The 57,671-nt window shown below is 51.1% G+C and carries 53 protein-coding genes and 2 pseudogenes (2 of these 55 only partly in view); 33 read left to right on the top strand and 22 right to left on the bottom strand.

Annotated elements, in window-relative coordinates; all coding sequences use genetic code 11:
* Positions 1-546, top strand: partial view of a hypothetical protein gene (locus CCY32_RS04555; protein ID WP_088329410.1) — the 3' portion only. It extends 15 nt beyond the left edge of the window; only the last 546 of its 561 coding nucleotides appear in the window; the start codon falls outside the window, past its left edge; the stop codon is at positions 544-546.
* 267 nt (positions 547-813) lie between these two features.
* On the opposite strand, the gene CCY32_RS04550 is transcribed toward CCY32_RS04555, so the two are convergent.
* Genes CCY32_RS04550 through CCY32_RS04540 form a run of 3 tightly spaced genes read right to left on the bottom strand, consistent with a single transcriptional unit; the run spans position 814 to position 4,962 of the window.
* A complete protein-coding gene (locus CCY32_RS04550; protein ID WP_088329409.1) occupies positions 814-2,382 on the bottom strand; it encodes a family 10 glycosylhydrolase in 1,569 nt (522 codons plus the stop codon).
* A gap of 55 nt (positions 2,383-2,437) precedes the next feature.
* Positions 2,438-3,250 (bottom strand): hypothetical protein, encoded by an 813-nt coding sequence (locus tag CCY32_RS04545; protein WP_088329408.1) that lies wholly within the window; start codon positions 3,248-3,250, stop codon positions 2,438-2,440.
* Positions 3,247-4,962: a hypothetical protein gene (locus CCY32_RS04540; RefSeq protein WP_141096173.1), complete on the bottom strand. Its 1,716-nt coding sequence runs from the start codon at positions 4,960-4,962 to the stop codon at positions 3,247-3,249. Before CCY32_RS04540 ends, CCY32_RS04545 begins: the two co-directional genes overlap by 4 nt.
* Before the next feature lie 138 nt (positions 4,963-5,100).
* On the opposite strand from CCY32_RS04540, the gene CCY32_RS04535 reads away from it, so the two are divergent.
* The 12 genes from CCY32_RS04535 (at position 5,101) to CCY32_RS04480 (ending at position 13,325) form a co-directional block, all read left to right on the top strand.
* Positions 5,101-5,994 (top strand): DUF6544 family protein, encoded by an 894-nt coding sequence (locus tag CCY32_RS04535; RefSeq protein WP_210401681.1) that lies wholly within the window; start codon positions 5,101-5,103, stop codon positions 5,992-5,994.
* Complete coding sequence (locus CCY32_RS04530; protein ID WP_088329406.1) at positions 5,991-6,593, top strand: glutathione S-transferase family protein; 603 nt, start codon at positions 5,991-5,993, stop codon at positions 6,591-6,593. The genes CCY32_RS04535 and CCY32_RS04530 overlap by 4 nt, the downstream gene beginning before the upstream one ends.
* A gap of 27 nt (positions 6,594-6,620) precedes the next feature.
* The gene (locus CCY32_RS04525; RefSeq protein ID WP_088329405.1) at positions 6,621-6,992 is read left to right on the top strand and encodes a VOC family protein; all 372 of its coding nucleotides are present in this window, start codon (positions 6,621-6,623) and stop codon (positions 6,990-6,992) included.
* A 125-nt stretch (positions 6,993-7,117) separates the two neighbouring features.
* Entirely contained in the window at positions 7,118-7,492 is a 375-nt protein-coding gene (locus tag CCY32_RS04520; RefSeq protein WP_088329404.1) for a VOC family protein, read from the top strand.
* A 53-nt stretch (positions 7,493-7,545) separates the two neighbouring features.
* Positions 7,546-7,974 (top strand): MAPEG family protein, encoded by a 429-nt coding sequence (locus tag CCY32_RS04515; RefSeq protein WP_088329403.1) that lies wholly within the window; start codon positions 7,546-7,548, stop codon positions 7,972-7,974.
* A gap of 170 nt (positions 7,975-8,144) precedes the next feature.
* The gene (locus CCY32_RS04510) at positions 8,145-9,005 is read left to right on the top strand and encodes a hypothetical protein (RefSeq protein ID WP_088329402.1); all 861 of its coding nucleotides are present in this window, start codon (positions 8,145-8,147) and stop codon (positions 9,003-9,005) included.
* Complete coding sequence (locus tag CCY32_RS04505; protein ID WP_088329401.1) at positions 9,002-9,313, top strand: hypothetical protein; 312 nt, start codon at positions 9,002-9,004, stop codon at positions 9,311-9,313. Before CCY32_RS04510 ends, CCY32_RS04505 begins: the two co-directional genes overlap by 4 nt.
* A 76-nt stretch (positions 9,314-9,389) precedes the next feature.
* Entirely contained in the window at positions 9,390-10,595 is a 1,206-nt protein-coding gene (locus CCY32_RS04500; protein WP_088329400.1) for a cation:proton antiporter, read from the top strand.
* Entirely contained in the window at positions 10,595-11,374 is a 780-nt protein-coding gene (locus tag CCY32_RS04495) for a PhzF family phenazine biosynthesis protein (RefSeq protein ID WP_088329399.1), read from the top strand. Before CCY32_RS04500 ends, CCY32_RS04495 begins: the two co-directional genes overlap by 1 nt.
* 62 nt (positions 11,375-11,436) lie before the next feature.
* Positions 11,437-12,390 carry a Gfo/Idh/MocA family oxidoreductase gene (locus CCY32_RS04490; RefSeq protein ID WP_088329398.1) on the top strand — a complete coding sequence of 318 codons (954 nt, stop codon included), beginning with the start codon at positions 11,437-11,439 and terminating at the stop codon, positions 12,388-12,390.
* A gap of 35 nt (positions 12,391-12,425) precedes the next feature.
* Positions 12,426-12,806, top strand: coding sequence for a DUF805 domain-containing protein (locus CCY32_RS04485; protein WP_088329397.1), 381 nt, complete (start codon positions 12,426-12,428; stop codon positions 12,804-12,806).
* Between the two features lie 27 nt (positions 12,807-12,833).
* Positions 12,834-13,325 (top strand): YbaK/EbsC family protein, encoded by a 492-nt coding sequence (locus tag CCY32_RS04480; protein ID WP_088329396.1) that lies wholly within the window; start codon positions 12,834-12,836, stop codon positions 13,323-13,325.
* 40 nt (positions 13,326-13,365) lie between these two features.
* On the opposite strand, the gene gloA is transcribed toward CCY32_RS04480, so the two are convergent.
* The gene (gene gloA, locus CCY32_RS04475; RefSeq protein WP_088329395.1) at positions 13,366-13,926 is read right to left on the bottom strand and encodes a lactoylglutathione lyase; all 561 of its coding nucleotides are present in this window, start codon (positions 13,924-13,926) and stop codon (positions 13,366-13,368) included.
* A 32-nt stretch (positions 13,927-13,958) separates the two neighbouring features.
* Positions 13,959-15,221 carry a serine hydrolase domain-containing protein gene (locus CCY32_RS04470; RefSeq protein ID WP_246840531.1) on the bottom strand — a complete coding sequence of 421 codons (1,263 nt, stop codon included), beginning with the start codon at positions 15,219-15,221 and terminating at the stop codon, positions 13,959-13,961.
* A gap of 154 nt (positions 15,222-15,375) precedes the next feature.
* On the opposite strand from CCY32_RS04470, the gene CCY32_RS04465 reads away from it, so the two are divergent.
* Both CCY32_RS04465 and CCY32_RS04460 read left to right on the top strand, forming a co-directional pair.
* Positions 15,376-16,764, top strand: coding sequence for an AlkA N-terminal domain-containing protein (locus CCY32_RS04465; RefSeq protein ID WP_246840530.1), 1,389 nt, complete (start codon positions 15,376-15,378; stop codon positions 16,762-16,764).
* Positions 16,764-17,228 (top strand): methylated-DNA--[protein]-cysteine S-methyltransferase, encoded by a 465-nt coding sequence (locus CCY32_RS04460; protein ID WP_088329394.1) that lies wholly within the window; start codon positions 16,764-16,766, stop codon positions 17,226-17,228. The genes CCY32_RS04465 and CCY32_RS04460 overlap by 1 nt, the downstream gene beginning before the upstream one ends.
* Here the strand turns inward: CCY32_RS04460 and CCY32_RS04455 are convergent.
* The gene (locus CCY32_RS04455; protein ID WP_088329393.1) at positions 17,215-18,633 is read right to left on the bottom strand and encodes a sensor domain-containing diguanylate cyclase; all 1,419 of its coding nucleotides are present in this window, start codon (positions 18,631-18,633) and stop codon (positions 17,215-17,217) included. The genes CCY32_RS04460 and CCY32_RS04455 overlap by 14 nt on opposite strands.
* A gap of 150 nt (positions 18,634-18,783) precedes the next feature.
* Between CCY32_RS04455 and glmU the strand changes: the two genes are divergently transcribed.
* The 3 genes from glmU to glmS all read left to right on the top strand — a co-directional run bounded on the left by glmU (position 18,784) and on the right by glmS (position 22,986).
* Positions 18,784-20,142, top strand: a complete 1,359-nt coding sequence (gene glmU, locus CCY32_RS04450; RefSeq protein ID WP_088329392.1) for a bifunctional UDP-N-acetylglucosamine diphosphorylase/glucosamine-1-phosphate N-acetyltransferase GlmU — start codon at positions 18,784-18,786, stop codon at positions 20,140-20,142.
* A gap of 231 nt (positions 20,143-20,373) precedes the next feature.
* The gene (locus CCY32_RS04445) at positions 20,374-21,150 is read left to right on the top strand and encodes a DeoR family transcriptional regulator (protein WP_088329391.1); all 777 of its coding nucleotides are present in this window, start codon (positions 20,374-20,376) and stop codon (positions 21,148-21,150) included.
* Positions 21,151-21,153: 3 nt separating this feature from the next.
* On the top strand, positions 21,154-22,986 hold the full coding sequence (glmS, locus tag CCY32_RS04440; protein ID WP_088329390.1) for a glutamine--fructose-6-phosphate transaminase (isomerizing): 1,833 nt from the start codon (positions 21,154-21,156) through the stop codon (positions 22,984-22,986).
* An 89-nt stretch (positions 22,987-23,075) separates the two neighbouring features.
* Here the strand turns inward: glmS and CCY32_RS04435 are convergent.
* Together CCY32_RS04435 and CCY32_RS04430 are read right to left on the bottom strand one after the other, a co-directional pair.
* A protein-coding gene (locus tag CCY32_RS04435) for an IS3 family transposase (RefSeq protein WP_246840529.1) occupies positions 23,076-24,229 on the bottom strand; the annotation gives its coding sequence in 2 pieces (ribosomal slippage) (positions 23,076-23,989 and positions 23,989-24,229; 1,155 coding nt in all).
* A gap of 380 nt (positions 24,230-24,609) precedes the next feature.
* Positions 24,610-26,907 carry a TonB-dependent receptor gene (locus CCY32_RS04430; RefSeq protein ID WP_088329388.1) on the bottom strand — a complete coding sequence of 766 codons (2,298 nt, stop codon included), beginning with the start codon at positions 26,905-26,907 and terminating at the stop codon, positions 24,610-24,612.
* Positions 26,908-27,124: 217 nt separating this feature from the next.
* Here CCY32_RS04430 and CCY32_RS04425 point away from each other — a divergent pair, with 217 nt between their 5' ends.
* From CCY32_RS04425 to CCY32_RS04410, 4 genes and pseudogenes are all read left to right on the top strand, one after another.
* Positions 27,125-28,402 (top strand): helix-turn-helix domain-containing protein, encoded by a 1,278-nt coding sequence (locus CCY32_RS04425; RefSeq protein ID WP_088329387.1) that lies wholly within the window; start codon positions 27,125-27,127, stop codon positions 28,400-28,402.
* Positions 28,403-28,441: 39 nt separating this feature from the next.
* Positions 28,442-30,844 carry a penicillin acylase family protein gene (locus tag CCY32_RS04420; RefSeq protein WP_088329386.1) on the top strand — a complete coding sequence of 801 codons (2,403 nt, stop codon included), beginning with the start codon at positions 28,442-28,444 and terminating at the stop codon, positions 30,842-30,844.
* A gap of 97 nt (positions 30,845-30,941) precedes the next feature.
* Positions 30,942-31,202, top strand: a pseudogene (locus CCY32_RS04415) (MipA/OmpV family protein); the annotation flags it as partial.
* 506 nt (positions 31,203-31,708) lie between these two features.
* On the top strand, positions 31,709-32,389 hold the full coding sequence (locus CCY32_RS04410) for a DUF2306 domain-containing protein (protein WP_088329385.1): 681 nt from the start codon (positions 31,709-31,711) through the stop codon (positions 32,387-32,389).
* Between the two features lie 200 nt (positions 32,390-32,589).
* On the opposite strand, the gene CCY32_RS04405 is transcribed toward CCY32_RS04410, so the two are convergent.
* On the bottom strand, positions 32,590-33,486 hold the full coding sequence (locus CCY32_RS04405) for a LysR family transcriptional regulator (protein ID WP_088329384.1): 897 nt from the start codon (positions 33,484-33,486) through the stop codon (positions 32,590-32,592).
* A 124-nt stretch (positions 33,487-33,610) separates the two neighbouring features.
* On the opposite strand from CCY32_RS04405, the gene CCY32_RS04400 reads away from it, so the two are divergent.
* The 4 genes from CCY32_RS04400 to CCY32_RS04385 are packed head-to-tail and all read left to right on the top strand — an operon-like array spanning position 33,611 to position 35,476.
* On the top strand, positions 33,611-34,219 hold the full coding sequence (locus CCY32_RS04400; RefSeq protein ID WP_088329696.1) for a glutathione S-transferase family protein: 609 nt from the start codon (positions 33,611-33,613) through the stop codon (positions 34,217-34,219).
* A gap of 11 nt (positions 34,220-34,230) precedes the next feature.
* The gene (locus tag CCY32_RS04395; protein ID WP_210401680.1) at positions 34,231-34,602 is read left to right on the top strand and encodes a nuclear transport factor 2 family protein; all 372 of its coding nucleotides are present in this window, start codon (positions 34,231-34,233) and stop codon (positions 34,600-34,602) included.
* Complete coding sequence (locus tag CCY32_RS04390) at positions 34,599-35,264, top strand: DsbA family protein (protein ID WP_088329382.1); 666 nt, start codon at positions 34,599-34,601, stop codon at positions 35,262-35,264. Before CCY32_RS04395 ends, CCY32_RS04390 begins: the two co-directional genes overlap by 4 nt.
* Complete coding sequence (locus tag CCY32_RS04385) at positions 35,252-35,476, top strand: 4-oxalocrotonate tautomerase family protein (protein WP_088329381.1); 225 nt, start codon at positions 35,252-35,254, stop codon at positions 35,474-35,476. Before CCY32_RS04390 ends, CCY32_RS04385 begins: the two co-directional genes overlap by 13 nt.
* Positions 35,477-35,865: 389 nt before the next feature.
* Here CCY32_RS04385 and CCY32_RS04375 read toward each other — a convergent pair whose 3' ends face one another.
* From CCY32_RS04375 to CCY32_RS04365, 3 genes are read right to left on the bottom strand one after another with little or no spacing between them, the layout of a single operon-like run.
* Positions 35,866-36,975 (bottom strand): M14-type cytosolic carboxypeptidase, encoded by a 1,110-nt coding sequence (locus CCY32_RS04375; protein ID WP_088329379.1) that lies wholly within the window; start codon positions 36,973-36,975, stop codon positions 35,866-35,868.
* A gap of 10 nt (positions 36,976-36,985) precedes the next feature.
* On the bottom strand, positions 36,986-37,951 hold the full coding sequence (locus CCY32_RS04370) for a permease (RefSeq protein WP_088329378.1): 966 nt from the start codon (positions 37,949-37,951) through the stop codon (positions 36,986-36,988).
* A gap of 54 nt (positions 37,952-38,005) precedes the next feature.
* The gene (locus CCY32_RS04365) at positions 38,006-38,293 is read right to left on the bottom strand and encodes a helix-turn-helix domain-containing protein (RefSeq protein ID WP_088329377.1); all 288 of its coding nucleotides are present in this window, start codon (positions 38,291-38,293) and stop codon (positions 38,006-38,008) included.
* A gap of 104 nt (positions 38,294-38,397) precedes the next feature.
* Here CCY32_RS04365 and CCY32_RS04360 point away from each other — a divergent pair, with 104 nt between their 5' ends.
* Together CCY32_RS04360 and CCY32_RS04355 are read left to right on the top strand one after the other, a co-directional pair.
* Positions 38,398-38,745, top strand: a complete 348-nt coding sequence (locus CCY32_RS04360; protein WP_088329376.1) for a MerR family transcriptional regulator — start codon at positions 38,398-38,400, stop codon at positions 38,743-38,745.
* A gap of 51 nt (positions 38,746-38,796) precedes the next feature.
* Positions 38,797-39,660 carry a PhzF family phenazine biosynthesis protein gene (locus tag CCY32_RS04355; protein ID WP_088329375.1) on the top strand — a complete coding sequence of 288 codons (864 nt, stop codon included), beginning with the start codon at positions 38,797-38,799 and terminating at the stop codon, positions 39,658-39,660.
* A 363-nt stretch (positions 39,661-40,023) separates the two neighbouring features.
* Here the strand turns inward: CCY32_RS04355 and CCY32_RS17335 are convergent, their stop codons facing one another.
* Together CCY32_RS17335 and CCY32_RS17330 are read right to left on the bottom strand one after the other, a co-directional pair.
* Complete coding sequence (locus CCY32_RS17335; RefSeq protein ID WP_246840540.1) at positions 40,024-40,506, bottom strand: GyrI-like domain-containing protein; 483 nt, start codon at positions 40,504-40,506, stop codon at positions 40,024-40,026.
* 75 nt (positions 40,507-40,581) lie between these two features.
* Positions 40,582-40,890, bottom strand: a pseudogene (locus CCY32_RS17330) (AraC family transcriptional regulator); the annotation flags it as partial.
* 304 nt (positions 40,891-41,194) lie between these two features.
* Between CCY32_RS17330 and CCY32_RS04340 the strand changes: the two are divergent.
* Complete coding sequence (locus CCY32_RS04340; protein ID WP_141096172.1) at positions 41,195-41,938, top strand: transporter substrate-binding domain-containing protein; 744 nt, start codon at positions 41,195-41,197, stop codon at positions 41,936-41,938.
* Positions 41,939-41,979: 41 nt separating this feature from the next.
* On the opposite strand, the gene CCY32_RS04335 is transcribed toward CCY32_RS04340, so the two are convergent.
* The 5 genes from CCY32_RS04335 to katG form a co-directional block, all read right to left on the bottom strand.
* Positions 41,980-42,723 carry a glutaredoxin family protein gene (locus tag CCY32_RS04335; protein ID WP_088329372.1) on the bottom strand — a complete coding sequence of 248 codons (744 nt, stop codon included), beginning with the start codon at positions 42,721-42,723 and terminating at the stop codon, positions 41,980-41,982.
* Between the two features lie 61 nt (positions 42,724-42,784).
* Positions 42,785-43,840 carry a GGDEF domain-containing protein gene (locus tag CCY32_RS04330; RefSeq protein ID WP_088329371.1) on the bottom strand — a complete coding sequence of 352 codons (1,056 nt, stop codon included), beginning with the start codon at positions 43,838-43,840 and terminating at the stop codon, positions 42,785-42,787.
* 107 nt (positions 43,841-43,947) lie between these two features.
* Positions 43,948-44,673 carry an SGNH/GDSL hydrolase family protein gene (locus CCY32_RS04325; protein WP_088329370.1) on the bottom strand — a complete coding sequence of 242 codons (726 nt, stop codon included), beginning with the start codon at positions 44,671-44,673 and terminating at the stop codon, positions 43,948-43,950.
* A complete protein-coding gene (locus CCY32_RS04320) occupies positions 44,670-45,254 on the bottom strand; it encodes a DUF2238 domain-containing protein (protein WP_088329695.1) in 585 nt (194 codons plus the stop codon). The genes CCY32_RS04325 and CCY32_RS04320 overlap by 4 nt, the downstream gene beginning before the upstream one ends.
* 109 nt (positions 45,255-45,363) lie before the next feature.
* Positions 45,364-47,550 carry a catalase/peroxidase HPI gene (katG, locus tag CCY32_RS04315; RefSeq protein WP_088329369.1) on the bottom strand — a complete coding sequence of 729 codons (2,187 nt, stop codon included), beginning with the start codon at positions 47,548-47,550 and terminating at the stop codon, positions 45,364-45,366.
* A 219-nt stretch (positions 47,551-47,769) separates the two neighbouring features.
* Here katG and CCY32_RS04310 point away from each other — a divergent pair, with 219 nt between their 5' ends.
* The 3 genes from CCY32_RS04310 (at position 47,770) to CCY32_RS04300 (ending at position 53,559) form a co-directional block, all read left to right on the top strand.
* A complete protein-coding gene (locus tag CCY32_RS04310) occupies positions 47,770-49,095 on the top strand; it encodes a serine hydrolase (protein ID WP_088329368.1) in 1,326 nt (441 codons plus the stop codon).
* A gap of 222 nt (positions 49,096-49,317) precedes the next feature.
* Positions 49,318-50,460, top strand: coding sequence for an efflux RND transporter periplasmic adaptor subunit (locus tag CCY32_RS04305; protein WP_088329367.1), 1,143 nt, complete (start codon positions 49,318-49,320; stop codon positions 50,458-50,460).
* Positions 50,461-50,463: 3 nt separating this feature from the next.
* Positions 50,464-53,559 carry an efflux RND transporter permease subunit gene (locus tag CCY32_RS04300; RefSeq protein ID WP_088329366.1) on the top strand — a complete coding sequence of 1,032 codons (3,096 nt, stop codon included), beginning with the start codon at positions 50,464-50,466 and terminating at the stop codon, positions 53,557-53,559.
* Positions 53,560-53,719: 160 nt separating this feature from the next.
* On the opposite strand, the gene CCY32_RS04295 is transcribed toward CCY32_RS04300, so the two are convergent.
* The 3 genes from CCY32_RS04295 to CCY32_RS04285 all read right to left on the bottom strand — a co-directional run bounded on the left by CCY32_RS04295 (position 53,720) and on the right by CCY32_RS04285 (position 56,525).
* The gene (locus CCY32_RS04295) at positions 53,720-54,340 is read right to left on the bottom strand and encodes a TetR family transcriptional regulator (protein WP_088329365.1); all 621 of its coding nucleotides are present in this window, start codon (positions 54,338-54,340) and stop codon (positions 53,720-53,722) included.
* A 64-nt stretch (positions 54,341-54,404) separates the two neighbouring features.
* Positions 54,405-55,754, bottom strand: coding sequence for a lysine-sensitive aspartokinase 3 (gene lysC / locus CCY32_RS04290; RefSeq protein ID WP_088329364.1), 1,350 nt, complete (start codon positions 55,752-55,754; stop codon positions 54,405-54,407).
* 84 nt (positions 55,755-55,838) lie between these two features.
* Positions 55,839-56,525: a hypothetical protein gene (locus CCY32_RS04285; protein ID WP_088329363.1), complete on the bottom strand. Its 687-nt coding sequence runs from the start codon at positions 56,523-56,525 to the stop codon at positions 55,839-55,841.
* 355 nt (positions 56,526-56,880) lie between these two features.
* On the opposite strand from CCY32_RS04285, the gene CCY32_RS04280 reads away from it, so the two are divergent.
* Positions 56,881-57,671: the 5' portion of an ABC transporter substrate-binding protein gene (locus CCY32_RS04280; RefSeq protein WP_088329362.1), read on the top strand. 118 nt of this gene lie beyond the right edge of the window; the window shows 791 of its 909 coding nt (coding positions 1-791); the start codon lies at positions 56,881-56,883; its stop codon lies off the right edge, out of view.

Here is a 57,671-nt window from a genome sequence, read left to right as displayed (position 1 = left end):
ACCTTAGAAGAACAACGTCAGGAATTTGCCCAGCGTCGCCTCATAGCCACCCCCATTGCTGGCCTGATCGCCTGGGCCATTGTCGGATTGAGTGCGCCTTTTCTGAGTGCCCACGCCATTTCCATTTTATTATTTGTGGCCACCGGGCTCATTGTGTATCTGGGGATGTTTATTTCCCGCTTTACCGGTGAACATTTTCTGGATAAGAGCAAACCCAGAAACACCTTCGACATGTTGTTCTTCTCCACTGTCGGCATGTCGTTGCTGGTCTACGCCATTGCCATTCCGTTTTTTCTGGTGGATTACACTTCGCTGCCCTTAACGATCGGTATCCTGACCGGGCTGATGTGGGTGCCCATCTCGTGGATTATTCAGCACTGGATTGGGATTGTGCATGCTGTTGCCAGAACGGTGGCAGTGCTGACGGTCTGGTATCTCTTTCCCGAATCGCGCTTTGTGGCCATCCCTCTTGTGATTGTGGTGCTGTATGTATTTGCCATTGCAGTGTTGGAAAAACGCTGGCGCGATCTGCATCGCAGTGCGTAACTGACTGCCACGGCGCAGAGCAGAGCATTACCTTTCAGAAGATATAACAACACCCCCCTAAGGTGTATCTGCGCTTGGCGTAAATTTTGTTACATCTTCTGCTGGCACCTCAAACGCGATGATGTGCGCGCACCCAGGGCGCTTATCCGCGAGCTGGCAAAGCGCTACAACGAGCACCCATCAGCCGGTTAACCTGAGAATGTCACCGTCAGCAAACCCGCACCTTAGGGGCGGGTTTGCTGACACAGTTCCTGACCCACGACTCCGTTAGTGTTCGTCAGTGGGCGCTATCAGGTTATGGTTGATGCGTTCACTTTGCATGCCGGTACGATCAACCGCCACAACCGCTATCTCAGCGGGTAAAACGCCCGGTGAAAAGGTATACGAGCGGGTCTGGTGATTAAGGATCCGGTATTGCCAGGTGTCATCGAGTTTGTAATACAGCACCCAGCGGAACACCGCCTCCGCGCCCGTCGGTTGCCAACTGATGTGCACTTCCTCTTTCATCTGGGTGTTTACAACCGGCGGTTCGGGCGGCGTATCATCCAGCCAGGGTGAGGGTGGTACCAGCGCCTGGTTAGCGTAAATGTTGTGTGTCAGCACCTCATGAAAACGGGGGCTATCGGTAACCGTGCGCACATTCCAGAACACCTGTCCGGCCTGCTCGTTGAGCAGCGCACGACTGAACATGATCTGATTCACCACTTCATCAATACCCTCGATGGTGGTCACCTTGTTACTATTCAGGCCCGGCCACAGATGTCTGCCCTGATGATTTTGCTGTTGCCACCACGCCAGCAGCATGGGGAAACTTTGCGCGACCTGATTGGTGTTCCAGTATAACTGCGGGGTGAAATAGTCCAGCCAGCCCTGATTCAGCCATAATCTTGCGTCGGCATAAAGCTTTTCATGCTGATCAAAACCGTCGATAGTCTGTGGAAAGTTTGGTCGCCAGATACCAAAAGGGCTGATGCCGACTTTGACATAAGACTTGATGGCTTTAACCCGCTGATAAAGGGTTTTGACAAAATGATTCACCGCCTGACGACGCCAGTCACTCAGGGGCAGTTCGCCTCCTTGTGCCAGATATTCATCATAGGCCTGCTGATCAGGAAAGTCTTCGCCGTCATTGTATGAGGGGTAGGGATAGAAATAATCATCGTAATGAATACCGTCAATGTCATAACGACTGACGATATCCTCAATCACAGCAAGTGAATGGGCCACCGTTTCTGCCTGGGTGGGGTTCATCCAGTACATGCCGTTTTTCAGTTCCCTGACCAGTTCGGGACGGGTGCGGATGATGGAATGTGCTGAGATCTCCCCGCCTTCAAAATGATGGGCGCGGTAAGGATTGACCCAGGCATGCAGCTCCATCCCGCGGTTGTGAGCCTGCTCTATCCAGAATGACAAGGGATCATAAAAGGGTTCGGGCGGCTGCCCCTGCTCGCCGGTTAAATAGTAAGACCAGGGCTCCAGCTCGCTGCGGTATAAGGCGTCCGCATGGGGCCTGACCTGCAAAATAACCGCGTTCAGGTTGGCCGAGGCCATACTGTCGAGCAGTGCCAAGGCCTCCTGTTGCTGTTCCTGTGGGGATAAGCCCGGCTCGCTGGGCCAGTTAATATTGACCACAGACGCCACCCAGGCCGCCCGGAATTCGGTGGCCACACTCTCTCTGTTCGCTTTGCCGTAATTGGGCAGGGTGGGGCCGAACAACGCCTTGTAGTTGAGTAATACCAGCACCAGCACGGCCATGGCCAACAGATACAGGCGTTCTTTAAGAGTGAGGGAAACACAACGGCGGATACATAACAAAAACAACGATTTTATGTGCATACAAGGTGCTGACCTGAACAATAAAAAGAAAAAAGCCGTCGGGTGACGGCCCCGATTAGTCCCTGGGGTGGGATTTTTTATAACGCTCAATGGAGGCGCTGAGTAATCTGGCTTTAGCAGACTGCGCCGGCAGTGTTGCCAGGGTGGCCTCATAGGCTCCCAGATTGTCCTGATTAAGGTACGGTACAATGCGCTCGGCAATGGTCCGCGACACATAAAAACTGCCGGTCTTAAGATTTTTAATCAAAAGCGCATCAATAGACTGGCTGAGCTGCGGATAACGTTGCAGTTCTTCAAGGGCCAGTTCCATCACTTTACTGTCGTAACTGTCATCAAGGGCCCCAAGCAATGTGCGGGCATTGTCAGGTTGAGGCGATTGTTGTTGCATCATTTCCAGCGCCTGATATTGCACCCGGCCAAGGGGACTGGTGAGATAATCTGCGGTCACAGCGGCCAACACCTCATCTTCATACTGATGATTCGCATAAAGCTTCTGCAATGCCTGTAAGGCCTCGACTAAACGGGCTTCCTGTTCAAACATCCCGGCTCTGGGATCTTCCGGCGTTGCGCTGCACTCACCGTTATCCTGACAGTGTTTCGCCTGCTCCAGCTTACTGATCAGGTGCTCACGACGCTGATAAAATTCTGCGCCGGGTGTCGCATCGGGCACCCTGGTCTGCGGCGCTTCTTGTGCTTGCTGCGCCTCTTTTGGCGCTGCCTGACGTTCCTTGTCAGCGTCTTTGGGCGCAGCGCTTTTGCCTGCAATCTCGCCCTTTACTGCGGATTTCTCCGTTGACCAGGGCTGCCACAGCCACACTGCCGCCACGCCGAGTACGCCAACCACGATGAATAGGGATAATCTGCTCATGCTCTGCGCCTTGTTAACATGCACAACATTGCCAGCAACCAGTAACTCAGGGTACCACCGGAGTCCTGTGGATCTGATGGCTGCGGTTCAGGCGGCGGTGTATCGGTTTGTGGAGGGCTAAATGCCGTCCAGTCAGTGAGATTAGCACTGGGAAGCAGACTGCCACTGTAGATAAAACCACTTTGACCGTTGCTGCTGATTTCATAATAGAGATCATTATGTTGCCCTATGACCTGGGTATCGAGCACATTAAGCTCGTCTCCCTCTTCAACACGGCCAATCTCGGTGCCCTGTTCACCGGCCACATCAGTGATGACAATGCCCTGGGCATTAACCACATAGAGGGTATCGCCGGGCATCGCGACAATGCGATCATCTGCTTCAAGGCGCTGATGCTCAGCCGGTGAAGCCCAGTCACTGAAATCCCTCACACCGCCGGCATAGATGTACCCCTCACTCTCGCCTTGATAACGGATACGATAATACCGGGACTGGTCTGCGGGGGTACCGGCAACAATGTCCAGCACCTGATAAACCTTGCCCACTTCAGCATCCTGCTGGGTATCGGTACCGGCCGCGGTTTGGCGTATATTGATGGCCTTCTCTGCCACCAGGCTCTGACCCACCCTGAAACTGTTTTCCAGGTTCGTCATACAGGCATGTTTCTCATAAACCTGCTTCGGATAAGCCAGACTCTGTTCCTCATCCAGGGTGATGGCGCTGGCAATCGACACCCGATCAAACTTTGCATTCAGACAGGCCGCATCCTGTTGCTGTGCCACACAATGAAAGCTGCCGTTTTCCAACAGACAGATTTCTCCACTGTTCAGTTGCAGGTAATTGTATTGCCAGGGCTGCTCAGGATTGGCAATGGAGTAAGGCGGCGGCACGTATTCCGGTATACAGAACTCCACCCCTTCAAGCATACAGGGCACATCCACCGGTGCAGTCTGTTGGGCATCGGCAATATAGTCGAGCCAGGCTTTCGCTTCATACTTGCCTAGAAAACCTTCATCCTGCCAGGCCGGGTTTTGTTGCCAGCGACAGATCTGACTGGGCCCGCCATTGTATGCTGCATAGGCGGCCCGGGTGCGCTGTTCCCAGTTATTTGGATCAGCAAGGCAGCTCGCCTGCTCGGCGTTTTGCCACTCACTGTAAAAGATTTCCATGGCATAGAGCAGATTTTCGAAAATCTGCCAGCCTTTACCCTCATTAATGCGGGCAAAATGCCAGCGGTCATCAATCTGCATCATGCCGTGACCATGGCCGGAATCACCGCGCATCATCTTCATTCTGCCGTCCACCACCGCATCGCGGTAATGACTCCAGAAGGTTTCCTGATTGGCTACTGCTTTGATGGCCTCAACCCAGGCGTCGTTTTCATCAGCACTGGCGTCGGGTTTACGCACCGACAAATAATACGCGGCACCGTCACGGATAGTGGCATTCAGGGCATTCATATAACGCGAACGTTCAGCAGAAACAGAGCGGGACGTATCAAACACAATGTCGCTGAGGTAGCTTCGGACAAATGCCGGATCACCAAAAGGTTCGATATCGCAATAGGCCGGGGCAGTACCAAAGTTCCAGCTGGTGTTGTCGGTGATCTTGTGGGCGCAAAGGTAATAGGCTTCGGTCTGATTAGGCGCAGCCATGCTGTGCGAACCGCCAAGGGCGGCCATACACAGCAAAAGAAAGAGAACAATCCGCAACGTTTTATTCCTAAAAGGCGACCATGTTAAGAATAAGTTATTCAAACCCAGCGCTAAAGTCAACTGCCATTCTCAGCCAATTGCGCTACTATCGCTGTGAGTTATGGTCCTGTGTCATTCACAAAGAGAAACGACCTCATGCTGATCATCGCCATAGTGTTACTGTTGCTATTGATACTACTTGCCCGGCGCATGGCCGATTACCGTGCTGACCGGCGCGTGACAGAGCACCTGATATCGACTCAGCCTGAGCTCCCCGACGTATTTCATCCTGACATGGTGGCGTCGTTACCCGAGCCTGCCAGACGCTATTTTCTGTATACCATTGCACCGGACACGCCCCTTTACCCGGTGGTGGATTTCACCATGACCGGAAAATTTGCCTTGGGCACCCGCCAGCAACCGAATTATTTTGCTATGCGCGCCAGGCAGGTGCTGAGCGTGCCTCAAGGATTCATTTGGAGCATGCGCGCCAGCCGCGGCTGGATGCGCGTGTCTGGCTCAGACTCACACCGATGGACACGATTCTGGCTGATGGGGCTGATACCGGTTGCACGTATGGGAGGGGATACTGACCACCAACGCTCGGCTTTTGGCCGCTATATCGCTGAGGGGGTATTCTGGTCGCCGGCAGCGCTGCTGCCAGGCCCGGACGTTCACTGGGAACCGGTTGACCAAAATTGCGCCCGTGTCACGCTGACCCATGGCACATTGTCACAATCTGTGGATATCACCGTTGCAGAAAATGGCCAACCTACTCAGGTGTGTTTTCTGCGCTGGAGCAATGCAAACCCGGAGAAAGTCTATCGACTGCAACCTTTCGGCGGAAAGCTCTCAGCCTTTAAAACCTTTGCCGGGTTCTGCCTGCCAACCCACGTGGAGGCGGGCAATCACTTTGGCAGCGACGACTATTTCCCGTTTTTTATAGCGGATATTGAGCAGTTTCATTTTCCTTTGCCCTTCAAAAGAGGGGCATCTGGTGACGCTTCATCTCCTCATTCACCTTCTCACACAACATCGGGAGAACTATGAAAATTTACGGCGACAGTCAGTCAGGCAACTGCTACAAGATACAACTGCTGTGCTCATTGCTTGATATTGAGCACCAATGGATTGCGGTGAACATTCTCGCCGGGGATACGGGCAAAGCGGATTTTCTGGAGAAAAATCCTAATGGCAAAATTCCGTTGCTGGAGCTTGTGGATGGCAGATACGTATCTGAGTCCAACGCCATATTGAATTATCTCGCTTATGGCAGTGAATTACTGCCAACAGAGCCTTTTTTACTGGCCAAGGTGCAGCAATGGCAGTTCTTTGAACAATACAGTCATGAGCCCTACATTGCGGTAGCGCGGTTTATTGCCAGGTATCTTGGGCTGCCTGAAGAGCGCAAAGAGGAATATCGGGCCAAACAGGCGGGAGGACACAAAGCCCTGGCGGTGATGGAGCAACAATTATCCACGACCCCCTACCTTACCGGCAATGACCTTACGACCGCAGATATCAGCTTATACGGGTACACCCATGTGGCTCAAGAGGGCGGCTTCGAACTGCAGCGCTACCCCGCCATTGGCGACTGGCTGCAACGCATTTCTGCTCTGCCCGGCTATATTGATATGGGCACAGATTAACCCACTGATAAAAATAAGGATCACCCTATGGAATTAGGTGCATTTTCAATCAGCCTGGCCGTAAAAAACATCCACGCTTCCCGCGCTTTTTATGAAAAACTCGGGTTTGAGTCCATGGGCGGCGATGCCGATCAGGGCTGGCTGATTCTGAAAAATGGTGAGCATATTATTGGCCTGTTTCAGGGCATGTTTGAGGACAATATTCTGACCTTTAATCCGGGCTGGAATCAGTCTGCCGAGAACCTCGATGCCTTTACCGATGTGCGTGATTTACGCGACGAGTTGCAGCGCCGTGGCATCAAGATTGTCAAAGACCAGATTGAGCAGCCCAGTGGCCCGGGCAGCATTGTACTGGAAGACCCCGACGGCAATCCTATTCTGATTGATCAGCATCGGTAACCGCGTCACATATACGAACCGCATCGGGGGCAGTGCAGCATTGTATTTGGTGTCAGGCAGCCGTGCTGGTGGTAAGGGCAGCGGATGTTTAAGATGGGTAGTGGATAAGCAAGAAGGAGACAAGCATGAAAGCCACCGGAAAAATTAATTACGTGGAATTCCCGGCCACACAGCTTGAGCAAAGCAAAGCGTTTTTTAGTGAAACCTTTGGCTGGGAGTTCACGGATTATGGGCCGGATTATACCGCCTTCAGTGAGGCCGGTATCGACGGTGGGTTTTTCCGCAGTGACCTCAGCGCACAGGTCAGCACAGGCAGTGCCCTGATCGTACTCTACACGCACGATCTGGAGGCAACACAACACAAAGTGCAGGAGTATGGGGGCAAGATCAGCAAAGCCATTTTTGCCTTTCCGGGCGGGCGACGTTTTCACTTCACCGACCCCAGTGGCAACGAGTTTGCCGTATGGTCAGATATTCTGGCTGAGAAGCTGTCCGGTTAACCCGGCATCAACAGTGTAGCGACTTCACGACAACAGATAAAAAAGGACTCCCCATGGAACTGCTATACCCCATGTTCGTTATGGTTATGTTGACACTGGTTGTAGGCATGCTAACAGCCTATAACCGCATTCGCAGCGCGTATGCCGGTGAACTCGACCCGCGTTATTTTAAGGTCATGGCCAATTATTCGGTGCCTGATCATATTGCCAAATTTGGCCGCAACTTCGACAACCTGTTTGAGGTACCCGTGCTCTTCTATGCCGCAGCCACCAGCGCACTGGCGCTGAATCTCACCGGGCAGTGGCTGGTTTATCTGGCCTGGCTGTTTGTGGGTCTGCGCATTGTGCACAGTCTTATTCACATCACCTATAACCATCCACTGCACCGTTTTCTGGTGTTTTTATTGTCCTTTTTCACGGCGATTGCCATGTGGATCAATCTGATGCTGCAGGCCACACAAAGTATGACGCTCACACCCTGACGCTATAGCAAAACTGGAATCCTGGTGGGTATTTTTTCGCGAATCGGGCAATCACTGACTAAACTGGATTTTCGGTGAATAACCTTATTTAACACCGCGACGCAATCCATAAGTCGTTTAGCCCCAGAGGATATCAAGCAGGGATAGCGTGCACCATCAAGGAGTGAACTATGGACTTACTGGATTCAGGCAACGTTAAAAACCGCGTGAAACTTCGCAGTGTCGCCGTCGCGACACTGATTCACCTCTCTCTTGCCGCTTTTACCCTGGGGCTGTCTCTGCTCCTGTTGCTGATATTTGGCACACTCACCGCGTCTTTTATAAACCGGGAAACACGCCATGCAACAGCCAGTTCGAATACCTTCAAAAAGCACTTTCCGTTTAACAGCTATGGGCAGGTATTCGGGAGTTTTCAACATGTGTTTGTTCACTCTAAAAATATTGAGCAGAGCATGTTCACCGCCATTGAGTCTGAGCTGATCTCTTGCACCCCCATCAAGAGCCTGGAACGGGTGACCATTACCGACATTGATCCTGACTTAACAGACATCGATGAGCGTCATTTTATCAAAGCCAGTTCAACGCCCTCTGCCCGAGGCACCGCCCTGACCTTGATTCTCAATCAATCTCAGTTTGGGCAAATGCAGTCCATTGAATGGCGTGTACTGTGCGGTGGTTATATCGACAAAAACAAGAAATTCAATTTTGTCGCCTACTCGCTGTTCAGCTTTTTGTTTTGGATCCAGCCGTATATCCGCCGCGAGTATGACCTGCTGACAAAGATAAAAACCATCTATTCCAGTGCCTACAATGATATGGATGTGATGACACAGATCAGGTGCATCCACGATGCGGTGTTTAATGCCATGATCAAAGAGCTGGAAAAACATGACATTGATACCAGTGAACTCAAAGCCCAGAAAATGCAGGTGATGAACATCAATGTCTCCGGTGGCAGAGTGAACATGGGCAATGTGGTACAAGGCGCGATGAACAAAGTCTCAAACATGACCAGTGGAGTCAGAAAATGACCAAGGGTAATATCTATATTACTGTCTCAGGAGGCGCCGGAACCTTCGGTAATATCTCTCAGGGCGACCACAACCAGCTGTCCACCACGATGCAGGAGGCTGTACAGCAATTTCATCACAACCTGGACGAACTGAAGCACGCGCAACTGGCCACGGCGGAACAGGTTGAAAACTTAAAGCAGGATGTCGAAGCCCTGCTGCAACGCCCACAGCAACAAGGTATGCTGGAAAAAGCCAAGGCGTTATATGAAACCTACAGCTGGGCCATTGATCCCTTGCGGAAACTCTTTTCGGTTATGTGCCCCTGATCAATCTGGCCCATTGTGCGACAACGCAGGTGACGGTAAGTTATCCTACACAGACCCGCAATAAGGTGAGTGTTTTATGTTAGTCAGCACCCTGCTAATGACATTGGGCGGATTGTTTCTGGCCGGCGTCATGATTGAAGGCATTGGTCGTCGCACACCGCTGCCAAGGGTGACACTGCTACTGGGATTTGGCTTTGCCATCGGCCCCTCTGGCTGGGATCTGCTGCCGGATATTCAGGATATCTGGTTCCCTGTGATTGCTGATATGGCCTTGCTGATGATTGGCTTTTTGCTTGGCGAGAAGCTGGTGAGCTTACTGTCCGGCAAGCTGGGGCCCATGATCCTCAAAGTCTCCCTGTACAACGCCCTGATCACCGTTGCGGTCTTAATTATTGGTCTATGGGTACTGAACATTCCCACCAGCATGGCGTTGTTACTGGCGGCGATTGCCGCTGCCACCGATCCTGCCGCCACCACCGACGTCATCGAAGAGGCCCGGGCCAAAGGCCCCTTCACCTCCGTGCTGGTTGGCGTCGTGGCCATCGATGACGCCTGGGGCATGATCCTGTTCAGCATTTTGCTGGCTACAGCGCTGGTACTCAGTGGCAACGGTAACGGTGTCGATGGACTCTGGCTGGGTGTTCATGATGTGGGTGGCGCACTGTTATTAGGTGTTTTATTGGGGGCGCCCATGGCGTACCTCACCGGCCGCACGCGCTCTGGCAAACCCACCTTAGTGGAAGCCCTGGGGTTCGTATTCCTGTGCGGGGGACTGGCTAAGTGGTTTGAGGTGTCTTTTTTGCTCGCCGCCATGGTGATGGGGGCGATGGTCTATGCGCTGGCCAGCCATCACAAACGTCCGTTCCACGAAATCGAATATGTGGACTGGCCGTTCAAGATGCTGTTTTTTATTCTTGCCGGGGCCGCACTGAATATTCCTGCTTTACTCAGCGCCGGTTACCTTGTGATTGCCTATATCCTGCTACGCATTGTCGGTAAAATTGCCGGGGCGGTTATCGGCGGCAAACTCTGTGGCGCACCGGTATCGGTGCAGCGCTGGCTGGGGCCCGCGTTGCTGCCACAGGCCGGCGTAGGTCTTGGTATGGCACTGGTTGCGGCGCAGTCTTTTCCGCAGTTTGCCGAGCCACTGCTGGCCATCTCCATTGGCTCGACGGTACTCTTTGAACTCATCGGCCCGGTGATGACACGCCTTGCGCTAAGGCGCTGCGGCGAAGAAGGGCGACAATCATCAATATCAAAAACTCACCACAAGGACTCTTGATGCACATCTCGCTTTATCAGGTGGATGCTTTTGCTTCACAACCCTTCGAAGGTAATCCCGCGGCCGTTTGTCCGTTACCACATTGGCCGGATGACAGTTTGCTGCAGCGCATTGCCGAAGAAAACAACCTCTCCGAAACCGCCTTTTTTGTGCCCATGGATGACCATTATCAGCTGCGCTGGTTTACCCCTGCCGAAGAGGTGGACCTGTGCGGCCACGCCACACTGGCCGCCGCCCATGTGTTGTTTAAGCACGGCAGTCATACTGAGGATGACATTGTGTTTGAAACCCGCAGTGGCAGGCTGACCGTTCGTCGCAACGAAGAGGGTCTGGTTATGGACTTTCCGGCCTCAATGCCCCGTGTTGTTTCGCCCCCAGCGGCGCTGCTGGACGGACTCGGATGCACGCCGTGCGAGGTGTTACAGGCCTTTGATTACATTGTGGTACTGGCATCGGAGCAACAGGTGAAAACCCTGACACCGGATTTATCTTTGTGGCTGAAACTCGATGGCCGCGGCGTGGTGGTGACCGCACCCGGCGACAAGGTGGATTTTGTCAGTCGCTGCTTCTTTCCGAAACTGCGCATCAATGAAGACCCTGTAACCGGTTCGGCCCACTGTGAAACAGCCCCCTTGTGGGCCAGCAAGCTGGATAAAACCACGCTCATCGCCACGCAGTTATCCTCCCGTTGTGGCAAACTCAAATGCGAGGTTAAGGGCGATCGTGTTGAACTGACCGGGCGCTGCGCCGATTATCTGCAAGGCACCATCACTTTGTAAGTCTTATTGTCTGCGCGCGCCTGCGCCCTTAAGATAACCCCTTTAATGCCCGGAGTGCATGGATGAAAATTGCCCTGATAGGCCTTGGTGATATTGCGCAAAAAGCGTATTTACCCCTTTTATCTGCCTGGCCTGGCATACAGGTGGTGCTGTGCAGCCGCAACCAAAAACAGCTAAGCGAACTGGCAGAGCAATATCGCATTTCGCATTATTGCAGCGACTACCGGGCGTTGGCCGACTACCAACCTGATGGCGTGATGATTCATGCCGCCACTGAAGTTCACTCTCATCTGGCTCGGTATTTTCTGAATCTGGGGATCCCCACATTTGTGGACAAACCGCTGTGCGCAACCTTTGCAGAATGTGAAGCCCTGTATGAATTAGCCGCCCGCACTAATGCGCCGCTTTTTGTGGGCTTTAACCGGCGCTATCTGCCAATACTGCATCAGGAAACCGGCATCTCAGGAGTCAGTGATAACGCACTGAGTGAATTACGCGCTATTCGCTGGGAGAAACACCGGCACAACTTGCCTGGTGACGTGCGAGCTATGGTGTTCGATGATTTTATTCATGCCATAGACAGCGTTAATCTGAATGGTCAGCTGCATCAGGCTGCGCTGGACCACTGGGTGCAGTTTAGTGGCCAACACATTGCCAGAATTGATTGTCGCTGGCAGCATCAGGAAACACTGTTTGAGGCCAGCATGAACCGCCTGTATGGCAAAACCTGTGAACGTATCACGCTCAGCTATCCAAATCGTGCACTGGAACTGGAGAGTCTCATCCAGGGACATTGGTCGGAGCAGGGAGTATCGCATCAGGTGACGTTACCGGACTGGACTCCCATGCTCGCGGCTAAAGGGTTTGAGGCCATGCTCAGACATTGGTTTGAGTGTGTTGATAGCGGTCAGTTGCCGGTGCACATCCTGGATCGTAATCTGAGCAGCCATCAAATTTGCGAAGCCTTATGCCAGCGCATCAGCACAGCGCCGGATGGCGCTACTGGACATCCATGATGCCAGCCCCCCCACACACTGTCAGGAGTCACACTATGAATTGGTATCTCGCCGCCCTGAGCAAATATGCCGTCTTCAGAGGACGCGCCCGACGAATGGAATACTGGTTTTTTATTCTGTTTAATTTCTTAATCAGCCTGCTAATGGCGCTGGTAGATGGTCTTACCGGTACGTTCAATGCCGATACCGGTATTGGCCTTCTCGGCACCCTCTATGGCCTGGCAGTGCTGATTCCCAGTATCGCCGTTACAGTCAGGCGGCTACACGATAGCGGGCGCAGCGGCTGGTGGTTCTTGTTGGTGTTTATTCCTGTACTCGGCGGGCTCATTCTGTTGGTGATGATGCTGTTTGATAGCCAGCCCGGCGACAACGCCTACGGGCCAAACCCTAAATCAGAGCATCAGCTTGAATGCTGATCCTGCTCCTGTCAGCGAGTTGATACGATGAAAAACCCACTATCGGCCAGTGCCACCAAAGTGCAGACCTTTCTCCATCGCCAGGGGTATGAGCAGGTTGTCACAGAGCTACCTGATTCAACCCGCAGTGCCGCCGACGCAGCGGCGGCCCTTGGCTGCAACATTGGCCAGATAGCTAAGTCACTGGTATTTGCCGACAGTGAGAGTGGAGATCTCGTGTTGATTGTGGCCAGTGGTGCCCACCAGGTGGATCTGGATAAGGTGCGTCAGCAAACCGGCATGAGCCTGATTCGCGCTGATGCAAAACGGGTGAAAGCGCACACCGGTTTTGCCATAGGGGGGATTCCGCCCATCGCCCATGACCGTGCACTTAAAACCCTGCTCGATACCAGCCTGCAAACGTATCCCCGCTTGTGGGCTGCAGCGGGCACACCCCATGCGGTATTTGCGCTGTCACCGGCCGAACTCAGTGAACTCACCGGCGGCCAGTGGCTGGAGTTAAAGGCCGAAGCGCACTGAGACGCCGTTACCCTGGCAGCCCCCTGCGCACCTTATCTTATTAATTGGCTGACAGATGCTTATCCAGTGCATCGGGTAAAATATCTGGCTGAAAAATCTCTATCCAGTATCCGTCCGGATCCTGAATAAAGGCAATCTGTTTGATACTGCCATCCATCGGACGTTTCACGAAAGGCACACTGAGGTCCTCGAATCTTGCACAGGCGGCTTCCAGGTCGGGCACGGCAAAGCCAATATGCCCGAAGCCTTTGGGCGCATCATTACCGTTGTGGTATTGCAGATCCGCCTTGTTTTCATCACCCCAGTTATAGGTCAGTTCAAGCATCGCCGGTCTTGAGAATGTCTGTTCGGTGCGCGTTGCAATCTCGTTACTCCATTGCTCAAGGGCCTGGGTATCCAGTGCGGCGAGAAAATAGAGTGAAAACGCCATGTCTTCAAAATCCAGCTTGCGCACCAGTGTCATGCCCATGACACGGGTATAGAAGTCGAGGCTGCGGGTCGGAGATTTGATGCGTAGCATGGTCTGATTAAACACAAACCCTTCTGTTGCCGGGTCACGCTGCTCGTTCAGACCCTCGGCCTGTTCAAAATGTCTGCTCATAGAGGCATCTCCTTATTGCGTAGGGGCGCGGTTTAAGGACGGGACTCGGTATTTGCCGAAATAACCGGCGTCGCCGCGCCACGAATTTTTGCCAGTTCAAAGTGCTGACGCCAGAAATTAACAATGATCTCATTAACCAGGTTCGATTCGGCATTCATCAGCAGAATCAGACCAACGCCATGATCCGGCGCGAAACTGATATCCGCGCGGTAGCCCTTCACCCAGCCACCATGATGAGCCAGTCGCTCTCCATCAAAATCATAGATGCGCCAGCCCAGTCCATAATGGGCATCATTCAGATGATCACGCCAATGCCGCCGGTACAGCTCGCGACTGGTGCGCACCCGGGGGGAAATCATCTCTTCGATGGCATAGTCAGACAGGATATGAGGATAATAGCCAAGCATCAGCCTCAGCCACTGGGTCATATCTTTAATACTGGTGTTGATGCCAGCCGCGGGCGCGAAGCGATAGTAGTCCTCACGCACTTTGACCTTGCGCCATTTCCCACGGCCGATCAGCACATGGGGTTCGGCCCAGTTATCATCACCCACCAGAGGGGTTCGGCCAATGCTGGTGCGCTGCATATCCAGAGGTAGCAACAAATGCTGTGTCAGTAACTGGCCGTAATTCTGATGCAATCCCTGATCGAGCCCTTCAGCCACCACACCAAACAAGGCGTTCTGATAGGTATAGCACTGACCGGGTTTACAAATGGGCTGCAGGCCAGCCAGTTCGTTAAGCACCCGTTTAACGGAATAATTCGCCTCAATCAGGTTGTCATAGGCGTTTGGCATGTAACCACTGGACTGACTGATGATATGGTTGAGCGTCAGCGTGTTGGCCAGCTCCGGTAAAAAAGGATAGTCGGGGGCTAGCTTTGAAACCGGCAGGCTCCATTGCAATTTGCCCTGTTCCACCAGCTTAGTGGTCAGCGCCGAGGTGAAGGTTTTGGAGACCGACGCCAGTCTGAAGAGGGTATCGCCATTAATGGGCTGACCGTTGTAGGTACGATTACCATAGGTAAAAACCTGCTCACGTTGCGGGTCTGACACTACGGCAAAGGCATACCCTGGAATATTGCGCTGGCGCACTTCCCGTTTTACATCGCTGGCAAACTGCCCAACCCAATTGTCCTGCGCGACCACGCCGCAGCTCAGTAGCCACAGCATGCCCGCGATACTCCAGTAGCGCATAATGTGTTTTTGGTCTTTTTGTTGTTTACCCAGGATTTTGTCCAGGTACCAGCCTGCTCGAATTGATATCCCCTGCTCAACAGACAGCGTCAGCGGCAAGAGGTTCTGTGATCCTGAGTATTGATGTTCAATGTTGAGTGCATTGTATCACTGACACGACGGCAAAATTAACTTCGTGGCATGGGCTTTTTGTTTCACGCTGTGTAGTGAGCGTAAAAAAGTAGAGGTTGAGTTCCGTTTTCATCGCATATTGATGCGCCAAAGCAGTAGAATCGATATCATTGATCATTCACTGCACGGCGTTATGCATCCATATCAGCGGGCCAGAACAGCAAGAGACAAACGTTTTGACGGCGTTTTTTATGTGGCTGTACGAAGTACCGGTATTTTCTGTCGCCCCATCTGTCCCGCTGTATTGCCCAAGGAAGAAAATGTGCGTTACTACTCCCTGGCAGAGCAGGCCATGGCGGATGGATTCAGACCCTGTCTGCGTTGCCGGCCAGACTCAGCGCCCGGCTCCTGCGCCTGGAAGGGGGTCAATACCACGGTGGAGCGAGCCTTAAACTTAATCCGCAGTGACACACAGCAAACGATTCAGCACATCGCGAGCAGGTTGGGTATTACCGATCGCTACCTGCGCGATTTGTTTCAACAGCACCTGGGCTTATCGCCAAAGCGCTACCAACTGTATCAGCGACTGCTGTTTGCCAAACAACTCCTGCACCAGACACACCTGAGTATTGAGCAGGTTGCTCAGGCAGCGGGCTTCCAGTCTGCCCGGCGCTTGCAGGCCCATGTCAGCAAGCACCTGAAGCTGACGCCGCGGCAAATTCGTGCAACGCCCCGGACACCCGGTCCACTGATGCTGACACTGAACTTCAGACCCCCTTATAATTGGGAGCAGGTGAGAGGTTTTCTCGCCCGACGTGCCATCGCCGACGTCGAACAGGTAGACGACACCTCCTATGCGAGGTACGTGTCGCTGGGCGGACAGCGTGGCCATTTTCATGCCCGCTTTGATGAGCAAAACGCGTGTTTCAGGGTCGAACTGAACATGTCAAAGCTGGACAGGCTGAGTGATGTGATCCATCACATCAGGCGCATACTGGATCTGGATGCCGATATGTCGGTCATCAGCGCGGCGCTGAATGACGCCGGAATACCCGGACGAATGCAGGTTCAGGGCCTGCGATTGCCTGGCGTGTGGGAGCCCTTTGAAGCCGGATGTCGGGCCATACTCGGCCAGCAAATCAGCGTCAAAGCCGCGATAGCCTTACTCAATCAACTGACCGCACTGTGCACACCGTCAGATGACCCGCCGCAGGGATTTCCCAGCGCCGAAACCGTTGCGGCAGTCGATCTCAGTGCGCTAAAAATGCCGGACGCCCGGCGCCAGACACTGCGCGCGTTTGCCCGCTATTGTGCCGCCCATCATGACGAGATTCGGCCCGAGGAACTGCTGAACATCAAGGGAATCGGGCCCTGGACCGTGAGCTATATCAAACTGCGGGGATATTCTGAGCCGGATGTATGGCTGGATACCGATTTAGTGATTAAAAAACACCTGGAAGGCGCCACAATGACGCCTGAGCGCGCCGCCCCCTGGCGCAGTTATCTGACCCTGCAACTCTGGAGCCTTTAATGCACAGTCTTTTTATGCCCACTCCCCTTGGTTTGCTGGCCATACGCGCCAGCGAACACCATGTTCAGCGTATTGAGTTTGTCGATGACGAAGATACAACCCCGGCCGCTGAGCCCCTTTTGATCGAGGCAAAAAACCAGTTACAACAATACTTCGACGGGCAAAGACGCGCCTTCACCCTGCCGCTGGCGGCACAGGGCACAGCATTCCAGCAAACCGTCTGGCAGGCGTTAACCCACATTGACTATGGACAAACGGCGAGTTATGCACAGATTGCGGACGCCATCAGCAAACCCAAAGCGGTGCGGGCGGTGGGCGCCGCCAATGGGCGTAACCCACTGGCCATTGTCGTGCCATGTCACAGAATTATCGGCAAAGATGGGAGTCTGACAGGTTATGCCGGCGGATTAACACGCAAGGCCTGGTTACTGGAACTTGAGCAACGTCATCTCAGTCCTGACTAAAGGCTCTGGACACCACCTGGTTGCGACCACCGTGTTTTGCCTCATACAGGGCTTTGTCCGCACTGTGGATCAGGTCCACCAATGCGCCATATTGCTCGGCATGGGTGACGCCGAAGCTCATGGTGACATCCAGCGAAAGATCACCTTTGGTGATCGGCTGGAACGCCACCGAACGGCGCATTCTTTCAGCCACTTGCGCGGCACTTTGCAAATCGGAGCCGGGTAACAGAATAATAAACTCTTCGCCCCCCCAGCGGCCCAGATAGTCACCTTTACGCAGGCACTCCCCCAAAACATGTGCAATACGGGCAATGACCTGGTCACCCACATTGTGACCGTGATTATCATTAACCGCCTTAAAGTGGTCGATGTCCGCCATAATAAGGCTCATGGCAGTGCCTTCTTCAAGCATGTCATCGAAGACTTTCTCGATGTACAAGCGGTTATACAGGCCGGTCAGACGGTCTGTGTAGATTTTGCTGCTGACATTCTGCTGAATCCGGCGGATCACCAGGCTTAAGAACCACAATACCACCACCAGCACCGTGCCCATTAACAGCACATTGACCAAAAACGTGCGGCTCATTGCCTGGCGTTGGGCTTCCAGCGGACTGATGATAAACAAACGCCATTGCAGCACTTCCAGTGGAATCTCTGTGATCAGCGCTTGCTCTTCATCCAGCTCCACCAGATTGGTCTGGTTCCCCGCCAAGCTCGGGCCTTTATACCAGTCACGATACCAGGCCAAGTCCTGCAATTGTGTACGGTAATTATCACCGCGTGGCTGGAGTTCGGCAAAAGAGGTCAGCACAATTTCATTGGCGCTATTCACAAACACAAAGTCGTAGCCCAGATTCTCATTGTAATGACTGAAGGTCTGCACAAATTCAGACAACTCCAGGCCAATACCCACGAAACCCTGGAGGTTACCATTTTCATCGCGCTGAATAATGTCCATGTACAAACGCAGATCGTCCTGATTGCCAAGGCCAGCAAAGAAGTCGGCCTGACGCGCCTTGAGCCGGAAGTACCAGGGCGTATCCTCCTCATTCAGCGCCATTTCTTCGCCATTGGAATAATACTGGGTTTGGCGAGCCTCACTGGCTATGAAAAATATCAAGCCAAAACGTTCTTGCATGTCTCTAAGAAATGCGCGGATGCGCTCTGGTTCTGCTTCCATATAGGGTTCGAAAATACCGGCCCGCGCAAGTGCCTGCGCCACATGCATTGGCTTCATTAACTCTTCTTCAATTAAGGAGAATACAGTGGAGGTAGCCTGCAACTGTTGCCGGCTTTGGTCGCCGACAATATTGCGAATGGTGTAATAGGAAAGGGTACTGATAATAATGACGACCAGCACAAAGCCAACCAACAGCGCAAATTGTAGAGACCCGAATTTTCGCAATGGCACGACTCCAATGATCTACGTGCAGACTGGACGATACGCCCCGACCCTTCCATAAAAATCGACCAGCAAGAATAATTTCACACCGAGGTACTAACTCAGCCATCCCTTAGTTAGAATAGCAGTGTCGACATAAAACAAGGACTTAACATGGCTTTTTCTGTTGTCATTCTCGCCGCGGGTAAAGGAACCCGCATGAAATCCTCATTACCGAAAGTGTTGCATCCTATTGGTCATAAGCCAATGGTACAGCATATTATTGATACCGTAACGGCATTGGGCAGCGATACCATTCATTTAGTATACGGACATGGTGGCGAGCAGCTGCAACAGGCATTGAGTCACAATACACTGAACTGGTGTCTGCAGGCCGAGCAACTGGGCACCGGCCATGCGGTGCAGCAAGCGGCGGGACAGATAAAAGATGATGAAGACGTACTGATCCTGGTAGGCGATGCGCCACTGATTAAGGTGAGCACCTTACAGACGTTACTGGATGTCAAACAACACGCCGATTTAGCCTTGTTAACGGTCGAACTGGACGATCCCACCGGTATGGGACGGATCATTCGCGACGGTGACCAGGTAAAAGCCATTGTTGAGCACAAAGATGCCACTGAGGCACAGCGCCAGATCACAGAAATTAATACCGGCATGATGATCATGTCCGGCAAAAACCTCAAGCGCTGGCTGGCCAATCTCAGTGATGACAACGCACAGGGTGAATACTACCTGACCGATGTGATTGCCATGGCTGCAGAGGAAGGAAAAACCATTAAAGCGGCCCACCCCACCAGTGCGGTGGAGGTAGAAGGCATCAATAACCGTAAGCAACTGGCGGCCATTGAGCGCGCTTATCAGCATGGCAAAGCTGAAGAGCTAATGATGCAGGGCGTCACCCTGCGCGATCCCGCAAGATTCGACCTGCGCGGAAACCTTGAAACAGGCGAAGACGTGGTGATCGATGTGAATGTGATTGTGCAGGGCAATGTGCGCCTGGGTAACCATGTTGTGATTGGCCCGAACTGCACACTCATTGATTGTGACATTGGCGATCACAGTGTGATTGAGGCCAACAGCATAGTGGAAGATGCAAAAGTGGGCACTCACTGTCAGGTGGGCCCCTTTGCTCGCTTACGCCCCGGCGCCCGCCTGAAAGAAAAGGCCAAGGTGGGCAACTTTGTGGAAATGAAGAAATCGGTCCTCGGCAAGGGTTCCAAAGCCAACCACCTGACCTACCTCGGCGACAGTGAGGTGGGTGACGGGGTCAACATTGGCGCCGGCACTATTACCTGTAATTACGACGGGGTGAATAAGTTTAAAACCATCATTAAAGACGGCGCCTTCATTGGCTCGAATTCCTCACTGGTGGCACCGGCCGTGATCGGTAAGAACGCCACGGTTGGCGCAGGCTCCACCATCACCCGCGAAGTGGATGACGGTGAGCTGGCGGTAGCCAGAGGGAAGCAGCGCAATATTCAGGGCTGGCAACGTCCCGAGAAGAAATAATCTCTCGTTATATCCCCTTATTCCCCCTCGGCCCGGGCTTTCTCTGAACCCGAACCGAGGGGAAAAGAAGGTGTTCACTGACGGGCACCGCGTACGCATTCCATCAAATTGTGCACCACTCGCTGTTACTGACATCTCCTGCTTATTTTTTTACCGGGTGTAAAAAACACTTGCATCAACGGTAAACTTCGCTACCATAACTTTCGATTTGAAATTTATATTTTCGGTTTGATGCAGAAACGAAACACACAACAACGCCGACGCGCCATTATGGATCGCCTGATTTCTCAGGGTGAAGTGAAGGTGGATGCGCTGACGACAGAATTCGCCACCTCAGAGGTCACGATCAGAAAAGATCTCAGTGAGCTTGAGCGAACCGGTTTGTTAGTGCGCAAATATGGCGGCGCCATATTATTGCCCAAAGAGACCAGCGAACTGAATGAGCAAGAAGTTTCGAAACGAAAGAAATCTATCGCACAGGCTGCCAGCCAGCTCATTCGGGATCACAATCGCATTATTATCGACAGTGGCAATACCACATCGGCGTTGCTGCCCTTGCTGAATGACAAACGCGGACTGGTGGTCATGACCAACGCGCTGCACGTGGCCAATCAGCTACTGGAACTGGAAAACGAACCCACGGTACTGATGACAGGGGGCACCTGGGATAACCAGTCGCACTCTTTTCAGGGCAAAATGGCCGAACAAATGCTCAGGGCCTACAATTTCGACCAGGCCTTTGTAGGGGCCGCAGGGCTAGACCCTCATCTGGGCACCACCACCTTCAATGAGCTCACGCAATTATCCAGGGTCATGGCAGATGTGGCGGTACAGGTTATAGTGATGGCAGAGTCACAAAAGTTACAACGAAAAATTCCCAATCTGGAGCTTCCCTGGGGGGATATCTCCATCTTGGTGACCGATGATCAAATACCCGCCGACGCGCGGCGACTAATAGAACAACAGGGCGTTGAAGTAATCTGCGCCACAACACAGACGACGGAGTAAATTATGTGTGGAATCGTAGGGGCAGTGGCCGAACGTAATGTGGTCAGTATCTTACTCGAAGGACTCAAACGCCTCGAATACCGGGGTTACGATTCGGCAGGGGTTGCCGTACTGGACGCAGAAAACAACCTGATCCGCATGCGCCGCACCGGCAAGGTTCAGGAACTGGCGGATGCCATTGCTGCCGACCCCATAAAAGGGTTCACCGGTATCGCTCACACCCGCTGGGCGACTCATGGTGGTGTCACTGAAGCCAATGCGCATCCGCACTTTTCCAATGAACGCATTGCTGTGGTTCATAACGGTATTATTGAAAACTATCAGAGCCTGCGTGAAACCCTGCGCGGGGAAGGCTATGTATTTACCTCAGATACTGATACCGAAACCATCGCACACCAGGTTGAACATGAACTGAAGAGTACCGACAGCCTGCTCAAAGCAGTGCAGAACGCCGTAAGCAAATTCCATGGCGCCTACGGCACCGTGGTGATGGATAAAGCCGATCCCGAAAAAGTGGTAGTCGCCCGTTCAGGTAGCCCCTTGGTGATTGGTCTGGGCATTGATGAAAACTTTATTGCTTCGGATCAGTTGGCATTGTTACCCGTTACCCGGCGCTTCATCTTCCTCGAAGAAGGTGACGTGGCGCAAATTAGCCGTACTCAGGTGCATGTTTTTGATAAAAATGGCAACGAAGTGCTGCGTCAGGTGCATGACTCCGATATTGAACATGATGCCGGCGACAAAGGCGGTTACCGCCATTACATGCTCAAGGAAATCCACGAACAGCCTACCGTAGTGCGCAATACCCTGCAGGACAGACTGACTCAGCAGGGGGTAGATGCACGGATTTTCGGTGCCCGGGCTGAGGATATTCTCAAAGACATTAAGCATGTGCAGATTGTCGCCTGTGGTACCAGTTATCACTCAGGCATGACCGCCCGCTACTGGCTGGAGCAATATGCCAATGTGTCCTGTAACGTCGAGATCGCTTCAGAATTTCGCTATCGCAAATCCTTTGTACACCCCAATAGCCTGCTGGTGACCATTTCCCAGTCCGGTGAAACCGCCGATACCCTGGCCGCGCTGCGCCTTGCCAAAGATTCTGGCTATGCCGCCAGCATGACCATTTGCAATGTGCCTGGCTCCTCATTGGTGCGCGAGTCGGATCTGGCCTTTATGACTCTGGCGGGCGCCGAAATCGGTGTGGCCTCCACCAAAGCCTTCACCACTCAGCTGACCGGACTGATGATGCTGACACTGGCGCTGGGTCAGTTCAATAACATGGATAAAGCGGAGCACGACAATATTATCAAGGCCATGCACAGCCTGCCCGCCAAACTGGAAGAGACCCTGGCCCTGAGTGATGAGATTGAAAAGCTGGCGGAAGAATTCGCCGATAAAAACCATAGCTTATTCCTCGGCCGTGGCGATCAATACCCCATCGCCATGGAAGGAGCGCTCAAGCTTAAAGAAATCTCTTATATCCACGCCGAGGCCTATGCCTCAGGGGAGCTGAAACACGGCCCGCTGGCGCTGATCGACGATGAAATGCCGGTGATCGTAGTGGCGCCCAACAACGAGCTGCTTGAAAAGCTCAAATCCAATGTGGAAGAAGTACGCGCCCGCGGCGGTATCATGTATGTGTTTGCCGACAAAGATGCGCGCTTTGAGAGTGATGACAGCATGCGGGTGATTAACCTGCCCCACGTGGACAGCATCATTGCGCCTATTGTGTATACCTTGCCACTACAACTGCTGAGCTACTATGTGGCCATTATCAAAGGCACTGATGTGGACCAGCCAAGAAACCTGGCTAAATCCGTTACCGTAGAATAAGAAAAGGGCCGCAAGGCCCTTTTTTTGTAAGAGAGTAATAAAGTCTCATACTAAGTATTAAAGTATCATACTGGTAAGGCCTGAGTTTACTAGACACTTTCCATATCCTTAAAATACTGCCGATCATACTTAGTCGGTGACAATCGCCCGTTGTTTGTGTGCCGACGTTTTGGATTGTAAAACATCTCAATGTAATGAAACATCGCTTGTCGTGCATCATCTCTGGTTTTGTATTTGATACGCCTGATCTTCTCCTTCTTTAGATTGCTGAAGAAACTCTCCGCTACTGCGTTATCCCAGCAGTTACCTCGCCGACTCATGCTGGGCTGAACATCCAGTGTATTGAGTAACTTTCTGAAGCTACGACTACTATATTGAGAGCCCTGGTCAGAATGCAGGTAAACCGTATCTGCTGGTTTTCTCCGCCAATAAGCAGCGGTCAGCGCATCCATCACCAGCTCTTCTGTCATTCTGTCACTCATCGACCAGCCAACAATGTTGCGAGCGTATAAATCCATTACGACCGCTAAAAACAAGAAGCCTTCATGCGTATGAATATAGGTGATGTCGCTTACCCACCACTGATTAGGCGTTGTCACAGTAAAATCGCGGTTAAGCATATTGGCAGCAACAACATCCGGCTTTCCGCCATAACGCCCCGTTGGCGCTTTATATCCTCGCTGGGCTTTAATACCGGCTTGCTGCATTAGCCGTAACACTCGGTCACGACCGCACGGGATATTCGCTTCCAGAAGATCTAAATGCAGATTGCGATAGCCATGATGGCCGCCGCTTTCCAACCAGAACTGCTTGATGGCACCAAGTAAACGACTATCATCCTTGTCTCGCTGGCTTTGGGGCTGTTGCAGCCACTCGTAATAGCCACTAGGGTGCAACTCAAGGGCTCTGCACAACAATCTCACCGGATAATCGGTACTACGAGATTTTACGAACGGGTACCGCTCTTTGACTCGCCGGCAAAGAACACCGCGGCTTCCTTTAATATGTCTCGCTCTTGCTGTGTCCGCTTAAGCTCTCGCTTCAGCCTCGCTACTTCTGCTCGAAGATCTTCATCTTCCTGGCGTTTCCTGGGAGACTTTGAGAACACCTTCATCCAGTCATAGAGACTCTTTGTGCTGATATCGAGCAGCTTTGCGACATCAGCAACGCTGTAGCCATGAAGGACAACCTGATTTACTGCTTCTTGTTTAAATTCATCCGAGTAACGGATACCTGAACCCATGATTTACCTCTTATGGTTTAAGTTACATTTTTACCATAAAAAGTGTCGGGAAATCTCAGGCCTTACCAGTTGACTATTTCAAAATTATTATCACAACGCTCACCAAAATGTGGTTTTGGTTCGCCGCTAGCGCTAGGTGAAGTACGAATCGTCGAATTGACAGTGGAATGATGTTTTACCCATTTCTCAGTTTCTGAGCAGAGCCAGCCTATAGTGACCGGCCCCCAAAAATATTTCTTAATAATAAGCCGATGTAATTTGTGGGCCAACCTGCGATCAGAGTTTCTCTGCCGAGAGAGGAATAGTGCGGTCTATTTATCCAGTGATTAAGGTGAGAAAACCGCACACTCACTGACGGTTTTCTCACTTTTGGTCAAAACCTAAAAATAATTGTAGGTTACCGTAATACCAAAGGTACGAGGGGCTTGGTAAACCACTGTCGACAAGCCAAGTTCAGAAATGGACTGATCACGGCGAGTGACGGCAATGTCTTCATCGGCAAGGTTTTTCGCCCAGAACAGCACATCCCAATCGCCCTGAGGCGATACAAAACCTAACTGCGCGTTGATCAAACGACTCGAATCCAACTCCGTTACATCCAGATTTTGCGCGTCTGAGTGCATACTGCTGCGATATGAGTAATTAGCAGAGGCGTACATTTCCCAGTCGGTGTCCAACATGGTGGTATAGGTTGCCGTCATATTAGACGTCACACGGGCCGCACCGGGAAGTTGGTTGCCGGTACAGTCAATGTCTCTGGAACAGTTGGAAAAGTCATCAAAGGCGGCATCTGAATAACCCAAGCTGGCATTAAGTGTCAGGTTACGGGTTGCTCGGAAGTTAACCTCAGCTTCAACACCTTGGCTAGTCGCCGTTGGGCCATTCACAACACGGTTTACCCCTGTTTCGGGCTCTACGACTCGTGTCTGAATATCTTCGTAATCCAAATAAAACGCCGCTAGGTTCAGCCGCAGCCGGCGCTTGAGCAAGTCACTCTTGGCGCCAATTTCATAACTGGTGACTTCCTCACGACCAAAGTCCATCTCAGGGTTGTCAATGTCACCACCAATTGCTGACAGGCTTTGAGGTCGGAAGTTGAACCCTCCTTCTTTGTAGCCGCGGGAGACTTTTCCGTACAGCATACTGTTGTCTGCAACTTGAGCATTTAAACCAAAGGTCCAAGACATAAAATCATCCTCTTGGCGCTGTTGAGTTTCCGGTATATCCACAAAGCCGTTGAGGAAGATGCCAGGTAACGTAGAAGCAAATCCGTCCTGACGGAATATCATGTCTTTTTCCACTTCAGAGAAACGTAGACCTAAGAAACCGCTGTAAACATCATTAAGGTCATAATTAACATTGCTAAAAATGGCTGAGCTTTTAGTGACAACACTGCCACTATTGGTGACCCCTTCTCCGGGTAAGAAACCAAGTGTTTGAGGGAGGGGGGCGGGTAAGCCAGTGGGAATGCCCATAACGCCTGACGGGGTTACGAAGTCCTGAATACTTTCAGACTCGTTGTCTAGGTAGTAAGCGCCAAGTACGTAGCGGAAATCATTCTCGGCCGGTGAAATCAATTGGAACTCTTGAGTAAACTGCTCGGTATTCTCTCCTTGCAAGCCGACGTTGAAGTCTAATGGCATGGCATCCTCGTCATACCCTAGGCTCGCATCATAGATTTTCTTAGCAGTAATGGATTTAAACTCCATGCCTGACGCAAACTGATAACTCACCGTTGCATCTAGCCCCCAGTTATCTCGAAAAACGTAGTGATTGGCGGTGTTTATATTCACCTGCCGAGGGGCATCCGTAATAAAATCTGCGATGTTTACCCCAGCATTAAGGCCCGCAATAAAACCAAGGCCGCGCCCAAAACCCACTAACTTTTCGGCTTCTGGGATGCTGTCGTCTTTGAGGAAGTCAGCGTTAATATCGAGAGTCCACGCATCACTGGGGGTTACTCTAAACTGTACTCGACCACCGAAGCGATCTGCTGTACCGACATCATTGCCTTCGCCAATGTTTTCGCTGTAGCCGTCTCGACTGACCTCGAATAATGAAACCGCCGCGGCAACGGTGTCTTCCACTAAGCTGCCACTGATGTAGCCGTTGAGCTTACGTAATCCATAATTGCCTACCGTCGCTTTAACTTTGCCTTCGGTATAATGGCTTGGCTTGCGGGTGGTAATGTTAATAACACCTAAGTTGGTGTTTTGCCCAAACAAAGTCCCCTGTGGACCTCGTAACACCTCTACTCGTTCGATATTGGTCAGCTCTTGGTTAAAGCCTGAAGGGCGCGCATAGACCACACCATCAACATAGATTCCTAAACCCGGACTCGCCCCTGAATTAAATACGCCATTGGGATTGGATGGGATTCCACGCATGTTAACGGTTGTCGCAAAAGGCGATGCCACAGCCATGGTGAGATTAGGCGTGCTGTGTTGCACATCCTGAAAAGTTTGAATGCCATTGCGATCAAGAGCAGCACTATTCAGCACCGACACCGCCAGCGGCACCTCTTGCAAGTTCTCGCCGCGTTTCTGGGCGGTGACCATGATTTGCTCGACCTCGATGACTTCGTCGACATCCTCACTCTGTTGAGCAAGGGCTTGGCTTGGTACCATGCCTATATAGGCAAGTGTGCTAACGGCAATCGCTGATAGGGCATATTTCACGTGTCTTCTCCTGTTACGGCAAGGTGCATATCATTTTTATTGAAGCGTTATGACGCTTTCACTTAGCTGTTGCTGTGCAATTTTTTCACTAAGCCTTGCCTTAATAACAAAGGAGCACGATACGCTCTTCCGAATTTACAAATTCGCAATAAATAAATGAATAACATGTTCAATGCCGCTATGATCAGGGCTTGGTTGTTCAGCATTACTGTTTGATGTGCTTACTGATATTTCCCAATGGCTAGCAACGCCCTATCTCTTTTCACTGGGCAGCCTTTTGATACTGATCACCGTGTCGATGGGCGTTTGCATTGCCTTTGTCATCTCGCAGAATCAAAGAGTTGACCTCACTAGCCGACGATTTGCGACAGCATTAATCCTTCTTATCTGTGCATTTTCTTTTCAGTTTGTGCTCTTTGATGGACAACCACAGTGGCAAAGAGAGCGCTTTTTCTTCTCTTCATTACAAATGTTGTTTGGTCCACTGCTGTATTTCTACACCTGCAACCTAACACTAAGCGAGTTCCAATGGCGGGGGCGTTATTGGTTGCACTTTTTACCCGCGCCACTGCTGATGCTTTTATGGTGGTGGCAGAGCCCCGTGCAGAATATGCATACGCTGGCAGAGGCATGCTACTTGGCCAATGACTGTGAGCCACTGATTGCTCATCGAGGTTTGTACCGCTGGGCCGCGTTCATTTCTATTGGTGTCTATGCTTTTTTAGCGCTAAAAACCTTGCGCCAACATACCCAACACATCAAAGCCCATTTTTCCGCCATTGAAGATCTGCAACTACGATGGCTGCAAGTACTGGCGTACTTTATGTTGGCTGGGGCGGGACTTTCGGCCTGTTACGACTTATTGGGATTTATGGGCCAAGTTCAGCGCTATGTGCATTCTCCTGTCTATGCGTTAGGCTCGACCTTAGTCATGTTGCTGTTTGCGTGGTTTGCCATCCATCAAACCAAGGCAGACGGCGGATTCATTGAGCCCTCGCCGACAAAGGCGGCTCAGACAAAAGAGACTGTTCAAAGCTCATCTTCACTTACGAAGGAAGTAGAGAGCAAATACCGCACGAGCAGCTTAACACAAGAGTCGGCGTCTCTCCTTTGGCAGCAAATCTGCGACTATATGCAAAATGAGAAAGCGTACCTACAACCTGGCTTAAAAGTCGCCGACATTGCTAGTGTGCTAGAGCACCCTACACATCATATTTCAGAGACCATTAATGGTTACGCTGGACGTTCATTTTATGATTTAGTTAATCGCTATCGGGTGGTTGAAGCAGCTGACCGTCTTGCATCTCAACTCAACACGTCGGTTACCGAGGTCGGTTTTGACGTTGGTTTTAACTCAACCTCGACTTTCTTTACCCACTTTAAAAAACACTTCGCCAGAACCCCGAAAAAATATCGCCAAGAACTGAGCAAGGGAAATAAGGAAATTCTTTCGGATTTGCAAAAAGAGAAGAATTCCCTACGCAATATCGGCTAAAAGAACACTTCAGCTATTGGCCGTAAATAAAGGGTTAGCATGAAAAAATGGATTCTCATCGTTATTGCTTTCGTCGCCGCCGCGCTTGCCGCTGCACAGTGGTTAAACCAAGTTAATGATTACAAAACCAATGGCGAACTCCGCCTAGAAATCTTAGATGCTGGCGTTACGGTGACCCGAGACGAGCGAGGCATTGCACACATCGCAGCGAGTAACAAACGCGATATGCTGCGCGCGCAGGGTTTCATTACGGCGCAAGACCGTCTGTTCCAAATGGAATTCTTCAAAATGCTGGCTAAAGGCCGCCTTTCTGAATTGATCGGTGAGGCAGGACTGGCTTCTGATAAAAAAATGCGCGTCATAGGCTTGTGGCACAACGCCCGCAAAATGGCAGCTCAATTCTCTCCCGAGGTTAAGCAGTTCGTTGGCGATTACCTTGATGGTGTTAACGCGTATATCGCCACCCAAGAGCGCGAATTCCCGATCGAACTCTCATTAATGGGTCATACCCCAAAGCCATGGACCTTGGCTGATACTGCCGTGCTTCTTCAATACATTTCATTGCAACAATCGAAGAATATGAAAGCTGAGGCCGTGGCTCAGTCATTGATCGATACGGTGGGAGCAGAACGTGCGGCGACCTTGCTATCAATTAATGTGAATCCCGATCGCACACCAGCGGCGCTATCGGTTAAGTTACCCAAAAACAATTTTGACAATGAGGTCACGCTAACGAAGCGCATATCGCCAGTTACCCCCTTAACAATGCACGACTTTCTGGCACCTATTGAGGTAGGGTCGAATAATTGGGTTGTTGGGCCCACTCGCTCAGCCAGCGGCGCGGCCATTGTGGTCAACGACCCCCATCTCGATGCGAGGTTGTTGCCTGGCGTTTGGTATCCGATCAGTATGAGCACACCAGACTTTCATGCTTCGGGAGCCGCATTACCGGGCCTTGGCGGCATGGTTATTGGTCGAACCGATCGTGTGGCATTTGGTGTCACTAACGCCTATGGCGATGTTCAAGACTTATTTATTGAACGCATCGCAACAGATTCTGATGCGCATTATTTAGAAGGAAATCAGCGGATTCCGTTTAACAGCCGCGAGGAAGTGATCCGCATCAAGGATGAAGACGCCGACAGCGGCTTCCGTGAGGAAATCATCACCGTACGTTCTACTCACCGCGGACCTGTAGTGTCAGACCACGGCATCATAGACCTTGGTGATCGGGTAGTCACGTTACGTTGGGGAGCGGCGGTGGCGTTCGATCGAGACATTGGTTTCGATAAATTATTGTTTGCACGCTCTGCATCGGAGGTTCGTGACGCCGTTAAATCAATCGATATCCACATGTTCAATTTTGTATTTGCCGATGTAGACGGTAACTTTGGTCGCCTCGCCAGTGGGAAAATCCCCATCCGTCGTTTCGGCGCCGGTGCTCTACCGGTTCCCGTGACGGACTCTAAACCTCATTGGTACCGCTGGATACCCAAAGACGACATGCCCGGTGAATTCAACCCTGACCGGGGCTGGACTGGCACTGCCAATAATGATACCCGCCCCACCAATTATCCCTACACCTACTCAACCTACTTCTCGCCATCTTATCGATACGATCGCATGATTGAATTAATGGATGGTAAACAGTCGATCAATGCAGATGACCATTGGCGCTTTATGCACGACGTTAAGAATTTGCATGCCAAGCGCATTGTTCCCATGCTGATACCACTGCTGAAAGAAGCCGAATACAAGGAATTCGCCGAAACGCTTACCAATTGGGATTATATGGATACCACCACGAGCAGGGCGACGTTGCTTTTCCAAACACTCTATCAGGAGCTGGCGCTCGCCACATATGAGGATGATCTCGGTGAAGTGCTAACGGCGGATATGTTGAATCTTTGGTATTTTTGGCAAGAACGCTTCGATCATCTGCTTGTTAGTGAGCCACATAGCATCTGGTTTGATAATCATGCGACAAAAAACACCGTCGAAAACCTGGCCGATGTAGTCATTGCTGCGGCTAAAGCCACAGAACAGCGCCTCAAACAATACGATGACAATGCCGTTTGGGGCGACGTGCACCGTGTGAAATTTGTCAGCCCAATGCGGCGCTCTGGTTTCGGCAGCCGTTGGGTTGGGGGTGGAGACTACCCTATGTCCGGCAGTAGCGATACGATTCGTCGCGCTCGCTATGACTTTGATCAGCCCTTCGATACGGCCTTTTTTGCGTCCTACAACTTAGTCAGTGATATGGCAGAGCAGCAGGCTATCCTAACCGCGCTCCCCGGCGGTGTCGCTGCACGAATATTTCATCAGCACTATGACTCAGAGATCCCTGCATGGATCTCAGAACAAGCCTCCAGCACACCCATTACTCGTGAAGCCGCGCAGGCTTCTGCAACGTCCAAACTCCAACTGTTGCCCTCAGAGTAATCTTCTTAACCGCAGGTGTACTCAGCATCTGCAGTTTAATCAGCCGGTATGAGCCCCATCACAGCCCAAGCCATACGAAGTAAACTTCGTTGCAGTTTTTCATGACAGTGAATACGCGAATAATGGCTTTGGCATAGATGCAATACAAGCTGCCGCTTCAGGTTTGGATGCCACCACACTAAGCGGTGGATTACGGTCTATTGGCGTTGATTATAGTTTCCGGCATTACATCAATGATAATTGGCAGATTTACGGTGAGGCACTTTTCGAATACTACAGCAGCGACGTTCGTGAGAGCCCAATCGCACGAAGTAATTATGAGACCGAAATCGGTGTTGGATTCATTTATATATTCTAACGTCACTATTCACCTGAAGTAGGAGAAAGGCCCCAGGGCCAATGCCGATAAGTTAAGAATTTAGTGTTCACTTGATCAACTCTTAGAAGACTTCATAATCCGGTATCAGGCAACGGGTATCGGATTTTTCTAATGCAACTCCACGCACCCGTAATACTCCATTTAACGCGAGCTCTTAATCTCACCCGCTCGCAAAATCATCATCATTTCCAGATCCGACGATATGAGATAAAGCGCCTGCTGAAGAAGTTTTTGCAACAGTAAAAAACCTTGATCACCTCATGAGTAAAAGATCTAATTCCATATTGGAAATGTGATATTTCCAGATTGCCTCTTAATGAAATTAGTTATCAAGACTATATTCTTCCTACCGGATGCCTGATGGGATTAATCGCCATACCGAAAAAAACAGGGGAAATTCAAAGCAATAAAAACAAATATTTTTCGGTAAAAATAACAACAAAAAACACCCTGGTTAACTAATCATTAAAAAGCGGATAAGACAAATGAGTTATAGCATTTTACTTTATGGTCATGTGGTCGTAGGAGCCATCGCACTAATTTCAGGTGCAATCGCCTTGATAGTTGCAAAGGGACAGAAGCGTCATAAATTGTCTGGTACGTGGTTTGTTTACACTATGCTGGCTATGGCCTTATCAGGTTTATTTATGGCATCACTCGCCCAGGTTTTTATCACCGTCTTATCTGGAGCTCTTACCTTGTACCTGGTGCTATCCGGCTGGATTTCAATCAAGAGAGATCTTCCGACAAAGAAAGAATGTGAGTTAGGGCTGTTGTTTGTTGGTGTGCTGGTTTTGATATTTGGTACCTATTTGTCAATGAAAGCCTTTTCAGGTATTACTGATAACTTAGGTAGCTTCCAAGTTCCCCCAACGGTCTATTATGTTTTTACTGCTATCTGTGCTGTTGCTGTATTGTCTGACATTCGCTATTTACTTGCACCTAAAACTACCCGGAGCTTCCTATTAGTAAGGCATATTTGGAGAATGTGTTTCCCTTTATACATCGCAGCGAGTTCCTTCTTTATGGGTCAGCAACGGGTCTTCCCTGAATCTTTGCAAGGGACTTTTTATCTTACCATCCCTCCACTTCTTGTGATTTTCTGCATGATTTTCTGGATGCTGAGAGTAAAACTGAATAAGTTCAAAATTAAACCTGGTGTTTAATAAAGCCTTAGTTATTGATATTGAGCTACCCCTTAAAAACCGCACCGCGATATAGATGAGATTCTCAATAGTATGTAGTGAAAGAGCAAGTATCAACGCCCAATTCGAGGAAGTAATCTACACCTTTACCATTACATTTGCGTAGCCCGTTTTTTTCAGTTAGTGCTGATAAAAGAAATTTATTTTATTCGACTGAGCACTTAAAAATAGCGTGTCTGGCGCTCATTCCTTTCAAACCAATTTTCTATAAAGTCAATACACTTAGTTAAAATAGGAAGGGTGTGTTTTCTGTTTGGGTAAAGTGCATATAGAGTCAGTTTAGGTTTGTTGAACTCTTCCAGAACCTCGATGAGATTGCCACTCTGCAAGCCTGGCGCAGCGACAAAACTAGGAAGAAAGCCAACTCCAAGTCCTGACTCTATAGCGTCTCTCATAAATAACGTATTGTTGACACGTAAACTACCATCTACCTTTACACCTCCCGCTATGGGCCAATCGTTTCCTCCCTTAAAGTAACTGTAAATGAAGCAATTATGTTGCTTTAGGTCTTCTGGCCTTTGAATTTTTGGATGCGCTGCCAAATACTCTCTAGAGCCACAAACATGATATGAAAAAGCCTTTAGACGCTTACCGATATAATTTGAATCAAACTGTTTGCTGCTGGCGCGGAACCCTAAATCAAAACCGTGTTCTATGAGGTCGATATCTTCATCCCCAAGATGAACATCAAGTTTTACGTCAGGAAATGCCTTCATATAATCGGATAGGACCAAACCCAGGTCCGTCATACCCAGAACCATAGGGACGTTGATTCTCAGACTTCCCCGCATGCTGGTTTGCATCTGTTGCACATAAGATTCGGCGTCTCTGATTTGAGATAATATTTCTTTACACCGATTTAAATACCCCTCACCGATGCTAGTCAGCTTCATTTTGCGAGTAGAACGATGCACCAGTCTCGCACCAATCTCATGTTCGAGTTTCTGTATTTCCTTGCTCACCATAGATGACGTTGAGCCAATCTCTTCAGCGACAGCAGCGAAACTACCTAAATCCGCCAGGCGAGTGAACAGGAACATTCCTCTGAGTTTATTCATAATGGTTTATTTGTTCCAAAATGGCACTATTGCTATTCCATTGATGCTATTTATTGCTCTAATTGGTTATAGCACCATAGCACCTGTAGCACTACTGCTAACAACAACTGATGAGGATTCAACTATGTATTCACTCTACTTTTCACCAGGTGCGTGCTCACTTGCGACCCACACAATTCTTAATATGTTGAATCAGAAAACAGAACTGATTCATGTGAGCAATGTAAAAAATTTCGAAGCAGTTAACCCCAGTAAAATGGTGCCCGTTCTGAAAGACGGGGATACTTACTTAACTGAAGGTGCGGCAATTATCTTATACCTGTTAGAAAAACATGAAAACAATCTCATGGCAAAGGCAGGCGCGTCGCGACAAAAGGCTATCGAGAATATGATGCTGGCAAATGCAACGATGCATCCTGCATATGGCAGGTTGTTTTTTGCAAGTGCCAACATGGAAGAAGGAAAAGCAAAGGATGATTTCTTCAAAGCTGCAGCAGAAACGATTGATAAAATTTGGCTCTCTGTAGAGAACAAAATATCTGAAGGTCCCTTCCTTGGAGGTCACAGCGTTTCTCCAGCAGATATACTACTGACGGTATATTCGGACTGGGGCCAGTACTTCCCTGTTGATATTAATATAGGACCAAAGGCCCAACAAATGATTAAGTTGGTTCAGCAAAGCGAAGCTTTTAAGTTAGCGTCACAAAAGGAAGCCGACACGGTCGCCAATTAGGAGTTGGGATAGTGAACACGAGCGGAGATATAACGAGAGTTGAAGTGGTCGTACAGAAGTACTTCGACGGCCTTCATAACGGAGATGTCGAGTTGCTGTCCACATTATTTGCATCGGATTGTGCACTCAAGGCTCCGGGTATTCGAAGATCTAAAGACGAGTGGTTAGAAATGGTGCAAAGCAGGCCTATACCGGCTTTGCGAGGAGACCAGCTCAGGTCGAAGATTTTGTCGATTGAGATCATCGGCGACCAGGCGATGGTCAAAGCCTTCGTACCTGTTCTCGATAGAATTTATATCGACTATTTGGGCCTGCTGAGGGAAGACCAAGAGTGGCTAATCGTAAACAAGATGTATGCTGATTATCCGAAGGGGTGCACATGAGAAAATTAAAAGTCGAGATCATTCACGATTTTGCTTGTTCATGGTGTGCAATTGGATACAAACATTTGACAGATGCTGCCAATGATCTGGGGATCGAGTTAGACATTGGTTTTATTCCCCATGAGCTGAACCCAGAAATGGGGACGGAGGGAATGGAGATAGACAGGTATTTCCATGTTAAACATGGATGGTCTCAGCAGGAGCATGATGAATATCGGGCTTCGCTTATTGCGACTGTGAAAGCAGTTGGTGCCAACATAGATTTTGAGTACAGGACGCATTACTTCAACACAAATCTTGCGCACAGGCTTCTCGCTCGTGCAGGTGAGATAGGTGTTGCAGTGGAACTCTATGAGAAGATATTGACCGCGTATCATTCTTTCGGTGAGAACATTAGTGACCCTTTGGTCTTATCGGAGCTTGCGAAAGCAGTTGGAATGACGGATATGGCAATTCTTAGTGTATTAGACGTTAGTAAAACTAATACAGCGTACGAGCGTCTCCTTAATAGGAAAAAGAAGTTCAGGGTACGTTCGGTGCCAACTTGGGTAATTGATGATGAGAATCTCGTCACCGGTTCAAATTCACGTGAATTTTTTAAAGACTGCCTTTCTGAATACAGTCAGTCGATAGAGTATGAGGAAAAAATATGCCATATGTAAACATCCAAATCACTAAAGAAGGCGGGCCTGATGGCAAAGGTGCGACCACAGAGCAGAAGAAGAAATTGATTGCCGGTGTCACTGATTTATTAAAAAATGAATTAGGTAAAAGCCCGGCAACTACCCATGTGGTGATATCTGAAGTAGATCTCGAAAATTGGGGTGTGGGAGGGTTAGCCGTAGAGGACTATCGACGCTCACAGTTGAGTTAGTCTCGGCTTAATCTGACATATCTTCTTGAAAAGATGAGAGTTGCCCATTTTGATAAAGGTGCCGAACCTTTAATCAAAACAGAACAGGTAACTCTCATCTTGGGTCTGGTAGCAAATGTGTGTAACGATGAAAAGCGTCAGGCACTGACCGCAGCAATGGCGGCGTTTGCCAGAACGTCCAAGCTTAGCATTGTGGCAGAGGGCATTGATTACTTTCAGGGTAACCACTTCAGCGCCCCGTTTAAATCACCGGCTTGTTTTTACCCTTTTTGCCCAGAAGTACATCAAGGTAATGTGCCGGTCTTTTACCTCGCCGCCCGGCCTGCTCTCTTTTCTCGGCGAGGTAAATACCTTATATCCGGATCCCCACTTTGGTTAACACATCGGTGTTAGAGTACGTTGAGTGCTGAGGCTAGATGCTTGCCCAATTGTATGCACTCCTCGTGATCCCATCTGGCCAGTTGTCCCGCTTTTAAAATGGGCTTAAATGCCGCTTCCAGTAATAATGAGGGCACACCAAACTGCTTACTGACAAACTGCGTTGCCGTCTGCTGACCACATTTGCTCCCACAGGTTGACGCGCCGCATCCCCTTTTCTGGGAAGCATAGTCATATTGCGTCTGAAAATTGCTATCCAGCCTCGCCAATACCTGTTTAACCTGCTCTCCCTGAGGATGGCCATCTTCAACCATAATGAAATTGTGCGGTATGGCTTCATCACCGTGCAGATCAACAAACCCATCAACACCAATTTTTGTCATCGCTTGCCTGACCCACATGACTTCAGGGCATTGACTATGTTCCGACGACGCCCATTGACGATTTAAATCTGCCCCTGAAGCATTGGTTCTGTGATTACCCAGCGCAGCGCCATCCGGGTTCATGTTAGCCACCAGATAAAAACTGACACCTGACACTGAGTCTTCTTCGCCAGCATACCTTTCGGCCAGTTCTTGTATCAGCCCTTCCATTACCCACTGGGCCATGGTCTCACCCGGATGTTGCCGGGCAATTATCCAAAGTTTCTTGTTGTTTGGATGACCATCACCAAAACGCAGTAATTCAATATCGCGACCTTGTACTGTCTTGCCCAGCACCTCTTTGCTGATGGGTAGGCTGGACTGCAGCGACGTAATAAGCTGCTCATGTCGTGCTGCCAGATAAGGCACAAAATAGGCATAGTAGATGGTTCTGTGCGCCACATCCTGGGTTAGCCTGAGCTCTCCGTCTGCAAAGGTGGTGTTAACCCGGAACCAGTTCTCCTGATCATAAGAGGCAAAAGCCTGGTAACCCTCCCATGCTCCGGTAAAACTTACATCTGCCGCATTCAACAAGCGCACGGTCTGCAACGCCGGACTGTCAGACTCCACAGCAAAGTAAAACCACTGTCGTGCACAGGCCTGGTTGTCTTTATCTATCTCTAGCTGAATATCCTCAGCGCTATCGGCCTTAATGACACGAATAGCACCGCCTTCAAAGTCAGAGTGAATATGAATCATAGTGTGCTCCTTAATACACAGATAAGAGTTCAATGGTGAAGCCGGTAATACAGGCCGTCGCTAAAACAAGAAAGATAAAAGCCAACAGCAACGGCCAGTGAAACATTTTTTTCAACATGATCATTTCAGGCAGACTGGCCCCCGCGCCGGCAATGGTCAGTGACATCACCGCCCCGGTACTCAATCCTTTGGCAATAAGGGATGCTGCAATTGGAATCATGGTGGATGCACGAACATAAAGGAAAATGCCAATAAGGGCGGCCAACGGAATCAGCAACAGAGACGGCAGTGTTGCCAGGCGCTCAAACAGAGAAACCGGCACGAACCCATGCAATGCCGCACCCACGGCAACACCGATAACCATGTAAGGTAATAATTCGGTAAGTTGTTTGAAGGCACCTTTCGCCAGCAGGTTAAACAAAGCAACGTTCTGAGGCTGTTTGCGGACGTTAGTCGGTTCGCTTTTACATTGGCTATTACAATTGCTGTTAGTGTTACCTTCAGTCTTCTCAGGCGCTGAATCACATCCAGAGGCACCTTGCAGGATCTCCGGCCGGATAAAACGCTCAAAACGATAATGTTGAAGTAAAAAGCCTGACAAACTGGCTATCGCGATAACACTGATCGCGTAAACAGCGGTCACCTTGGCACCGAAGGTGATCCAGAAAAGAGAAAACACGAAAGGGTTAAGCAGAGGTGAGGTGATCAAAAAGGCCATCAAGGGCCCGAACGCCGCCCTGGCTTTGAGTAACCCCACCATCATAGGTAGTGTCGAGCAGCTGCAAAATGGTGTCAGCGCTCCCAGACTCATAGCTATCCCGTACCCCCGGTTTCCCGATAAGAGGCCTGTAACCTTATGGCTGGGCAAATAATGATTGACCGCACTCACAATAAAACTGACCGCCAGAAACAAGAGCGCCAGTTCAGTGAAGGTCGAGATAAAAAAGTCTATTGCGGCTTGCCAGTTATTGTTCATTTTCATTACCTTATATCTATATTTCTAGTTTAATCGAATTATTAGTTAAATAGTTTACGCATCCACACAGCATTCAGCAGAGAGGAACTGCATTAACTTATCCAGCTGCTGGTACTGTGCCTTGCATCGTAATACCCGACCCTCGCGGGTCTGACTCACCAGACCAACGCGCACCATCCGGCTAATGTGGTGCGACAGGGTCGATCCCGGAATATCCAGCTTCTCCTGAATGGCCGATACCGCCAGTCCATGTTCACCCGCCCTTACCAGAATCCGATAGATCTCGAGGCGTGTCACATGGCCCAGTTCAGCCAGTTGTGATGCTGCAGTATTAATGTTCATGCCGGGAGCATATCGATCTCAGACTCTGACGTCAATATATTTCTAGAATAATAGAAATGTTTTATACTCTGCTTTCTTCGAGGCTAAGTATTGAAACGACAATCATGAAAATAGGCAGCGTAAGTGAACAAACAGGATTGAGCATACATACCATCCGCTACTACGAGAAGCAGGCCCTAATACGACCGGCGCCTAAAGACGAGAGTGGTCACAGAGCGTATTCAAAAAAGGATGTTGAAGTGCTGAATTGGCTGGTGTGTATGAAAAATTCCGGCATGCCCCTGAGTAAGATCAAGGCTTACACCCATGCCTTTTATGCCAAAGATGCACCAGCCTGTGTTGAACAGCTGGAAACCCATTTGCGCCATTTAATCGATCAGCAACAGAAAATTGCCCATTACATTGAGGTAACCGAGCAAAAAATACATCGCCTAAAAAAGCGCTTGACCTAGAGTATGCTTCAGGTCGTTAGCCTGACTCCAAACATAACCTGGAGTACATTAATGAATATTGAAGTGACTATTGTAAATGCCTTTGTTGACGGTAAATCCGGTGGTAACCCGGCTGGTGTGGTATTGAATGCTGACTCACTGAGCTCAGCAGATAAACTGAAGATTGCTCAGCAAGTTGGGTTGTCTGAAACCGCGTTTGTTTCGGCTTCTGAGCGTGCCGATTTCAAACTGGACTTTTTCACCCCTCAGCGACAGATAGCCCATTGCGGTCATGCCACGGTGGCAGCCTTTAGTCTGATGTCACAACGTGGGCTGGTGCCTCACTCTCATACATCCAAAGAAACCATCGATGGCATCCGTGATATCCGCATAGACGGCGATCTTGCCTACATGCAACAAACTGCGCCGCGTTATCAAGCCTTGTCACATAGTGACGATGTTGTGCTGCAGAGTCTGGGGCTTAGCCCGGCTCAAGTAGACATGAAACCGGTCATTGTTAATACCGGTAACGGTTTTTTGCTGATTGGCGTGAACACCCTGGACGACCTGAATGGCGTGACACCTGATATGAATACTATTGAAGCCTTGTCTGAGGCATATGATCTGATCGGGTTTTATGTGTTTAGCCGACAAACCAATCTGCCGGGCCGCGATGCCAGTGCCAGAATGTTTGCGCCTCGTTATGGCATTACCGAAGAGTCAGCCACTGGCATGGCTGCAGGACCACTTGCTTGTCTGTTGCACGATCATCTGCAGCACAAGCCGGTAAACCTGAGTATTGAGCAAGGCTATGCCATGCGCCCCTCATCCCCCAGCTGCATCAATGTACAGTTGGACGTCGAAAAAGACACCATTGTCTCACTCAAAGCCGGTGGAGTCGGTCGCGTATCTGAGGTGATTGAAGTCAGCCTTTAATGCCTGTTGATATCTGACTAAACTTGCACCCTGTCACCATGGCTGGGCGGCGCAGAAATCACGATAAAAATAACGTCCTCATCAGTGTCATTAATGAGCTGGTAAGGAACCCCGGCCTGAACCTGTAAACCCTGATTGGCCTGCAACTGGATACAGCGCCATGCACTTCCAGTGTTGCTTCACCTCTTAGGATCAGAAAGAACTGCTCTGCATTTTGATGCAGATGGCGTCCCCCCCGACAGCCAAAAGGAACCCGTTCCTGAATAACACTCAATCCTTTTGATTTTGTCAGGTGCCCACCATCACATCCCTCACCCCAAACATAATGGTCAGCGTTGTCTGTTGAGACGACTTTTATACCACTTAGTGAATCGGCAAATAGATGTCGGTGATCATGTCTTTTTCCGGGACGTCGGGAAAGAAACTGACCCGCTCGAGAAAAATCGGAAAGTCACGAAGCTCAAAACCAGAATCCCGTAGCCACGTTGAATACAGATAGTGGACGGCCGCCCCCATTCCATCATCACTGCCAATATGCCTGACCACTGCACACTTTCCAGCCGGAATCACCTTATTCACCACACCATAGTCATTTTCTTTCACTGGGTGATCAACTGAGCAGCCAATATCGAATCGGAAATTGTCTGGCTCTGTGACACTGGGATCATCGTAAAGCAAATTGAAGGTCTTGCTCTGGCCTGGAGGAAGATGGTTGCGTTTTCGCCACGCTATAAATTGATGTATTGTACTTCCCAGCAGGTTTGGCGATCCTCTGTGCTCCATTACAGCAATGGGTGTTTGCGGATAATCAATCACTGCCACGTTAAACTCAGCGGTTTCATTCATAATCTTCGTCCTTAGCGCTAATACGGGTTCATATAGGGTGTGCCAAGGGTCCCAGTCAGGCGCTTTTCTGAATTCAAACGGACTTTTATAAAAATGCTTTTTAAAGGCCCGCGAAAACGCTTCATGACTTTCATAACCGCTCGCCAGGGCGATATCCACCACCTTGTGATCATCACGAAAAGCTAACTGAAAGGCGGCCCTTTTGAGCCGCAGTAACCTGACGAGCGATATAACAGACATGCCAAAAAAGGCGGAGCACTGTCTGTGAAAGTGATACCTGGACAGACAAGCCTGCTGGCACAGCCTATCAATATCAAGAGGCTCATCCAGGTGAGCCTCTATATAGTGAACTATTGATACAAACCGATGCTGATACTGTGTCATAGGCGTCACTGTCTCCTTAGCAATGCCATTCTAAAACCCACGAACCCACGGTTCTTGACCAAAATTGCTGATAAGTAAAAACATTCCTCCTGAAAGGAGAGACGAGAACACAAACAACAAGCTGTTTTTTTAATTTATCAGGTATTTCTGAAGCAATCGGTGGCATCGGCAGGGCTCATGGCTAATACTGATTCCATTAGGGATAATTTAAGGCCGTGCTATTTTGATACGTTATGCCGCCGCGCTTCTCTTGCTGTGTGCTCAATTTTTATGGGCTTCAGAGCAGCAGCCACTGCAACCACCGATGTTGCATATTGTCACTGAGCACAGTCCGCCCGGAGGCTATCTTGATGAATCCGGCAGGGTCATCGGGCCCACCACGGAACTCCTGCGTCTGCTGGCCAAAAGGCTCCACCAACCCATTGAAATCAGCCTGATGCCCTGGGCCAGGGCATTAACCATTGCCAGAACCGAGGCCAACACTGCCATATTTGAAACCGTGCGCAATGCCGAACGAGAGCACTGGTTCAGATGGGTGGGGCCACTTAAACATTACACCATCTGGCTGTATGGCCGCGCAGACCGCATCGATCCGTCAGTGCCAAAGAACAAACTGAGCGATCATTACATTGCCTGTGAATACCGCGGTTCAGTGTATATTGATCATCTGGCCAGGCTCGGTTTCATTCAGGGTAGAAACCTCATCGTTACCGTCAGTAAAGAAGATTGTCGTGACATGTTACTGCGCAAGCGGGTTGACCTGACAACCTGGAACGATGCCTTTACTGCCTCTGTTAACAGCGAACTGGCTGAGCAGAATACCAAAATGAAAAAACTCACCCCTATTGACGACATTCAGCTGTACCTGGCATTTTCGCTGGATCATGAACAGGCCACCGTCGATCGTTGGCAGCAAGCCCTTGAGCAAAGCTATCAGGATGGCAGTATGCGAGCACTTTACCAAAGCCGCTATCCTGAGGCTGTGATCAAAAGGCTGGAGCAATTTGCTGCTAAGAGTTCGACATCATCCTCTTCTGAGCAACATTAACCCCAGCAATAATGGGTCAGTCACCTTGATGCCGGTGACCTTTACATTGGTATCGCCATCCATATTGCCATGGCGATCATCATCAGATTCTCGGTCAGTGAAATAAACCCCAGTGGCACATTGCTGGCGCCACCCACACAGGCACACTTAAGTTCTCGCTTATCTATATACACGGCCTTGAACACTGACACGGCGCCAATACCGCCGATGAACAAGGCCAGCGGTGCCGACAGCCAGGTAGCGACCTGACCTACCATCAGTACACCGGCCAGACCTTCCGCGAAGGGATAAATATACCCATAGGGTACCCAGCGTTTCGCCAGTAAATCGTAATTGAGAAACATGGTTGAGAAGGATTCGAGATCCTGCAATTTCAATAGCGCCAGCACCACCATGGAAAGGCTGATAAACCACATCAGCGTTTGTCCGTTAACCAATGTGTCAAACACCAGCCAGGTGAGGGCCACAGATGTCAATGCGGTCATGCTGAACAGGGCGATTACGGGCTGATAGCTGGTCGAATCCGGGTCTGCAAGCGGCTTTCCCAGATACTCCCGGGTTTCCTCATACCCACCAATACGCTCATCGTCGATGAATACCTGAGGTGTGGTTTCTACATCATGTTTTTGTTTGAAGGCATCAATCTGTTCACGGTTTTTCAGGGTGTGATCGTCAACGGCGTATCCCTCACGCTCAAGAAAATACTTGGTTTTTCGACCATAGGGACACTGGTGTTCGTCGGTCTTCATCCTGTAGAGCACGGCTTTTTTCTGTGCATGTGACATACATCATTCCTTAGCCTGTTCGTGGCAGTTCGCGTACCTATTACCCAGCCTAACGCTATGACTACCTGACAACAACCCGGTTACGTCCTTTATGCTTCGCTTCATACAGTGCCTGATCGGTGCGCTCCAATAGCAAAGGAATCGTATCGCCGGCCTGATATTGAGCCACCCCGATGCTGATGGTCAGATGATGTCCATGAATAGATGTCGCGGCAATCCGGCTGCGCAGCCTCTCTGCCAGCTCTGCCGCATTGTCTATGCCTGTCTTGGGCAGCACCACCACAAACTCCTCTCCGCCCCAGCGGGCTAACAGATCCTGTTGGCGCATATGAGTACGCAGACTATCGGACAATTCTGCTAATACCTTATCGCCTTCTAAATGCCCGAACTGGTCATTAATCTGTTTGAAATGATCAAGGTCCAGCAACATCAGGCTGAATCCGTCTTCATGCTGAAGTGCATCTGTGAATATCTGTTCCAACTCTCTGTCGAGCTTTTCGCGATTGTGCAGGCCGGTCAGGCTGTCGGTCTCGGCGAGCTTACGGATTTGTTCCGTTTTCCCTGCCAGATGTTGATAAGCCGTTGAACGGCTGCGCTCATAAAAACGGAATATCAGCAGGTGAGCGATTGCCACTTCAATCACATTCAACAACGAACCGACGGTGAAGGTCACAGCCACTTGTGTCTGCACTTGCTGATATACCACCAACGCACAGACGCTGAACACTATCGCACTAAGCACCGAGCCCCATTGTCGTCCGAGTAAAAAGAACGTAAAAGGAGGAATAAGGGTCGCCCACATCAGCGAATGAGAACGGCCTTCCACCATTATCACAAACCAGGAAACCAGAGCCGTCGCCAATAGCGCAAAGGCCCATGCTGCCAGATTGACGTTAGCACTGCGCCGGAACCAGGCATAAATCGCCAGAGTAAGACAAAAGCCGACACTATCCAGTAGTGCAAGGGAATAGGCGTGGAAATAAAACAGGTTAATCAGTGCCAGTAGCGAAAAAAATACCGTACCGATCAACAACGCATGCTGAATCAGGCGAGCCCGCCAATAATCAGGGTTCTCCTGAGGAAACTGCGGAAATTCTTTGTACCAAAATTTAAGCATGGGGCTCCAGAGGCGAGGGTAAGGGGACAGAGACAATATCAGACAATTTTTTTTACGACACCTGATAACGCGTTGAACATCGTTATGATAAGACAGTTCTCGAGGGGCTAATTTGCTAAACCTTGTTCGTGCAACACCGATAGCAATGACCCACATGCCTTTTCTGCCCAGACCTTAACCGCATTAGTCGAGGGGTGAAAGCCGTCGGTGGCCATCATCTCTGGCGTTAAGGGTAATCCCGGCTCAAGGTAAAACGTATTGGTATGCGCTTCACAATGCCGTCGCAAACAAACATCCAACGTTTTCGCTCTGTCACCCAGATAACGTCGCAATAAACCCGGTAATACCGGAAAGGCATGCATAGGAGGCAGCGCGGTGTAGAGGATACAGCGAGTCTTCAGAGTCTGAGTGAGATAATCACTCAGTTGCTCAAGCTGGCGATACCAGTCTCTTATTCCAGTGCGTCCGGTTACATCATTCACCCCCACTGAGATTAAAACCGCATCCACCTGCTTGTGCTGAAGGGGCTCTTGTTTCAGCAGTGAGAGTGTTTCGGCACAATTGAGCCCTGAACAGGCCACCAGCTGCCAGTGCACCTCATAGTCTTTTGCCAGTCGCCTTACCCATTGTCCGGTAATGGCCTCGGACTGATGTTCACACCCTACGCCCGCGGCGGCGGAGTCACCCAGCACCAGCACCCTCAATGCCGTTCCCTGCCCACTGACTCCCTGCCTGTCTCCCGCTGGCTCCGGTAAGCGCAGCGCATATCGGCGGGTCTGACGAGCCTGATACAGTAGAACAGGAGCGGTCAGCAGATACAGTGCACCTTTCATTTCAACGACTTTAGTTGTTTGTCGTGGAATGAGGACAGGCTTACCAGTGCCAGGATGGCCCCCAGTAAAGCAAAGCCCATATCAGACTGGGTGTCCCAGACATAGCCCTGAGTGCCCAAAAAGGCTTCCGCTCCCTCGCCAGAAGCCAGTGCAACCCACCATTCAAGCAATTCGTAAAACGCACTGAAAGCCAGACAGACACTGACCACATAAAGATTGCGCCAGTTGGGACCATTGACCACATTCAGCCGAATCAGTAATTCTCTGGCCAGGATAGCGGGCACGAAGCCCTGAAAGAAATGCCCGACCTTGTCGTAGTTATTTCGCTCTGTGCCCAGTAAGCCATCAAAAAACGGCACTTCCGCATAGGTGTAGTGGCCGCCGATCATCAGCACCACACAATGCAACAGAATCAGCACGTACAAAAGAGAGGTGAGCCTTAATTTATTGTAAGTACTTACCACCAGAACCAGCCCTATAACGGCAGGAAGCACTTCAAGAAACCAGGTGAACCGGTCGGCTGGCTCAATGGCAGACCAGACAAATACGGCAATAAATAGGGCTATCCATAGAATCTTCATTTCTATCCTTTTTGTCAGCGCATCAAGCCTTTTTATATCACTTTCGCCTGTACTCTCGTCAATAAAAAAGGGGCCTTTTGGCCCCTTTTTGTTTGCACCAGGGTGCGAGTTATTGAACATCAAAGCGGTCTGCGTTCATGACCTTGCTCCAGGCTTTGACAAAATCGGCAATAAACTTGTCATTATTGTCATCCTGCGCATAAACCTCAGCGTAAGAACGCAGAATAGAGTTAGATCCAAACACCAGATCGACCCGGGTTGCCGTCCATTTCAGCTCGCCGGATTGGCGGTCCCGAATCTCATACAGTCCCTTCCCTGCAGGCTTCCAGGTATTCGCCATGTCCGTCAGGTTCACGAAAAAGTCATTACTCAATACGCCCACACGATCAGTGAACACGCCATGTTGTGTACCACCATGGTTGGTGCCAAGCACACGCATGCCGCCAATCAGTGCCGTCATTTCCGGTGCGGTGAGTCCCATCAACTGGGTACGATCCACCAGCAACTCCTCCGCAGGCACCTGATAATCCTTTTTCAGCCAGTTTCGGTAACCGTCATGAATGGGCTCGAGCGGTTCGAAGGACGCCTCGTCGGTCATCTCTTGTGTGGCATCGCCTCGTCCCGGCACAAAAGGCACCGTGACATTAACACCGCCATCGCGCGCCGCCTTTTCCACCGCTGCTGTACCGCCGAGTACAATCAGATCCGCCATACTCACCGGCTTATCCAGGGTTGCCTGCAAGGCTTGGAGTTTACTCAATACCCGCGACAGCCTTTCCGGCTCATTACCTTCCCAGTCTTTTTGCGGCGCAAGTCGGATACGTGCGCCATTGGCGCCACCACGATAGTCAGAGCCACGGAAGGTACGGGCACTGTCCCAGGCTGTCGTGATTAACTCTTGTGCAGATACCCCACAATCCAGCAACCTGAGTTTTAACTCCGCGATGTCTTCATCGCTAAGCTGATAATCCACAGTGGGAACCGGGTCCTGCCAAATCAAATCCTCATCTGGTACATCCGGCCCCAGATAACGAGCCTTGGGGCCTAAATCACGGTGCGTGAGCTTAAACCAGGCCCGGGCAAAGACGTCAGAGAAGTAATCAAAGTCATGGTAGAACTTCTCGATGATTTTGCGGTAGCTGGGATCCATTTTCATGGCCATGTCGGCGTCGGTCATAATAGGGTTGCGACGAATGGAAGGGTCTTCCACATCAACCGGCTTGTCCTCTTCTTTCATTTCTACCGGCTCCCACTGCCAGGCGCCGGCCGGGCTTTTTTTCAGTTCCCACTCGTGGTTGAGTAACAGATGACAATAGCCATTATCCCACTTCGTCGGATAGGTGGTCCACGCTCCCTCTATGCCTGACGTCATGGTGTCACGGCCGATCCCACGTTTGGTGTGATTATTCCAGCCCAGTCCCTGCTCATACACATCTGCCGCTTCCGGCTCAGGCCCGAGCAAACTCTCTTCACCGTTACCATGGGTTTTACCCACGGTATGCCCCCCAACGGTGAGCGCGGCGGTTTCTTCATCATCCATGGCCATGCGGGCAAAGGTTTCACGCACCTGCGCTGCGGTTTTCAGCGGATCGGGCTTACCATTGACACCCTCAGGGTTCACATAAATCAGCCCCATTTGCACCGCCGCCAGTGGGTTTTCCATGGTGGAAGGATCGTCCACGTCTTCATAGCGATTATCACTGGAAGCCAGCCATTCTTTTTCCGCGCCCCAGTACACGTCTTTCTCCGGATGCCAGATATCGGCACGTCCACCACCAAAGCCAAAGGTTTTCAGGCCCATGGATTCATAGGCCATATTGCCAGCCAGAATCATCAGGTCAGCCCAGGATAGCTTGTTGCCGTACTTTTTCTTTATCGGCCACAACAGACGACGGGCCTTATCCAGATTGGTATTGTCGGGCCAGGAGTTGAGCGGTGCGAAGCGCTGATTGCCGGTACCACCACCGCCGCGTCCATCGGCAATCCGGTAGGAGCCCGCAGCATGCCAGGCCATGCGAATCATCAGGCCGCCATAGTGCCCCCAATCCGCAGGCCACCAATTCTGACTCTCTGTCATCAAGGCTTTGAGGTCAGATTTAACGGCTTGCAAGTCGAGCTTGTTGAATTCACTTGCATAATCAAAGTCGTCGCCCAGCGGATTGGTCTTGGTGTCGTGCTGATGCAATATGTCGAGATTCAGCGATTGCGGCCACCACGATGTATTGGTCTGCCCCGACTCCGTATTTCCACCGTGCATGACCGGGCATTTTCCGCTTTGTGGATTATTGTTGCTCATTCCTGTCTCCTTGTCTTAGGCGACGTCAGCGTTTTCATCTGAGTCGCCAGCACTGTTTTTGTTTAGTCACCACAAAACGTAGAACACAAGTGTTGATCTGTCTCGCCTGATAAATCGATTGTGATAATCGCCTGTACCTGCCGGCAGTGTTATTTATCCTCTTTTTCTGGCAAGGTGAAGCCAGCTAATCACCCACAAAACGGCGGTCACCATCTGATAATGCATACTGTCTATTGCCAGATTCTTCGTGTACTGATTTGGATCTCAGTTACGCTAATCACCACCACGTCGGCACAGCCGTTGCCAGACGTCGTCGCCGCTGACGAACCAAAGGGCAGTCACCGTGACATTGCACAGACCTGTGAGAACGTGCAGGGCTTACTGCATGAGCATGCCGGAATCCATGATAATGCCCTTTTCACCGGTGCCGCGGTCCTGATTGCACACAAGGGCAGGGTGATGTGTCGCGAGGCGGTGGGTCATGCTCAGTTACTGAGCCTGCAAGACGATGGCAACCTGGTGCACAGCACAAACCCTATCAGGATGTCTGCCGACAGCATCTTTGATCTGGCGTCAGTGAGCAAAGTTGCCGCGACCACCATATCCATCATGCATCTGGTCAGTAACAATCAACTCGCGTTGGAGGATACCCTGGGCGAATTGTTACCCGAGTTTAAACACACCGACAAAGCGGCCATCACGGTACAACAACTGCTTACTCACCGCAGCGGCCTGTTGCCATGGCAACCCACCTGGCTGTATCTCACTAACGCACAGGAACTGAATGACTACATTGCATCGCTGCCTCTTGGTCATGGGCCAGGTGAGCGAAGGGCGTATTCCGATCTGGGTTTTATGTTACTCGGCAATATCATCGAGGCCGTCAGTGGTAAAACACTGGAGCAGTTCGTACACACGCAGCTCTATGCCCCTCTGGGTATGCAGGACACAGGCTACACCCCACTGCCCGACGCTCGCCCGCGCATTGCCGCCACCTCTCACGGCAACCCTTATGAGCGCAATATGGTGGCAACCGGAAAGCCTTACCCTCTTGCACGACCGCCCAAAAACCCTGACTTTAATGGCTATCGCAAATATACCCTGATTGGCGAAGCCAATGATGGCAATACCTGGTATGGTCTGGAAGGTGTTGCAGGGCATGCTGGGCTTTTTTCCACCCTGGATGATTTGGCGATTCTGGGCCAGATGCTGGTCAATGGCGGCACCTACCAGAACTACACCGTCACCGACAAAACCACACTCGAGACGTTTTTACAGACCCCCTTTGATGATGAACAGGCCCATGGATTCCGCAAAGGTCAGTATCTGGACCAAACCTACTACTGGCATCCCGGCTTTACCGGTACATACTGGCTGATTAACCCCAAAAGCGCCTTGGTCGTCGTGCTGCTGACCAATCGACAGCATGGCGGCCTCAATCATGAAACCGGGCGTTATCCATCCCTGACACCCATCTGGCGCCAGGTGGTTAACATCGCCCATGACGCCATCGCAACCAAGACCGTTGACACAGGCCGTCGGTAATCATCGTTTACAATTTGAAGATAGGCCGATGAAGGTTAAGGCGCTAGACTTAGCGCCGGTCGTGATCATGCAAATGCACCTTTTCAGAGCGAGAGAATCGGTGCGACGGTTGTTCGCACACAACAAAGGCATCAGGTACAGGATTGCTTACATACATACCTGTATGTATAATTCCCACCATTGTTTTACCGGGTAACTAAACCGGGATTGTCGAGGTGTAATGTGAAAGCAGACAGATTAATCAGTTCAGCGTTGCTGTTAGGCTTGCTACTCAGCGGTTGCAGTCAGCCGCAGCCACAGCAACAACGGGGCAGCCAACTTCCGGAAGTGGAAGTGGCACAAATCCAGTCACAGCCACTTGCACTGACCAATGAATTACCCGGGCGTACCGTTGACTATCGTCAGGCAGAGATTCGTCCCCAGGTCAGCGGCATCCTGCAACAACGCCTGTTCGAAGAGGGGCAGCACGTAGAGCAGGGGCAACTGTTGTATCAGATTGACCCGGCATCTTATCAGGCCACCCTTAACAGTGCCGAGGCTCGCCAGGCAAGTGCCGAAGCGGTATTGCACAATGCCCGGCTCAAGGCCGATCGCTTCGCCGGCCTGCTGAAATCGAACTCCGTGAGCCAACAGGAATATGACGACGCCAACGCAGCGCTGATGCAGGCTGAGGCGGAGCTGGCCATTGCCAGGGCGGATGTACAAAGCGCCAGCATTAATCTTCAGTACACCGGCATCCGTGCACCCATCAGTGGCCAAATAGGCCGCTCTGCGGTTACTGAGGGCGCCCTGCTAACCGCCAATCAGCAACAGGGGCTGGCCACGATTCGTCAGCTCGATCCCATTTATGTGGATTTGACTCAGTCAGCCAGTGAGCTGCGTAATCTGCGCCATCAACTGCAACGCGGTGACGTCAGTGATCCTGCTCAGGCCGATGTCAGCCTGACACTGGAAGACGGCAGCGTCTATCAGCATCGCGGTAAGCTGAAATTTTCTGAAGTGAATGTGGATCCCAGCACCGCCATGGTTACCTTAAGGGCAGTATTCCCCAATACCGAAGGCGATTTATTACCCGGCATGTTCGTACGTGCTCAGGTCGCTCTGGGCACTGATCCCAATGCCATTCTGGTACCTCAGGCAGCAGTTGCTTACACACCAAAAGGCGAAGCGTCGGTGCTGCTGGTCGACAACGACAACAAGGTGGTGAAAAAGATCATTCAGGTGGGTGAGGCCAGAGATCAGCACTGGCGCGTGAAGGGTGGCCTGGAAGCCGGCGACCGGGTGATTGTAAAAGGGTTGCAAAAGGTACGCCCCGGTGCCGAGGTTAAAGTTACCACCGCACAGTCCGCGTCTCAGGGAGGTTAATTCATGGCCAATTTCTTTATTGGCAGGCCAATTTTTGCCTGGGTGATCGCCATTGTGATTATGCTTGCCGGTGCGCTGTCCATCAGACAACTGCCCATAGAGCAATATCCTCAGGTCGCCCCGCCGGCCGTCACCATTAATGCAAGCTACCCGGGCGCCTCTGCCCAGGCTGCCGAAAATGCCGTGACTCAGGTGATTGAACAGTCCATGACCGGACTCGACAACCTGATGTACATGTCGGCACAAAGCGATTCGGTGGGTAATGTGTCGGTGACGCTGACTTTTGAGACCGGCACCGATGCCGATATTGCCCAGGTTCAGGTACAGAATAAGCTACAACGCGCCTTGCCCCTGTTACCACAGGAGGTGCAACAGCAAGGTGTGGCCGTAGCCAAGTCCAACGGCAGTTTTCTGATGGTGGTGGGGTTTGTCTCCAAAGACGGCAGCATGCAGCGTGACGATATTGCCGATTATGTGGTTTCTACGGTCAGGGATCCGATCAGCCGGGCCAGTGGTGTGGGCAATGTACAGGTGTTTGGCAGTCAGTATGCCATGCGCATCTGGCTGAATGCCGATAAGCTCAACCAATACCAACTGACACCCGGTGATATTACCGATGCGATCCGCGAGCAGAACAACCAGGTGACCGCAGGTCAGATTGGTGGAGCCCCTGCCGTGGAAGGGCAGCAGTTTAATGCTGCGTTGCTGGCACAAACCCGCCTCACAACTGCCGAGGAATTCGGCGAGATCCTGCTCAGAGTCAACGCCGATGGATCACAGGTGAAGCTGCGTGATGTGGCCAGAATCGAACTCGGTGGAGAGAATTACTCGGTGATTGGTCGCTACAATGGCGATCCGGCCACGGGCCTGGCCATCAACCTAGCCACGGGTGCCAACGCCCTGGATACCGCCAAAGCGGTGAAAGATATTCTGGCTGAGATGGAGCCTTTCCTGCCTGAGGGTATGGAAATGGTCATCCCTTATGACACCACGCCCTTTGTAGAAACCTCTATCAGTTCGGTAATACAGACCCTGTTTGAAGCCATACTGCTGGTGTTTCTGGTGATGTACCTGTTCCTGCAAAACCTGCGGGCAACGCTTATACCGACCCTGGCGGTGCCGGTGGTGCTGCTGGGCACCTTTGCCATTATGACCATGTTTGGCTTTACCATTAACACGCTGACCATGTTTGGTATGGTGCTGGCCATCGGCCTGCTGGTAGACGACGCCATCGTCGTGGTGGAAAACGTTGAACGGGTAATGACCGAAGAGGGACTGTCACCAGTAGAGGCGACCCGTAAATCCATGGGTCAGATCACTGGCGCCCTGATTGGCATTGGCCTGGTGCTATCTGCCGTATTTGTGCCAATGGCCTTTTTTGGTGGCGCTACCGGCGCCATTTATCAGCAGTTTTCCATTACCATAGTCTCTGCCATGGCGTTATCGGTGCTGGTCGCACTGATATTCACCCCGGCCTTGTGTGCCACCATGCTCAAACCGGTTAAAGGGGACCATCATAACAAAGGCGGCTTCTTTGGCGGCTTCAACCGCGGTTTTGAACGCAGCAACCAGGGCTATCAGCGCATGGTTGGTGGCATGCTGAAAAGACCTCTGCGCTCCATGGCCGTATATCTGGCCATAGTGGCAGTCATGGCCGTCATGTTTATGCGCCTGCCCACCTCTTTCTTGCCCGATGAGGATCAGGGCGTATTTCTGTCGCTGATCCAACTGCCAACAGGTGCCAGCCAGCAGCGCACAGAAGCGGTGATGACAAAAATTTCCCATTACTACGACGACGTCGATGCGGTGGAGTCGGTATTTACTGTGTCGGGCTTTAGCTTTGCGGGTCAGGGACAGAACATGGGACTGGCGTTTGTGCGCCTCAAAGACTGGAGTGAACGGGACGAAAGCCAGTCTGTGAACGCGGTGATTGGCCAGTCCATGGGCTTTTTCTCAACCATTAAAGAAGCCCAGATCTTCGCCTTCAATTTGCCGCCCATTGCGCAGTTGGGCAACGCTACCGGTTTCAGCCTGTATTTGCAGGATCGTGCCGGGCTGGGTCATGATGCCTTATTACAGGCCAGAAACCAGTTGTTAGGCATGGCAGCGCAGGAGAGTGCAGTGGTCGGTGTACGGCCCAATGGCATGGAAGATGCCCCGCAGCTGAAAATCAATGTCGATGAGCTCAAAGCCAGGGCCCTGGGAGTAAGCATTAGCGACATCAACCAGACCCTGTCAATCGGTTGGGGCTCCCGCTATGTGAATGATTTTGTCGACCGCGGCCGGGTGAAAAAGGTCTATGTCCAGGCCGATGCCCGTTTTCGCATGATGCCTGAAAACCTGAACGACTGGTATGTGCGAAATAACGACGGTGAGATGGTGTCGTTTGCCGCGTTTGCCAGCACAGAGTGGGTATATGGCCCGCAACGGGTCGAGCGCTACAACGGCGTGTCTGCCATGCAGATACAGGGCCAGCCTGCACCAGGGTTCAGTTCAGGGGATGCCATGAACACCATGGCCGAGCTGATTGGCAAACTGCCTCAGGGGATTGGCTTTGAGTGGACGGGCACGTCCTATCAGGAGCGCATGTCAGGGGCGCAGGCACCGGCCTTGTATGCACTCTCTATTCTGGTGGTATTTTTATGTCTGGCGGCGTTGTATGAAAGCTGGGCGATCCCGTTTTCCGTCATCATGGTGGTGCCACTGGGAATCATTGGTGCCCTCTGTGCGGCCTATCTCACCGGGCTGGGAAATGATGTCTACTTTCAGGTGGGACTGTTAACCACCATGGGACTGGCATCGAAAAATGCCATCTTAATCGTCGAATTCGCCCGCGCCCTGCAGGATCAGGGCAAGGCCTTGTTTGATGCCATTCTGGAGGCCATTCGCCTGCGTCTGCGGCCAATCATCATGACATCGATGGCCTTTTCACTCGGCGTATTACCGCTCGCCATCAGCAGTGGGGCAGGCTCAGCCAGCCGCAATGCCATCGGTATCGGTGTGCTCGGTGGCATGATTTCGGCAACATTACTCGCCATATTCCTGGTGCCGGTGTTCTATCTCATAGTGCAACAGTACTTTGTCAGAAAGAAAGGATAAGGCAAATATCTGCGCTCTGGTTCGATAGCCAGAGCGCTTTCCCGCACATTAGTTAACGTCGCTGCCGTCAGGTCTGCATCCGCGACAAAGCAACGCATGCACTACCTTTCTGCTCAAAGGGTAACGTCCGAACAACGTGATATGTGAAAGCAGATACTGTTCAGCTATGGCGCTTTAAACCATCCAGGAAACAATCAATTAATGCGGGTGCGGACTGCGCCAGATCACACTGCCTGGGCGTGAGCAGGAACTTCCCTATCAGCCCACTGATATAAGCATGCAAGGCGCTGGCGGCAAGCTTCGGGCTGACATCAGGATTCAGATGGTGAGACTGGCGCGCACGCTCGAATGCGCGCTCCAGTGTTTGCTGCACTTCGCTGTCCAGCTTCTCCTGCTCGTGAACCGCCGGGTTGAGTTCATCAATGTATTCGCAGCGATGAAAGACGATGCTCAGCACCCGGCGATGCTGTTCACTTTCTCCGACAATCTGCAGCGAGCGGATCATAATATCGCGAATGCTTTGCAACGAATCGGCCTCGGCCACCTGGTCCATTTCACTGAGCATCATACGAAAAGGCAGACGAATCCGCTCAAGCATGGCCGTGAACAAGTCTGATTTATTATCGAAATGCCAATACACCGCCCCGCGGGTCACTCCGGCTGCCCGGGCAATCTTATCCAGCGTGGTTCGAGATACGCCTTGTTCAAAAAACAATGTCTCGGCAGCATCCAGAATAGTAGCGCGGGTGGCTTCGGCCTCAGCCTTTGTACGTCTGACCATAACAGGAGTTCATCAATAATTTGGGCGTTAATTTTACCACAGCCAGCGCGGCGCTCATAACCGCTCAGTTGCCCTCAAATAAATCCCGGTGCAGATCTTTCACCACACCTGTACTGTCCGCGCCACTGACCAGAAAAGAAATATTGTGGGGATTGGCGCCGTAACAAATCAGGCGCAAGTTGTAGTTCTTCACTGATTCGAAGATCTGACTGGAAACGCCTGCTGCACTGTGCATATTGTTACCCACTACCGTCACCAGATCGAAGCCCTCTTCGACGCTGACTTCGCTGATCTCTTTAAGATCTTCAATGCTGGCGCGATTGAGGCGAGCGCGCACCGAATTGGGCGGGTTATCAATGGTCAGGGAGACGGCAATTTCTGAGGTGGTGACCAAATCAACACTGAGATTGTGCCGGGCCAGAATCTCGAAGACCTGCTGCAAAAAACCAGAGGCATACAGCATGCTCGGCGTTTTTACCGTCACCAGAACCTGATCTCTGCGACGTGTCAGGGCACGGAAATGGGGTTCGTGCTTGCAGTCTTTGACAATCCAGGTGCCGCCTTTCTCGGGTTCGCGACTGGAGCCCACAAACACCGGTATATTTTTGCGTACTGCCGGCACCATCGTGGCCGGGTGCAGTACCTTGGCGCCAAAGGTCGCCATCTCCGCCGCTTCTTCAAAGCTCAGCTCCGGCAATGGCCGGGCCTGGTCGGTAATGCGCGGATCTGTGGTGTACACGCCGATGACATCTGTCCAGATCTCGCAGCTGTCTGCGTCCAGCGCCTCTGCCAGTAAGGCTGCGGTGTAATCTGAGCCGCCCCGGCCCAGGGTCGTGGTGTTATCCAGTTCATCTGAGCCCACAAAGCCCTGCGTTACAATAATGGTGCGCGCGAGTTCGGGTTTCAGAAGCTTTTCAGCCTGTTGGGCCACCAGCGCTATGTCCGGAACGGCCTGGCCAAAATCACTGTCGGTTTTAATCACTTTGCGGGCATCGAAGTTCTCCGCCTGCACACCTTTTTGACACAACAACTCGGCAAACAGCAGTGAGGACATACGCTCACCCAGTGAAAGCATGGCATCTTTTAAATCCGGACGGTGCAATATCTCTTCATGAAAGGCTAATTCACGCAGAATACTCAGCAGCTCATTGAGTTTGACCGAGACCTGCGGCGGCGAGTCGAGGCCAGCAAGAATGGCAAACTCGATCTGTTCGATACTGGCGATCACCTCATTGGTTTGCTCGGTGGTGAGTTCTTCGTTGGCCAGCTTAACCAGATAATTGGTCACACCGGCGGCGGCACTGACCACCACCACCCGGGTAGCGTTGTTGTCCATTACAACACGAGCACAGCTGCTCATGGCCTCAATGTTAGCGACGCTGGTTCCGCCAAACTTAGCGATATTCAGTGACATATCCCACCCTCCGGTATTGTGCTGCAGGGCCCCGAGCTTAACGCATTTTCGCCCATTTTTAATGCATTTTTATCCAAAAAATGACTAAGGACGCTCATGCAGTCGCTTGTCGATATGCTTTTGAAAATCGCCGCGCTCACTGCAACGTACCGCGCCACCAAAAAACCCCATTACAGCCGTAATGGCGGCATTCGCCCCTTTTTCGCAGTTAACGTCTTTAACGATCGCCTTGAGCAGCTTTTCCTCTTCACTGAGTCGCGGCGTGAATTCAGGAATCTCTCCGATGGGGTTATTGCGCCGCTCGGCATAGTCTCTGCTCGCCTCCTCTGCATTCTTTCTGTCCTGTCTGGCCTGCCAGGCTGAGAGATGACGCTGCGCCGCACTCTGATAGGATGAAACATCCAGGGTACCTTTCGGGTTTTGAGTCACTGCTGAGGATGGTGAGGGGGATAACTCGGAGGACTCCACCAACTCAACATTTTCTTCAGAGGCTTGCGATGGCTCGACAGCGCTCTCTCGAGGCTGAGGCTCAGAAGAAGCAACCTGCGAGGCCTGAGGCTCAGAAGAAGCAACCTGCGAGGCCTGAGGCTTCGGCGGCGCAGACTCGGATGGGATCTCTGACTGTAAGGGCTGAGGCTCGGAGTGTTCTTTTAATGAGTCGGGCGACGAGATCGGCATCGTCCAGAGGCGGGCAGTAATGGCCGGTTTGGTCTGGCTCAGCCCCTGCCCCTGCTTGAGCATCGGCGCCACCGCATTGGTTTGCATACGCATTAGCCACCAGACCCCGATGACATGTATCAACAGCGAAACGAGGAGGAAGGGTAACATGCGACGGTTAGACGATGATGGCACAGACAAAAAGGGGCACAGTCCATTGAAAGTAATGGCATAGATATCTGGCAGACAAGAAAGTTCCCTTTTCCATTGCTTTGCAGGGGCGCTAAACCAGAAAAGGAGATGGCTACCGCGACAAGTGGTCCGAAAAATGAGGCAGACCGTACTTAAAACTAACGTCGATTAACCGGCTGAATACACAGATTAGGTTATACTCAACGAAGCATCGGTACGGTGAGCCTAAGGGTGCTTTTACCGAAGGAACTGCGATCACCTGGACTTGGGAGTGCATATGGAAAGTAGCATCAGGGTGTGTTGGCTTTTCATCTTCTTGCAGATGAGTTGTTGGGTTCATGCAGAACCGCTCATTTCTGAAGATGCACAAAAAATCACCTGGGCGGTCAATGACGGTCCTCCTTTTCATATTCTCGATGGCGAGCTCAAAGGCCAAGGTTTCTGCGATGTCTTAGTCAATGAAATGATTCGGGCCATGCCCGATGTCGATCATGATGTGCTCACCATCCCCCCGGCTCGCATTGCACGACTCAGAGAAGAACAGGCACCCGTCTGCTTTCCCTGTATGATAAAACGTGAACACACGGCGACAACCCGGTACTCCAGAGCGACCCTGTATTATAAGCCTCATCAGCTTATCGCCAGCCCGGAGTCGGCGAAAATTATCCGCCAGCGTTATGGCGAGCCTGCAGATTTTGCCGCCTTACTCCAGGATAAAACCCTGCAATTCGGACGCCCTCTGGGCAGGGCCTACGGAGATGCGCTGCAGCCGTTGCTGGACCAATACAGTCAGGAACAAAACAATCACAGAGTCATGTCCGGGAAGTCGACGCTGGCGCTGAATATGGTGGCCTTAGGAAGGCTCGATTACACCCTGGATTATCCGGTCATCGGACGTTATTTCGAGCTGACTGAAGACTCTTCATTGGTTTATCTACCAATCCAGCAAAACAGTCAAAGCCCCATTATCGGGGCCATAGGGTGCAGCAATACCCCGTGGGGACAGGGTACCGTTAATGATATCGACAAGGTGTTGCCTCAGGTGCTGCAGTCACAAGATTACCTGAA

It is taken from the genome of Lacimicrobium sp. SS2-24, from assembly GCF_002201535.1.
Classification (GTDB): domain Bacteria; phylum Pseudomonadota; class Gammaproteobacteria; order Enterobacterales; family Alteromonadaceae; genus Lacimicrobium.
This window is presented reverse-complemented; position numbering and strand designations above follow the sequence as displayed.

Coding starts and splice junctions, on each gene's coding strand:
- CCY32_RS04550 (WP_088329409.1), bottom strand. CDS start 2,382: ATGCACATAAAATCGTTGTTTTTGTTATGTATCCGCCGTTGTGTTTCC.
- CCY32_RS04545 (WP_088329408.1), bottom strand. CDS start 3,250: ATGAGCAGATTATCCCTATTCATCGTGGTTGGCGTACTCGGCGTGGCG.
- CCY32_RS04535 (WP_210401681.1), top strand. CDS start 5,101: ATGCTGATCATCGCCATAGTGTTACTGTTGCTATTGATACTACTTGCC.
- CCY32_RS04530 (WP_088329406.1), top strand. CDS start 5,991: ATGAAAATTTACGGCGACAGTCAGTCAGGCAACTGCTACAAGATACAA.
- CCY32_RS04525 (WP_088329405.1), top strand. CDS start 6,621: ATGGAATTAGGTGCATTTTCAATCAGCCTGGCCGTAAAAAACATCCAC.
- CCY32_RS04520 (WP_088329404.1), top strand. CDS start 7,118: ATGAAAGCCACCGGAAAAATTAATTACGTGGAATTCCCGGCCACACAG.
- CCY32_RS04515 (WP_088329403.1), top strand. CDS start 7,546: ATGGAACTGCTATACCCCATGTTCGTTATGGTTATGTTGACACTGGTT.
- CCY32_RS04510 (WP_088329402.1), top strand. CDS start 8,145: ATGGACTTACTGGATTCAGGCAACGTTAAAAACCGCGTGAAACTTCGC.
- CCY32_RS04505 (WP_088329401.1), top strand. CDS start 9,002: ATGACCAAGGGTAATATCTATATTACTGTCTCAGGAGGCGCCGGAACC.
- CCY32_RS04500 (WP_088329400.1), top strand. CDS start 9,390: ATGTTAGTCAGCACCCTGCTAATGACATTGGGCGGATTGTTTCTGGCC.
- CCY32_RS04495 (WP_088329399.1), top strand. CDS start 10,595: ATGCACATCTCGCTTTATCAGGTGGATGCTTTTGCTTCACAACCCTTC.
- CCY32_RS04490 (WP_088329398.1), top strand. CDS start 11,437: ATGAAAATTGCCCTGATAGGCCTTGGTGATATTGCGCAAAAAGCGTAT.
- CCY32_RS04485 (WP_088329397.1), top strand. CDS start 12,426: ATGAATTGGTATCTCGCCGCCCTGAGCAAATATGCCGTCTTCAGAGGA.
- CCY32_RS04480 (WP_088329396.1), top strand. CDS start 12,834: ATGAAAAACCCACTATCGGCCAGTGCCACCAAAGTGCAGACCTTTCTC.
- gloA (WP_088329395.1), bottom strand. CDS start 13,926: ATGAGCAGACATTTTGAACAGGCCGAGGGTCTGAACGAGCAGCGTGAC.
- CCY32_RS04465 (WP_246840530.1), top strand. CDS start 15,376: ATGCGCCAAAGCAGTAGAATCGATATCATTGATCATTCACTGCACGGC.
- CCY32_RS04460 (WP_088329394.1), top strand. CDS start 16,764: ATGCACAGTCTTTTTATGCCCACTCCCCTTGGTTTGCTGGCCATACGC.
- glmU (WP_088329392.1), top strand. CDS start 18,784: ATGGCTTTTTCTGTTGTCATTCTCGCCGCGGGTAAAGGAACCCGCATG.
- CCY32_RS04445 (WP_088329391.1), top strand. CDS start 20,374: ATGCAGAAACGAAACACACAACAACGCCGACGCGCCATTATGGATCGC.
- glmS (WP_088329390.1), top strand. CDS start 21,154: ATGTGTGGAATCGTAGGGGCAGTGGCCGAACGTAATGTGGTCAGTATC.
- CCY32_RS04420 (WP_088329386.1), top strand. CDS start 28,442: ATGAAAAAATGGATTCTCATCGTTATTGCTTTCGTCGCCGCCGCGCTT.
- CCY32_RS04410 (WP_088329385.1), top strand. CDS start 31,709: ATGAGTTATAGCATTTTACTTTATGGTCATGTGGTCGTAGGAGCCATC.
- CCY32_RS04405 (WP_088329384.1), bottom strand. CDS start 33,486: ATGAATAAACTCAGAGGAATGTTCCTGTTCACTCGCCTGGCGGATTTA.
- CCY32_RS04400 (WP_088329696.1), top strand. CDS start 33,611: ATGTATTCACTCTACTTTTCACCAGGTGCGTGCTCACTTGCGACCCAC.
- CCY32_RS04390 (WP_088329382.1), top strand. CDS start 34,599: ATGAGAAAATTAAAAGTCGAGATCATTCACGATTTTGCTTGTTCATGG.
- CCY32_RS04385 (WP_088329381.1), top strand. CDS start 35,252: ATGCCATATGTAAACATCCAAATCACTAAAGAAGGCGGGCCTGATGGC.
- CCY32_RS04375 (WP_088329379.1), bottom strand. CDS start 36,975: ATGATTCATATTCACTCTGACTTTGAAGGCGGTGCTATTCGTGTCATT.
- CCY32_RS04370 (WP_088329378.1), bottom strand. CDS start 37,951: ATGAACAATAACTGGCAAGCCGCAATAGACTTTTTTATCTCGACCTTC.
- CCY32_RS04365 (WP_088329377.1), bottom strand. CDS start 38,293: ATGAACATTAATACTGCAGCATCACAACTGGCTGAACTGGGCCATGTG.
- CCY32_RS04360 (WP_088329376.1), top strand. CDS start 38,398: ATGAAAATAGGCAGCGTAAGTGAACAAACAGGATTGAGCATACATACC.
- CCY32_RS04355 (WP_088329375.1), top strand. CDS start 38,797: ATGAATATTGAAGTGACTATTGTAAATGCCTTTGTTGACGGTAAATCC.
- CCY32_RS17335 (WP_246840540.1), bottom strand. CDS start 40,506: ATGAATGAAACCGCTGAGTTTAACGTGGCAGTGATTGATTATCCGCAA.
- CCY32_RS04340 (WP_141096172.1), top strand. CDS start 41,195: ATGTTGCATATTGTCACTGAGCACAGTCCGCCCGGAGGCTATCTTGAT.
- CCY32_RS04335 (WP_088329372.1), bottom strand. CDS start 42,723: ATGTCACATGCACAGAAAAAAGCCGTGCTCTACAGGATGAAGACCGAC.
- CCY32_RS04330 (WP_088329371.1), bottom strand. CDS start 43,840: ATGCTTAAATTTTGGTACAAAGAATTTCCGCAGTTTCCTCAGGAGAAC.
- CCY32_RS04325 (WP_088329370.1), bottom strand. CDS start 44,673: ATGAAAGGTGCACTGTATCTGCTGACCGCTCCTGTTCTACTGTATCAG.
- CCY32_RS04320 (WP_088329695.1), bottom strand. CDS start 45,254: ATGAAGATTCTATGGATAGCCCTATTTATTGCCGTATTTGTCTGGTCT.
- katG (WP_088329369.1), bottom strand. CDS start 47,550: ATGAGCAACAATAATCCACAAAGCGGAAAATGCCCGGTCATGCACGGT.
- CCY32_RS04310 (WP_088329368.1), top strand. CDS start 47,770: ATGCATACTGTCTATTGCCAGATTCTTCGTGTACTGATTTGGATCTCA.
- CCY32_RS04300 (WP_088329366.1), top strand. CDS start 50,464: ATGGCCAATTTCTTTATTGGCAGGCCAATTTTTGCCTGGGTGATCGCC.
- CCY32_RS04295 (WP_088329365.1), bottom strand. CDS start 54,340: ATGGTCAGACGTACAAAGGCTGAGGCCGAAGCCACCCGCGCTACTATT.
- lysC (WP_088329364.1), bottom strand. CDS start 55,754: ATGTCACTGAATATCGCTAAGTTTGGCGGAACCAGCGTCGCTAACATT.
- CCY32_RS04285 (WP_088329363.1), bottom strand. CDS start 56,525: ATGCGTATGCAAACCAATGCGGTGGCGCCGATGCTCAAGCAGGGGCAG.